Source organism: Streptomyces sp. NPDC052721, from assembly GCF_040678315.1.
GTDB lineage: Bacteria > Actinomycetota > Actinomycetes > Streptomycetales > Streptomycetaceae > Streptomyces.
Genome location: NZ_JBFATL010000011.1, coordinates 55,560 through 111,930 on the forward strand (window position 1 = coordinate 55,560; position 56,371 = coordinate 111,930).

53 protein-coding genes and 1 pseudogene (2 of these 54 only partly in view) are annotated in these 56,371 nt (G+C 71.3%); 17 read left to right on the plus strand and 37 right to left on the minus strand.

Features of this window, described 5'->3' with window-relative positions; all coding sequences use genetic code 11:
• The 5 genes from ftsH to dacB all read right to left on the minus strand — a co-directional run.
• Positions 1–1,399, minus strand: the 5' portion of a protein-coding gene (ftsH, locus tag AB0L21_RS13465) for an ATP-dependent zinc metalloprotease FtsH (RefSeq protein ID WP_165951823.1). 641 nt of this gene lie to the left of the window's left edge; 1,399 of the gene's 2,040 nt are visible here — the first part of the coding sequence; it begins with the start codon at positions 1,397–1,399; its stop codon lies off the left edge, out of view.
• 195 nt (positions 1,400–1,594) lie between these two features.
• On the minus strand, positions 1,595–2,155 hold the full coding sequence (gene hpt / locus AB0L21_RS13470; protein ID WP_030342680.1) for a hypoxanthine phosphoribosyltransferase: 561 nt from the start codon (positions 2,153–2,155) through the stop codon (positions 1,595–1,597).
• 111 nt (positions 2,156–2,266) lie between these two features.
• Positions 2,267–3,325, minus strand: a complete 1,059-nt coding sequence (gene tilS / locus AB0L21_RS13475; RefSeq protein ID WP_365699207.1) for a tRNA lysidine(34) synthetase TilS — start codon at positions 3,323–3,325, stop codon at positions 2,267–2,269.
• Positions 3,326–3,516: 191 nt separating this feature from the next.
• Positions 3,517–4,617: a zinc-dependent metalloprotease gene (locus AB0L21_RS13480; RefSeq protein ID WP_365699275.1), complete on the minus strand. Its 1,101-nt coding sequence runs from the start codon at positions 4,615–4,617 to the stop codon at positions 3,517–3,519.
• A gap of 711 nt (positions 4,618–5,328) precedes the next feature.
• Complete coding sequence (gene dacB / locus AB0L21_RS13485) at positions 5,329–6,888, minus strand: D-alanyl-D-alanine carboxypeptidase/D-alanyl-D-alanine-endopeptidase (protein ID WP_365699206.1); 1,560 nt, start codon at positions 6,886–6,888, stop codon at positions 5,329–5,331.
• A gap of 124 nt (positions 6,889–7,012) precedes the next feature.
• Here dacB and AB0L21_RS13490 point away from each other — a divergent pair, with 124 nt between their 5' ends.
• Together AB0L21_RS13490 and AB0L21_RS13495 are read left to right on the plus strand one after the other, a co-directional pair.
• Positions 7,013–7,504 carry an inorganic diphosphatase gene (locus AB0L21_RS13490; protein ID WP_014674108.1) on the plus strand — a complete coding sequence of 164 codons (492 nt, stop codon included), beginning with the start codon at positions 7,013–7,015 and terminating at the stop codon, positions 7,502–7,504.
• A 133-nt stretch (positions 7,505–7,637) separates the two neighbouring features.
• Positions 7,638–9,290: a threonine/serine exporter family protein gene (locus tag AB0L21_RS13495; RefSeq protein ID WP_365699205.1), complete on the plus strand. Its 1,653-nt coding sequence runs from the start codon at positions 7,638–7,640 to the stop codon at positions 9,288–9,290.
• A gap of 24 nt (positions 9,291–9,314) precedes the next feature.
• On the opposite strand, the gene AB0L21_RS13500 is transcribed toward AB0L21_RS13495, so the two are convergent.
• The gene (locus AB0L21_RS13500) at positions 9,315–10,319 is read right to left on the minus strand and encodes a VTT domain-containing protein (protein WP_365783999.1); all 1,005 of its coding nucleotides are present in this window, start codon (positions 10,317–10,319) and stop codon (positions 9,315–9,317) included.
• 149 nt (positions 10,320–10,468) lie between these two features.
• Entirely contained in the window at positions 10,469–11,233 is a 765-nt protein-coding gene (locus AB0L21_RS13505; RefSeq protein ID WP_365699203.1) for a MerR family transcriptional regulator, read from the minus strand.
• Between the two features lie 128 nt (positions 11,234–11,361).
• Here AB0L21_RS13505 and AB0L21_RS13510 point away from each other — a divergent pair, with 128 nt between their 5' ends.
• Positions 11,362–12,648, plus strand: a complete 1,287-nt coding sequence (locus AB0L21_RS13510) for an ion channel protein (protein ID WP_365784001.1) — start codon at positions 11,362–11,364, stop codon at positions 12,646–12,648.
• A 62-nt stretch (positions 12,649–12,710) separates the two neighbouring features.
• Complete coding sequence (locus tag AB0L21_RS13515; protein ID WP_365784003.1) at positions 12,711–14,117, plus strand: glutamate decarboxylase; 1,407 nt, start codon at positions 12,711–12,713, stop codon at positions 14,115–14,117.
• Positions 14,118–14,260: 143 nt separating this feature from the next.
• On the opposite strand, the gene AB0L21_RS13520 is transcribed toward AB0L21_RS13515, so the two are convergent.
• The 4 genes from AB0L21_RS13520 to AB0L21_RS13535 form a co-directional block, all read right to left on the minus strand.
• Positions 14,261–14,902, minus strand: a complete 642-nt coding sequence (locus tag AB0L21_RS13520; protein WP_365699199.1) for a PadR family transcriptional regulator — start codon at positions 14,900–14,902, stop codon at positions 14,261–14,263.
• 24 nt (positions 14,903–14,926) lie between these two features.
• Positions 14,927–15,475, minus strand: a complete 549-nt coding sequence (locus AB0L21_RS13525) for a DinB family protein (protein WP_365784005.1) — start codon at positions 15,473–15,475, stop codon at positions 14,927–14,929.
• A gap of 153 nt (positions 15,476–15,628) precedes the next feature.
• Complete coding sequence (locus tag AB0L21_RS13530; RefSeq protein WP_365699197.1) at positions 15,629–17,089, minus strand: aldehyde dehydrogenase family protein; 1,461 nt, start codon at positions 17,087–17,089, stop codon at positions 15,629–15,631.
• An 87-nt stretch (positions 17,090–17,176) separates the two neighbouring features.
• A complete protein-coding gene (locus tag AB0L21_RS13535) occupies positions 17,177–18,001 on the minus strand; it encodes a helix-turn-helix transcriptional regulator (protein WP_365784133.1) in 825 nt (274 codons plus the stop codon).
• A gap of 344 nt (positions 18,002–18,345) precedes the next feature.
• Between AB0L21_RS13535 and AB0L21_RS13540 the strand changes: the two genes are divergently transcribed.
• Complete coding sequence (locus AB0L21_RS13540; protein ID WP_365699196.1) at positions 18,346–18,840, plus strand: ATP-binding protein; 495 nt, start codon at positions 18,346–18,348, stop codon at positions 18,838–18,840.
• 110 nt (positions 18,841–18,950) lie between these two features.
• Here the strand turns inward: AB0L21_RS13540 and AB0L21_RS13545 are convergent, their stop codons facing one another.
• The 8 genes and pseudogenes from AB0L21_RS13545 to rpmG all read right to left on the minus strand — a co-directional run bounded on the left by AB0L21_RS13545 (position 18,951) and on the right by rpmG (position 22,398).
• Entirely contained in the window at positions 18,951–19,169 is a 219-nt protein-coding gene (locus AB0L21_RS13545) for a DUF397 domain-containing protein (protein ID WP_048910258.1), read from the minus strand.
• Between the two features lie 244 nt (positions 19,170–19,413).
• A pseudogene (locus AB0L21_RS13550) lies at positions 19,414–19,674 on the minus strand (SRPBCC domain-containing protein); the annotation flags it as partial.
• Positions 19,671–20,051 (minus strand): metalloregulator ArsR/SmtB family transcription factor, encoded by a 381-nt coding sequence (locus AB0L21_RS13555; protein ID WP_365784007.1) that lies wholly within the window; start codon positions 20,049–20,051, stop codon positions 19,671–19,673. The pseudogene AB0L21_RS13550 and the gene AB0L21_RS13555, both read right to left, overlap by 4 nt.
• 7 nt (positions 20,052–20,058) lie before the next feature.
• A complete protein-coding gene (locus tag AB0L21_RS13560; RefSeq protein WP_365699194.1) occupies positions 20,059–20,433 on the minus strand; it encodes a VOC family protein in 375 nt (124 codons plus the stop codon).
• Between the two features lie 66 nt (positions 20,434–20,499).
• Positions 20,500–20,733 (minus strand): 30S ribosomal protein S18, encoded by a 234-nt coding sequence (rpsR, locus tag AB0L21_RS13565; RefSeq protein ID WP_365699193.1) that lies wholly within the window; start codon positions 20,731–20,733, stop codon positions 20,500–20,502.
• Positions 20,733–21,965: a GTP-binding protein gene (locus AB0L21_RS13570; RefSeq protein ID WP_365699192.1), complete on the minus strand. Its 1,233-nt coding sequence runs from the start codon at positions 21,963–21,965 to the stop codon at positions 20,733–20,735. The genes rpsR and AB0L21_RS13570 overlap by 1 nt, the downstream gene beginning before the upstream one ends.
• Positions 21,962–22,225, minus strand: coding sequence for a type B 50S ribosomal protein L31 (locus AB0L21_RS13575; RefSeq protein ID WP_365784009.1), 264 nt, complete (start codon positions 22,223–22,225; stop codon positions 21,962–21,964). Before AB0L21_RS13575 ends, AB0L21_RS13570 begins: the two co-directional genes overlap by 4 nt.
• 8 nt (positions 22,226–22,233) lie before the next feature.
• A complete protein-coding gene (gene rpmG, locus AB0L21_RS13580) occupies positions 22,234–22,398 on the minus strand; it encodes a 50S ribosomal protein L33 (protein WP_053656360.1) in 165 nt (54 codons plus the stop codon).
• Between the two features lie 61 nt (positions 22,399–22,459).
• Between rpmG and rpmB the strand changes: the two genes are divergently transcribed.
• From rpmB to AB0L21_RS13600, 4 genes are all read left to right on the plus strand, one after another.
• Positions 22,460–22,696, plus strand: coding sequence for a 50S ribosomal protein L28 (gene rpmB / locus AB0L21_RS13585; protein ID WP_030981885.1), 237 nt, complete (start codon positions 22,460–22,462; stop codon positions 22,694–22,696).
• Complete coding sequence (gene rpsN / locus AB0L21_RS13590) at positions 22,696–23,001, plus strand: 30S ribosomal protein S14 (RefSeq protein ID WP_365699190.1); 306 nt, start codon at positions 22,696–22,698, stop codon at positions 22,999–23,001. Before rpmB ends, rpsN begins: the two co-directional genes overlap by 1 nt.
• Positions 23,002–23,123: 122 nt before the next feature.
• Positions 23,124–23,585 (plus strand): hypothetical protein, encoded by a 462-nt coding sequence (locus AB0L21_RS13595; RefSeq protein WP_365784135.1) that lies wholly within the window; start codon positions 23,124–23,126, stop codon positions 23,583–23,585.
• Positions 23,586–23,719: 134 nt separating this feature from the next.
• Positions 23,720–24,235 (plus strand): DUF4232 domain-containing protein, encoded by a 516-nt coding sequence (locus AB0L21_RS13600; protein WP_365784011.1) that lies wholly within the window; start codon positions 23,720–23,722, stop codon positions 24,233–24,235.
• A gap of 276 nt (positions 24,236–24,511) precedes the next feature.
• Here AB0L21_RS13600 and AB0L21_RS13605 read toward each other — a convergent pair whose 3' ends face one another.
• On the minus strand, positions 24,512–25,621 hold the full coding sequence (locus AB0L21_RS13605; protein ID WP_365784013.1) for a DUF2786 domain-containing protein: 1,110 nt from the start codon (positions 25,619–25,621) through the stop codon (positions 24,512–24,514).
• A 135-nt stretch (positions 25,622–25,756) separates the two neighbouring features.
• Between AB0L21_RS13605 and AB0L21_RS13610 the strand changes: the two genes are divergently transcribed.
• Entirely contained in the window at positions 25,757–26,536 is a 780-nt protein-coding gene (locus AB0L21_RS13610; protein ID WP_365699187.1) for a Clp protease N-terminal domain-containing protein, read from the plus strand.
• A 58-nt stretch (positions 26,537–26,594) separates the two neighbouring features.
• Complete coding sequence (locus tag AB0L21_RS13615) at positions 26,595–28,280, plus strand: bifunctional 3'-5' exonuclease/DNA polymerase (protein ID WP_365699185.1); 1,686 nt, start codon at positions 26,595–26,597, stop codon at positions 28,278–28,280.
• A gap of 29 nt (positions 28,281–28,309) precedes the next feature.
• Here AB0L21_RS13615 and AB0L21_RS13620 read toward each other — a convergent pair whose 3' ends face one another.
• The 3 genes from AB0L21_RS13620 to AB0L21_RS13630 all read right to left on the minus strand — a co-directional run bounded on the left by AB0L21_RS13620 (position 28,310) and on the right by AB0L21_RS13630 (position 34,329).
• Complete coding sequence (locus tag AB0L21_RS13620; RefSeq protein ID WP_365784015.1) at positions 28,310–31,897, minus strand: BTAD domain-containing putative transcriptional regulator; 3,588 nt, start codon at positions 31,895–31,897, stop codon at positions 28,310–28,312.
• 516 nt (positions 31,898–32,413) lie between these two features.
• Positions 32,414–33,307 carry a glycosyltransferase gene (locus AB0L21_RS13625; protein WP_365784017.1) on the minus strand — a complete coding sequence of 298 codons (894 nt, stop codon included), beginning with the start codon at positions 33,305–33,307 and terminating at the stop codon, positions 32,414–32,416.
• 218 nt (positions 33,308–33,525) lie between these two features.
• Positions 33,526–34,329 carry an enoyl-CoA hydratase-related protein gene (locus AB0L21_RS13630; protein WP_365699182.1) on the minus strand — a complete coding sequence of 268 codons (804 nt, stop codon included), beginning with the start codon at positions 34,327–34,329 and terminating at the stop codon, positions 33,526–33,528.
• An 86-nt stretch (positions 34,330–34,415) separates the two neighbouring features.
• On the opposite strand from AB0L21_RS13630, the gene AB0L21_RS13635 reads away from it, so the two are divergent.
• Positions 34,416–35,444 carry a ketoacyl-ACP synthase III family protein gene (locus tag AB0L21_RS13635; protein ID WP_365784019.1) on the plus strand — a complete coding sequence of 343 codons (1,029 nt, stop codon included), beginning with the start codon at positions 34,416–34,418 and terminating at the stop codon, positions 35,442–35,444.
• 58 nt (positions 35,445–35,502) lie between these two features.
• Here the strand turns inward: AB0L21_RS13635 and AB0L21_RS13640 are convergent, their stop codons facing one another.
• Together AB0L21_RS13640 and AB0L21_RS13645 are read right to left on the minus strand one after the other, a co-directional pair.
• Positions 35,503–35,988, minus strand: coding sequence for a MarR family transcriptional regulator (locus AB0L21_RS13640; RefSeq protein WP_365699180.1), 486 nt, complete (start codon positions 35,986–35,988; stop codon positions 35,503–35,505).
• A 41-nt stretch (positions 35,989–36,029) separates the two neighbouring features.
• A complete protein-coding gene (locus tag AB0L21_RS13645; protein ID WP_365699179.1) occupies positions 36,030–36,479 on the minus strand; it encodes a hotdog fold thioesterase in 450 nt (149 codons plus the stop codon).
• Between the two features lie 110 nt (positions 36,480–36,589).
• Between AB0L21_RS13645 and AB0L21_RS13650 the strand changes: the two genes are divergently transcribed.
• Both AB0L21_RS13650 and AB0L21_RS13655 read left to right on the plus strand, forming a co-directional pair.
• Complete coding sequence (locus tag AB0L21_RS13650; protein ID WP_365699178.1) at positions 36,590–37,549, plus strand: aldo/keto reductase; 960 nt, start codon at positions 36,590–36,592, stop codon at positions 37,547–37,549.
• An 838-nt stretch (positions 37,550–38,387) separates the two neighbouring features.
• A complete protein-coding gene (locus AB0L21_RS13655; protein WP_365699177.1) occupies positions 38,388–39,353 on the plus strand; it encodes an aldo/keto reductase in 966 nt (321 codons plus the stop codon).
• Positions 39,354–39,629: 276 nt separating this feature from the next.
• Here AB0L21_RS13655 and AB0L21_RS13660 read toward each other — a convergent pair whose 3' ends face one another.
• Positions 39,630–40,163: an isochorismatase family cysteine hydrolase gene (locus AB0L21_RS13660; RefSeq protein ID WP_365699176.1), complete on the minus strand. Its 534-nt coding sequence runs from the start codon at positions 40,161–40,163 to the stop codon at positions 39,630–39,632.
• Between the two features lie 64 nt (positions 40,164–40,227).
• Between AB0L21_RS13660 and AB0L21_RS13665 the strand changes: the two genes are divergently transcribed.
• The 3 genes from AB0L21_RS13665 (at position 40,228) to AB0L21_RS13675 (ending at position 45,992) form a co-directional block, all read left to right on the plus strand.
• Positions 40,228–41,184: an alpha/beta fold hydrolase gene (locus AB0L21_RS13665; protein ID WP_365784021.1), complete on the plus strand. Its 957-nt coding sequence runs from the start codon at positions 40,228–40,230 to the stop codon at positions 41,182–41,184.
• 105 nt (positions 41,185–41,289) lie between these two features.
• Entirely contained in the window at positions 41,290–44,691 is a 3,402-nt protein-coding gene (locus AB0L21_RS13670; RefSeq protein WP_365784022.1) for a BTAD domain-containing putative transcriptional regulator, read from the plus strand.
• Positions 44,688–45,992, plus strand: a complete 1,305-nt coding sequence (locus tag AB0L21_RS13675) for an MFS transporter (protein ID WP_365699173.1) — start codon at positions 44,688–44,690, stop codon at positions 45,990–45,992. The genes AB0L21_RS13670 and AB0L21_RS13675 overlap by 4 nt, the downstream gene beginning before the upstream one ends.
• A 46-nt stretch (positions 45,993–46,038) precedes the next feature.
• On the opposite strand, the gene AB0L21_RS13680 is transcribed toward AB0L21_RS13675, so the two are convergent.
• The 11 genes from AB0L21_RS13680 to AB0L21_RS13730 all read right to left on the minus strand — a co-directional run.
• Complete coding sequence (locus AB0L21_RS13680) at positions 46,039–46,428, minus strand: PPOX class F420-dependent oxidoreductase (protein ID WP_365699172.1); 390 nt, start codon at positions 46,426–46,428, stop codon at positions 46,039–46,041.
• Positions 46,429–46,446: 18 nt separating this feature from the next.
• Positions 46,447–48,111, minus strand: coding sequence for an FAD-dependent monooxygenase (locus AB0L21_RS13685; protein WP_365784024.1), 1,665 nt, complete (start codon positions 48,109–48,111; stop codon positions 46,447–46,449).
• A complete protein-coding gene (locus tag AB0L21_RS13690; RefSeq protein ID WP_365784026.1) occupies positions 48,108–49,700 on the minus strand; it encodes an MFS transporter in 1,593 nt (530 codons plus the stop codon). The genes AB0L21_RS13685 and AB0L21_RS13690 overlap by 4 nt, the downstream gene beginning before the upstream one ends.
• Before the next feature lie 137 nt (positions 49,701–49,837).
• Positions 49,838–50,542 (minus strand): HAD-IB family hydrolase, encoded by a 705-nt coding sequence (locus AB0L21_RS13695; protein ID WP_365784028.1) that lies wholly within the window; start codon positions 50,540–50,542, stop codon positions 49,838–49,840.
• Positions 50,542–51,285, minus strand: a complete 744-nt coding sequence (locus tag AB0L21_RS13700; RefSeq protein WP_365699168.1) for an SDR family oxidoreductase — start codon at positions 51,283–51,285, stop codon at positions 50,542–50,544. The genes AB0L21_RS13695 and AB0L21_RS13700 overlap by 1 nt, the downstream gene beginning before the upstream one ends.
• 16 nt (positions 51,286–51,301) lie before the next feature.
• Positions 51,302–52,285: a ketoacyl-ACP synthase III gene (locus AB0L21_RS13705; protein WP_365699167.1), complete on the minus strand. Its 984-nt coding sequence runs from the start codon at positions 52,283–52,285 to the stop codon at positions 51,302–51,304.
• 34 nt (positions 52,286–52,319) lie between these two features.
• A complete protein-coding gene (gene fabG / locus AB0L21_RS13710; protein ID WP_365699166.1) occupies positions 52,320–53,033 on the minus strand; it encodes a 3-oxoacyl-ACP reductase FabG in 714 nt (237 codons plus the stop codon).
• Positions 53,030–54,268 (minus strand): beta-ketoacyl-[acyl-carrier-protein] synthase family protein, encoded by a 1,239-nt coding sequence (locus AB0L21_RS13715; protein WP_365784030.1) that lies wholly within the window; start codon positions 54,266–54,268, stop codon positions 53,030–53,032. The genes fabG and AB0L21_RS13715 overlap by 4 nt, the downstream gene beginning before the upstream one ends.
• Positions 54,265–54,507 (minus strand): acyl carrier protein, encoded by a 243-nt coding sequence (locus AB0L21_RS13720; protein ID WP_365699164.1) that lies wholly within the window; start codon positions 54,505–54,507, stop codon positions 54,265–54,267. The genes AB0L21_RS13715 and AB0L21_RS13720 overlap by 4 nt, the downstream gene beginning before the upstream one ends.
• 85 nt (positions 54,508–54,592) lie before the next feature.
• Positions 54,593–55,633, minus strand: coding sequence for a 3-oxoacyl-ACP synthase (locus AB0L21_RS13725; protein ID WP_365784032.1), 1,041 nt, complete (start codon positions 55,631–55,633; stop codon positions 54,593–54,595).
• Positions 55,633–56,371, minus strand: partial view of a ScbA/BarX family gamma-butyrolactone biosynthesis protein gene (locus tag AB0L21_RS13730; protein WP_365784034.1) — the 3' portion only. It continues 308 nt past the right edge of the window; 739 of the gene's 1,047 nt are visible here — the last part of the coding sequence; the start codon falls outside the window, past its right edge; the stop codon is at positions 55,633–55,635. Before AB0L21_RS13730 ends, AB0L21_RS13725 begins: the two co-directional genes overlap by 1 nt.

Genomic DNA, 56,371 nt, shown 5'->3' on the forward strand with positions numbered 1-56,371 from the left:
CCATCGTGTAACCGAGGGCCCGGCCACGGGACAGGATCGTGATCTTGTGGACCGGGTCGGAGTTCGGCGAGGCCGCCGCGACCAGGGCGTGACCGCCCTCGTGGTACGCGGTGATCTTCTTCTCCTTGTCCGACATGATCCGGGTCCGCTTCTGCGGGCCCGCGACCACACGGTCGATCGCCTCGTCCAGCGCCTTGTTGTCGATCAGCTTCTGGTCGCCGCGGGCGGTGAGCAGCGCGGCCTCGTTCAGCACGTTGGCGAGGTCGGCACCGGTCATGCCCGGGGTGCGGCGGGCCACGGCGGACAGGTCGACGTCGGGCGCGACCGGCTTGCCCTTCTGGTGGACCTTGAGGATCTCCAGGCGGCCCTGCAGGTCCGGCGGGTCGACCGCGATCTGCCGGTCGAAGCGGCCGGGGCGCAGCAGCGCCGGGTCGAGGATGTCCGGGCGGTTCGTGGCGGCGATCAGGATCACACCGCCCTTGACGTCGAAGCCGTCCATCTCGACCAGCAGCTGGTTCAGGGTCTGCTCGCGCTCGTCGTGACCGCCGCCGAGACCGGCGCCACGGTGACGGCCGACCGCGTCGATCTCGTCCACGAAGACGATCGCCGGGGCGTTCGCCTTGGCCTGCTCGAACAGGTCGCGGACCCGGGAGGCACCGACACCGACGAACATCTCCACGAAGTCCGAACCGGAGATCGAGTAGAAGGGGACGCCCGCCTCGCCGGCGACGGCGCGCGCGAGCAGGGTCTTGCCGGTACCCGGGCGGCCGTAGAGCAGCACGCCCTTGGGGATCTTGGCGCCGACGGCCTGGAACTTGGCCGGTTCCTGCAGGAACTCCTTGATCTCCTGGAGCTCCTCGACGGCCTCGTCGCAGCCGGCGACGTCGGAGAAGGTCGTCTTCGGGGTGTCCTTGGTGATGAGCTTCGCCTTGGACTTGCCGAAGTTCATGACCCGGGAGCCGCCGCCCTGCATCTGATTCATCAGGAACAGGAAGACGACCACGATAAGGACGAAGGGCAGCAGGGAGAGCAGGACGCCGACGAACGGGTTCTGCTTGGACGGCGAGACCGTGTAGCCGTCCGGAATCTGCTTGTCCTGGTATTTGGTCTGCAGCGTGCCGGCGATGGTCACGCCCTGGTCGCCGATGTAGCTCGCCTGGATCTTCGAGCTGCCCTCGACCTTGAAGCCGTCCTTGAGCGTGACCTTGATGCTCTGCTCGTCACCGGTGGTGAGCTTGGCCGACTCGACCCTGTTGTCGTTGATCGCCGCCACGACCTGGCCGGTGTCCACCGTCTTGTAGCCGCCGGACGAGCCGACGACCTGCATCAACACGACCACGGCAAGGACGGCCAGCACGATCCACATGACCGGCCCACGGAAGTATCGCTTCACGTCCATCCATACGGAGCGGTGCCGCCCCGTCCCTCCTGCCATAGTGAGTTTGATAAGACAGTTCTCCTGACGGTACCCCAGCATTGTTGCCCGAAGCCGCACGGAGCCGTTTCGACGGCTGGGAAACCCGTCTCTGCATCCTTCAACGGCGCGGAACCCGCTGGGGTTCCCGATCGTCCTACTGGGCTTGGGCCGACTGGCTCAGCCGCCGTAGACGTGAGGCGCGAGCGTACCGACGAACGGGAGGTTGCGGTACTTCTCGGCGTAGTCGAGGCCGTAGCCCACGACGAACTCGTTCGGAATGTCGAAGCCGACCCACTCCACGTCGATGGCGACCTTGGCGGCGTCCGGCTTGCGCAGCAGCGTGCACACCTTCAGGGAGGCGGGCTCGCGGGAGCCGAGGTTGTTGATCAGCCACGACAGGGTCAGGCCGGAGTCGATGATGTCCTCGACGATCAGGACGTGCCTGCCCTTGATGTCGGTGTCGAGGTCCTTGAGGATCCGCACGACACCGGAGGACTGGGTGCCCGCGCCGTAGGAGGACACGGCCATCCAGTCCATCGTGACGGGGGTGGACAGCGCCCGGGCCAGGTCCGCCATGACCATCACCGCGCCCTTGAGGACGCCGACGATGAGCAGGTCCTTGCCCGCGTACTCCGCGTCGATCTTCGCGGCCAGCTCGGCCAGCTTCGCGTCGATCTCTTCCTTGGTGATGAGCACCTGCTGGAGGTCGGCACCCATGTCTTTCGCGTCCACCCGCATCACTTTCGGTCGTCCCGCACTTACGGCCGCGTACGCGGCCACCGGCTCCGGCCGCACGCACGGCCTCCGGCCGCCCGGCCCGCCGGAGGGTCACTCCGGGAGGGTCGGGATTCAGCCTTGCCGAATCACCAGTCTGCCACCCTGCCGCTGGGCGACGACTCTGCCCGGGAGATTGATGACTCCCTGGCCGCGCCAGCCGGTGATCAGACGGTCGACTTCCTCGATGTGGCGGGCGAACAGCGCACCGGCCGGGGCACCGGCCTCGATGGCGGCGCGGCGCAGGATCCGGCGGCGCACGGCGGGCGGGAGGGCGTACAGCTTGGCGCACTCCAGCAGGCCGGCGGCGTCCCGTACGGAGGCCTCGGCCTGGCGGGCCCAGGCGTCCAGGGCGTCGGCGTCGTCGCGGGAGAGCTGGGCGGTGCGGGCGAGGGCCTCCACCACGCCCTTGCCGAGGGCCTTCTCCAGGGCGGGCAGGCCCTCGTGCCGGAGCCGGGAGCGGGTGTAGGCGGGGTCGGCGTTGTGCGGGTCGTCCCAGACGGGCAGCGACTGGGCCATGCAGGCCTTGCGGGCGGTCTGCCGGTCGAGCTGCAGGAAGGGCCGCCGGTAACGGCCGCCGGCCCCCGAGACCGCGGCCATCCCGGACAGGGAGCGGATGCCGGAGCCGCGGGCGAGGCCCAGCAGGACGGTTTCGGCCTGGTCGTCCCGGGTGTGGCCGAGCAGGACCGCGGCGGCGCCGTGGCGTTCGGCGGCGGCGTCCAGGGCGGCGTAGCGGGCGTCGCGGGCGGCGGCTTCGGGGCCGCCCCCGCGGCCGACGGTCACGGCGACGGACTCGACCGGATCGAGTCCGAGTCCGCGCAGCCGCAGGACGACCTCGTCGGCGCGGAGGTCGGAGCCGGGCTGGAGGCCGTGGTCGACGGTGACCCCGCCGGCCCGGACGCCGAGCTTGGGTGCCTCGAAGGCGAGGGCGGAGGCGAGGGCCATGGAATCGGCGCCGCCGGAGCACGCGACGAGGACGAGCGGGGAGGGGGGCCGCTCGGCCGTCCGGTCCGGGCGCGCGCCGTCAGGCCGCGGGGCCGGGTGCGCGGGGAAGGCCTGGTGGTCGTTCAGGATGTCGTGGAGGACGCGGCGAACCGCCAGGCGTATCGCCGCGACCGCAGGATGGGGACCCATGTCCGGTTCCCTTCATGAAGTTTTCGGGGGGTGAGCCCGTGACGGTCACTCAGAGTGTGTAGATGGTGACAGAAGCGGGCCGTTCCCCGAGCATTGCACGCCTACGCAGGGCCCACGGTCCCTCGGACGGGTGATTGCAGGGGCGTTCGCCTGCCGTCGGCCGGATTCCTTGCACGACGTCCCCCTGCGGTTCACGACTCGGCCTTGCGGTGCACCCGCGCGACCCAGTCCGCCGGTTTGGCGATCTCCGCCTTGGTGGGAAGGGTGTTGGGCGAGGTCCAGACGCGGTTGAAACCGTCGACGCCGACCTGTTCGACCACGGCTCGTACGAACCGTTCGCCGTCCCGGTACTGCCTCAGCTTGGCATCCAGACCGAGCAGCTTGCGCAGGGCCATGTCCAGACGGGAGGCGCCCTTCGCGCGGCGCTGCTGGAACTTCTCGCGGATCTCCGCGACCGTCGGTACGACGCTCGGGCCGACGCCGTCCATGACGTAGTCGGCATGCCCCTCCAGCAGGGACATCACGGCCGTGAGCCGGCCGAGGATCTCCCGCTGGGCGGGGGTCTGCACCAGCTCCACGAAGGAGCGCCCGCCGTCCTCCTCCTCGCCCTCGGGGCGACCGCCGACCAGGGACTGGGCGGCGTCCCGGACGCGCTCCAGGAAGGTCATCGGGTCGACGTCGGTCTCCGCCAAGAACGACTGGATTTCGCCCTCCAGGTGGTCCCGCAGCCAGGGCACGGCGGTGAACTGCGTGCGGTGGGTCTCCTCGTGCAGGCACACCCACAGGCGGAAGTCGTGCGGCTCGACGTCGAGTTCCCGCTCCACGTGGACGATGTTGGGCGCGACGAGCAGCAGCCGGCCGCCGCCGTTCTCACCGGCCGGGAGGTCGCGGGTGGCGGGGGCGAAGGTCTCGTACTGACCGAGGACGCGGGAGGACAGGAACGACAGGAGCATGCCCAGTTCGACGCCGGTGACCTTGCCGCCGACGGCGCCGAGGACCGCGCTGCCCGGGTTGCTGCCGCGCCGTTCCTGCATCTTCTCCAGGAGCGGCCTGAGGATCTCGCGGAAGCCGGCGACGTTGGCGCGGACCCAGCCGGGGCGGTCGACGACGAGGACGGGCGTGTCGTGGGTCTCCTCGGTGCCCATACGAGTGAAGCCCCGGACGTGTCCCTCCGAGGCCTTCGCGTGCCGGCGCAGCTCCGCGACGACGGCCCTGGCCTCGTCGCGGCTGACGTCGGGGCCGGGGCGTACGAGGCGTGTCGCGGTCGCCACCGCGAGGTTCCAGTCGACCATCCCGGGAGATGCGGTGCCACCGAAGCCAGTCATGTTGTCAACCGTACGTGAGCGGCCCCATTTCGGGCAGGCCGTGTGGACACCGACAGGGCCGACCGCGCTCTCCGGTCACCCGGCACTGCCAGCTGTTCCAGGGCCGACCGCGCTTTTGGGTCACCCGGCACTGCCAGCTGTTCCAGGGCCGACCGCCCCTTCGGGTCACCCGGCACTGCAGGCCGTGCCCACCCGTTCCGCCCTGCGGAACGACTGCCCACGGCGGGTGCGGGCCCCTGCCGGGGGCGGGGAGGCGGGGCGGGGGCGGCGGGCGCGGCTCGCACGGCGGGTGCGGCTCGCACGGCGGGGCGCCGGCACGGCGGGGGCGGCTCCCACGGCGGGGGCTCGCACGGCGGAGGCGGCAGGACCGGCGGCACCGCGGCGGCAGGACCGGCGGCACCGCGGCGGCAGGGCCGGCGGCGCGGCGGGGGTGGGGTGTACCACCCGCACCGCAGGCGTGGCCGCGCGGCGCGTGCGGCCCGCACGGCAGGCGCGGCAGCGCGGCGCGTGCGGCGCGGCGGGGGCGGCAGGTCCGGCTGGTGCGGCAGGCCCGGCAGGTGCGGTACGCGCGGCGGGGGCGGATCGGGTGCGGGTACGGCGATGCGGCGCGCCATGGCGACGGCGCCACCCCTGCGGCCGTAACCGCGGGGTGGCGGAGCCTGCGGCGGCGGGTGGCCCTCAGTCGTTGGACGGTTGGTTCGTCAGGGCTGTCGCCGCGTTGTCCAGGGCCGACTGGGCCTCCAGGGCATTCGTCGTGTCCGAGGCCAGGAAGGCGAAGGCCAGGAGGTGGCCGGTCTTGTCGACGACCGTGCCGGCGAGGGTGTTCACGCCGGTCAGGGTGCCCGTCTTGGCGCGTACGAGGCCGGCCGCGCCGTCGGTGTAGCGCGTGCTCAGGGTCCCGGTGAAGCCGGCCACGGGGAGGCCGGTGAGGACCGGGCGCAGGCCGGGGCGGCCGGGGTCGCCCGCCTTGACCAGGAGGGCGGTGAGGAGGTCGGCCGTGAGCCGGTCGTCGCGGTTCAGGCCGCTGCCGTCGTGGAAGGCGGCGCCGGCCATCGGCAGACCGAGCTTGCGCAGCTGGGTGGCGATGGCCTTCGCGCCGCCGTCGAAGCTGGCGGGCTGCCCGCTCGCCAGAGCGGTGTGGCGGGCCAGGGCCTCCGCGATGTCGTTGTCGCTGTTGGTCAGCATCCGCTCGACCAGCTCCGACAGCGGCGGCGAGGAGACGGTGGCGAGGGTCTGCGCGCGCGTGCTGGCCTTGGAGGGGCCGGGGGCCGTGGTGGTGATGCCGGCGTCCTTCAGGAAGGCCGCGAACCGGGTGGCCGCGTCCGCCGCCGGGTCGCCCACGCGGGGCGCCGGGCCGCTGGTGGAGGCATCGGTGCGGCCCTCGTCGACGGTCAGGGCGCTGATCGGGGCGAGGTTGTCGTTGACGCCGATGGGGTGCAGGGCGGGGCCGGTGAAGAGGGTGGTGTCGTACGAGAGGGTGATTTTGCGGATGCCGCGCTCGTCCAGTGCTTTCGCGGTGCCCGCCGCCAGGGCCCGCAGTCCGGCCCAGTCGCCGGCCTCGGCGTGCGCGGTGAGGGTGGGGTCGCCGCCGCCGACCAGGACGAGTTCCCGGGTGTCGGGTTCGAGGGCGGTGCGGGTGGTGAGGCGGTGGTCGGGACCGAGGGCGGACAGCGCGGCGACGGCGGTGGCGATCTTGGTGGTGGAGGCGGGTGTGAGGGCCTTGCCGGCGTCGGCGCCGTAGAGGCGTTCGCCGGTCGTGACGTCGACGACGGCCGCCGCGTGGCTGCCGCCGAGCGCGGGCGCGTCCAGGAGGGGCCCCAGGACGTCCGAGAGCGCCTCTGCGTCCGGGGAGGTCTCCTTGGTGCCGACGGCGGCGGTGGCGCTGCCGAGGCCCGTCAGCACGGGCGCGGCGCTCGGGGCGGGCCGGGGCGCCCCGGCGGCCGTACCGGAGCGGCCGTGATCTGCGCCACCTGACCGCTCCAGTGCGGCGGCGCGGTCCCGCTCGGCCGTACGCTGACCGTTGGCGTCCCAGGGACCGGCCACGGTCACCACGCCGGCGGCCAGCGCCAGGCCGGCGGTGGCGGCGCCCGCGGTGTACTGCCAGGTCCTGACGGTCCGCGGACGGGGGAGGTGCACAGGCCTGACGCGCACGGCTTCCGTCAGCCGCGCGACCCGCGGCCGGGCGGCCGTCACGGCGCGCGCCAGACTCGGTCGTACGGCGGTCACGAACCGCGCCACGCGCGGTCTCGCGGCTCGCCAAGGTCTCAGCTCTGGCACGACCACCAGCCCCTTTCGCGATCACACACCTGCGTGAGGGACACTTAACCACCAGAACTATGTGCTGATCATGGAGGAGCCACCGGTGGAGTTCGACGTCACGATCGAGATCCCGAAGGGTTCGCGGAACAAGTACGAGGTGGACCACGAGACCGGTCGGATCCGCCTGGACCGTCGTCTCTTCACCTCGACCGCCTACCCGACCGACTACGGCTTCGTCGAGAACACCCTCGGCGAGGACGGCGACCCGCTGGACGCGTTGGTCATCCTGGACGAGCCGACCTTCCCGGGCTGCCTCATCCGCTGCCGCGCGATCGGCATGTTCCGCATGACGGACGAGGCGGGCGGCGACGACAAGCTGCTGTGCGTCCCGGCCACCGACCCGCGCGTGGAGCACCTGCGCGACATCCACCACGTGTCGGAGTTCGACCGCCTGGAGATCCAGCACTTCTTCGAGGTCTACAAGGACCTGGAGCCCGGCAAGTCGGTCGAGGGCGCCAACTGGGTGGGCCGGTCGGACGCCGAGGCGGAGATCGAGCGGTCGTACAAGCGCTTCAAGGAGCAGGGCGGCCACTGAGCGCCCTCTCGCGCGAACGGGCCGCACGCGTGCGCGTGCGGCCCGTTTCGCATGTCCGCACACGTGCGACCCGTCCGGGTACGTGTGCGCATACTGATGCTTACGGCAGGTGTGGTTCAGGGAGCGGTGCGAGGTGACGGAGGCGGAGGAGCGCAAGCCCCGGTCGGACGAGGCGCGGTACGACCCGGAGATCACGTCCGAGTTCGCCATTCCCAAGGGTCTCGACGTCCCCAGGGGCGGCGAGTCGGAGACGACCTCCGAGTTCGCGGTGCCGCAGGGGCTGGAGGCGCCGCAGCCGCCGGGTGCCGAGCCGGAGGGCTCGGCGTTCGGCACGCCGAGCACCTACAGCGCGAACGCCGCGCCGGCCGCGTTCACCCCGGCCACCGGGGTGCCGCTGGTCAGCCTGGTCAAGGACGCGCCCTGGCAGGACCGGATGCGCACGATGCTGCGCATGCCGGTGGCGGAGCGGCCGGCGCCGGAGCCGGTGCAGCGCGTGGAGGAGGGCGCTCCGGCCGTCCCGCGCGTGCTGGACCTGACCCTGCGTATCGGGGAGCTGCTGCTGGCCGGCGGTGAGGGCGCGGAGGACGTGGAGGCCGCGATGTTCGCGGTGTGCCGGTCCTACGGCCTGGACCGGTGCGAGCCGAACGTCACCTTCACGCTGCTGTCGATCTCGCACCAGCCGTCCCTGGTGGAGGATCCGGTGACGGCGTCCCGGACGGTACGGCGGCGCGGCACCGACTACACGCGTCTGGCGGCCGTCTTCCGGCTGGTGGACGATCTGACCGACCCGGAGACCCATGTCTCCCTGGAGGAGGCCTACCGGCGCCTGGCGGAGATCCGCCGCAACCGGCACCCGTACCCCGGCTGGGCGCTGACCCTGGCGAGCGGACTGCTGGCCGGTGCGGCCTCCGTGCTGGTCGGCGGTGACCCGGTCGTGTTCCTGGCGGCGGCGGTCGGCGCGATGCTCGGCGACCGGCTGGCGTGGCTGTGCGCGGGGCGCGGGCTGCCGGAGTTCTACCAGTTCACGGTGGCCGCGATGCCACCCGCGGCGATCGGGGTGGCGCTGACGCTGGCGCACGTGGACGTGAAGGCGTCCGCGGTGATCACCGGTGGGCTGTTCGCGCTGCTGCCCGGGCGGGCGCTGGTGGCGGGGGTGCAGGACGGGCTGACGGGCTTCTACATCACCGCCTCGGCCCGGCTGCTGGAGGTCATGTACTTCTTCGTCGGCATCGTCACCGGGGTGCTGACCGTCCTGTACTTCGGCGTGAAGATCGGCGGCAAGCTCAATCCGGACGCGCAGCTGGGCATCTCCGAACGGCCGCTGATCCAGATCGCGGCCTCGATGCTGCTGTCGCTGACCTTCGCGGTGCTGCTCCAGCAGGAACGGTCCACCGTGCTCTGGGTGACCCTCAACGGGGGTGTCGCCTGGTCGGTGTACGGCGCGATGCACTACGCGGGCGACATCTCGCCGGTGGCCTCCACGGCCGTGGCGGCGGGGCTCGTGGGGCTGTTCGGGCAGCTGCTGTCCCGGTACCGGTTCGCCTCCGCGCTGCCGTACACGACGGCGGCGATCGGGCCGCTGCTGCCCGGTTCGGCGACGTACTTCGGGCTGCTGTCCATGGCGCAGAACGACGTGGACAAGGGGCTGGTGTCGCTGGCCAAGGCCGCGTCGCTGGCGATGGCCATCGCCATCGGGGTCAATCTGGGGTCGGAGATCTCCCGGCTGTTCCTGCGGATCGGCTCCGCCGGGAAGCGCCGGGCCGCCAAGCGGACGCGCGGGTTCTGAGCCTCCCCGTCCCCCGCGCCCCGGTCAGTGGTCGCGGTGGTCGTACGGGTACTGGTTCGGGTCGGGCTGCTGCTGCGGGTACCGCTGCCGGCCGTAGTACTGGTTGTTGCCGTACCCCTGAGTGCCGTAGCCCTGGTTGTCGCCGTAGGCCTGGTTGCCGCCGTAGGCCTGGTCGTCGTAGCCCTGGTCGTCGTACCCCTGATTGCCGTAGCCCTGGCTGTCGTACCCCTGGTTCCAGTCCTGCTGCCGCGGCTGCTGGTACGGCTGCTCGTACTGCGGGGTGTACGGCTGCTCGGGCTCGACGCGCCGCAGGCGGGTCGTGGCGTCGTCCATGACCGGGGGGTGCTGGTACTGGGGCTGCTGGTAGGCGGGCTGCCGCGGGGGCTCCGGGCTGGTCTGCCCGGCCTTCTTGTTCTTGCCGCGCGCCCGCAGGTACTCGATCGCGATCGGGATCACCGAGACGAGGACGATCAGGATCAGGATCGCCTCGATGTTCTGGTGGACGAAGCCGATGTTGCCGAGCCAGGAGCCGAGCAGGGTGACGCCCGCGCCCCACAGGACGCCGCCGATGACGTTGAAGGTGAGGAACGAGCGGTACTTCATGCCGCTGACGCCCGCGATGATCGGCGTGAACGTGCGCACGACCGGCACGAAGCGGGCCAGGACCAGGGACTTCGGGCCGTACTTCTCGAAGAACTCGTGGGCCTTGGTGACGTTCTCCTGCTTGAACAGGCGGGAGTCCGGGCGGTTGAACAGGGACGGGCCGACCTTCTTGCCGAACATGTAGCCCGCCTGGTCGCCGAGGATCGCGGCGAGGCAGATCAGGGCGATCGCGCCCCACAGCGGGAAGCCCAGCTGGTTCGACGTGATCAGCAGACCGCAGGTGAACAGCAGCGAGTCACCCGGCAGGAAGAAACCGATGAGCAGGCCGGACTCGGCGAAGACGATGAGCAGCAGACCCCAGATGCTGTACGTCTGGAGCAGATGGTTGGGATCCAGCCAGCTCGGGCCGAGGGCGAGTGTCATCACGGGTCCGGGCTCCCTGAGGGGTGAAGGCGGCTACGGCGGCTGAACGTCGATGGGGCGCCGTACAAAACTATCAACGTGAACGGACCGCCCCGGGTTCCACCGCGGTACCGACGGGTGTCCTGGCCCGGGGACCGGCCCGGGCCAGGACCTCAGGACGTGGTGTGCCGGTCCGCGTTGGCGAGGATCGCGTCGCGCAGGTGTTCGGCGAGGCCGGGGCGCATGGAGTCGTAGAACGCCTTGAAACGCTCGTCGGAGACGTACATCTCCCCGAAGCACCGGTGCATCTCGTACGGGACCTCGAAGTAGTACCGGCTGATGTGCTGCCGGTGTTCCTCGGCCAGGTCCATGGCCGCCTCGCCGGCCGGCTGCTCGCCGGCGGCGACCAGGGCGGCGTACCGCTCGCCCCAGTCGTCGACCTCGGCCTGGATGCGCTTCCAGTCCTCCTTGGTGTAGGTCGCGACGCGGCGCTGTGACTCGGCGTACGCCTCGGTGTCGCCCCAGCGCTGCTCGGCCTCCTCGGCGTACTGCTCGGGGTCCTTGTCCCCGAAGACCTCGAACCGCTCCTCCGGCGTCAGGTTGATGCCCATCGTGCGTGCCTCCAAGGCGTGCTCCACGGCCGCGGCCATCTTCTGCAGCTTCTCGATCCGGGCGGTCAGCAGGTCGTGCTGGCGGCGCAGGTGCGTGCGCGGGTCCGCGTCCGGGTCGTCGAGCAGGGCCGCGACCTCGTCGAGCGGGAAGCCGAGCTCCCGGTAGAACAGGATCTGCTGGAGCCGGTCGAGGTCGGCGTCGCTGTAGCGCCGGTGGCCGGCGTACGTCCGCTCGCTGGGCACGAGCAGGCCGATCTCGTCGTAGTGGTGCAGGGTGCGCACCGTGACGCCGGCGAACCCCGCGACCTGTCCCACGGAGTAGCTCACTTTCCGCTCCTTGTCGTCTGTACGCCTCCACGCTGAGGCCTCACGTCACGTGAGGTGCAAGCCGGAAGCACGTTCCGGACGCCGTAGTTCCGGATGTTGCGCACGTTTCGTCCGCTTATGGTGAGCCCGTGGCCCAGGAGACGACGCAGCAGGCACCCCCGAGCGCTCCGACCGCCCCGGCACGGGCTCTGCTGCCGTTCATCCTGCCCGCCGTCCTCGTGGGCGTGGCCGCGAGCCTCGTCTTCGTCGGGGTGAGCACGGCGGCCGAGAAGCTCCAGCACGTGCTGTGGGGGCCGCTGCCGGACGCGCTCGGCGTGGGCCGCTCCAGCGTGCTGTGGATGTTCGTCATGCTCGTGGCGACCGGGATCGCCGTCGGGCTGGTGGTGTGGAAGGTCCCCGGCCACGCCGGTCCCGACCCGGCCACTATGGGACTGGACGCCCCGGTGCTGCCGCCGGCCGTGCTGCCGGGCCTGGTGCTGGCCGCCGGGCTCATGCTGGCCGGCGGTCCGAGCCTCGGCCCGGAGAACCCCGTCATCGCGGTGAACGTCGGCCTCGCGGCCTGGCTCGGCGCGCGCTTCCTGCCCTCGGCGCCGGGCACCCTGTGGCCGGTGCTGGCGGAGGCGGCGACGATCGGCGCGCTGTTCGGCACGCCGGTGGCGGCGGCACTGGTGATCTCCGAGGCGCTGGCGGGGCGGCCGATGCGGGGCCGGCTGTGGGACAACCTGTTCGCGCCGCTGACCGCGGGCGCGTGCGGGGCGATCACGACGGCCCTGGTGGCCCATCCGACCTTCGACCTGGGCCTGCCGCCCCTGGGCCACCCGCGCGCGAAGGACCTGCTGGCGGCCCTCGTGATCGCCTCGGTGGCCGCGCTGCTCGGCATGTGCGCCGTCCACGCCTTCCCGTACGTCCACGCGGCCTTCCGGCGGCTGCGGCACCCGATGCTCATGCTTCCGGCCGGCGGGGTCGTGCTGGGGGGCCTCGCGGCCCTGGGCGGCCAGCTGACGCTGTTCAAGGGCCTGTCGGAGATCGGTCAGCTGGCCCGCGACCCGGAGGGCTGGTCGGCGGGACAGTTCGCCACGATGACGGTGGTGAAGCTGGCCGCGCTGCTCGTCGCGGCGGCCTGCGGCTTCCGGGGCGGCCGGATCTTCCCGGCGGTCTTCGTCGGCACCGCCCTGGGCCTGTGCGCCCACGCGCTGGTACCGGCCGTGCATCCCTCGCTGGGCGTGGCCACGGGCGTCCTGGGCATGCTCCTGGCGATCACCCGGCAGGGCTGGGTGAGCCTGTTCACCGCCGCCGTCCTGGTGGCCTCACCCGGCATCCTCGCCCTGCTGTGCATCGCCTCGCTGCCGGCCTGGCTGCTGGTGACGGGCCGTCCGCAGATGCAGTTGCGCGAGGACGGGACCCCGGTGCGATGACTCTCCTCACCCGGCCCTCCCTCACTCACCCCTGACACCCGTTTCTTTGGAGGCACAGCCCGATGGCCCTGCACAAAGGTCCCGAGAAGCATGAGGAGCGGACGATGTCGGTCAACCCGTTCTTCGGGGAGGCCAACCCCGTCGGCGGCATGACCGAGGCCCCGCCCACGCACCGGCTCCCGGACGCCCCGCTGCCGCCGTCCACGGCGTACCAGCTGGTGCACGACGAGCTGATGCTGGACGGCAACTCCCGGCTGAACCTGGCCACCTTCGTCACCACGTGGATGGAGCCGCAGGCCGGGGTGCTGATGGGCGAGTGCCGGGACAAGAACATGATCGACAAGGACGAGTACCCGCGCACGGCCGAACTGGAGCGGCGCTGCGTGGCGATGCTCGCGGATCTGTGGAACGCGCCGGACCCGTCGGCGGCCGTCGGCTGTTCGACGACCGGGTCGAGCGAGGCGTGCATGCTCGCCGGGATGGCCCTGAAGCGGCGCTGGACCAAGGGGAACGCCGACCGGTATCCGGGCGCGCGGCCCAATCTCGTCATGGGCGTCAACGTCCAGGTGTGCTGGGAGAAGTTCTGCACCTTCTGGGAGGTGGAGGCCCGGCTGGTCCCGATGGAGGGCGACCGCTTCCACCTGGACCCGCAGGCCGCCGTCGAGCTGTGCGACGAGAACACCATCGGCGTCGTCGGCATCCTCGGCTCGACCTTCGACGGCTCCTACGAGCCGATCGCCGACCTGTGCGCCGCCCTGGACGCCCTCCAGGAGCGGACCGGGCTCGACATCCCGGTGCACGTGGACGGCGCGTCCGGCGGGATGGTGGCGCCCTTCCTGGACGAGGACCTGGTGTGGGACTTCCGCCTGCCGCGGGTGGCGTCGATCAACACCTCCGGCCACAAGTACGGGCTGGTGTACCCGGGCGTCGGCTGGGCGCTGTGGCGGGACAAGGAGGCGCTGCCCGAGGAGCTGGTCTTCCGGGTGAACTACCTGGGCGGGGACATGCCGACCTTCGCGCTGAACTTCTCCCGGCCCGGCGCCCAGGTGGTGGCGCAGTACTACACGTTCCTGCGGCTGGGCCGGGAGGGCTACCGGGCAGTGCAGCAGTCGACGCGGGACGTGGCGACCTCGCTCGCCTCCCGGATCGAGGCGCTCGGCGACTTCCGGCTGCTCACGCGCGGGGACCAGCTTCCCGTGTTCGCGCTGACCACAGCCGGCCACGTCACGTCGTACGACGTCTTCGACGTCTCCCGGCGGCTGCGCGAGGGCGGCTGGCTGGTGCCCGCCTACACCTTCCCGGCGAACCGTGAGGACCTGTCCGTGCTGCGGATCGTGTGCCGCAACGGCTTCTCGCACGACCTGGCCGACCTGTTCCTGGACGACCTGGCACGCCTGCTGCCGGAGCTGCGCCGGCAGCCACACCCCCTGACCCGGGACAAGGATGCGGCCACGGGCTTCCACCACTAGGTCCTGTCGTCAAACTCCCGTCGTCCGCCCGGAGCGCGGCAGACGGGAGTTTGACGACAGGGCCTAGGGTCTGCCCGCGGCGGGACCGGCGCCCAGGAGGCCCTCGTCGTCCCACCGTGACGCCCCGCTGATCGGCCGGAGGATCAGTGGTCGTCCTCCGGATGCCGCTCCCCCGTCGCGTACGGGTTCTCCTGCCCCTCGGTGAGCACGCCCACGAACGGCTCGCCCTCCCCCGCGAACGTGTACGCGCCCGCCTCCAGGCGGTCGATGAGCCCCTGGGTCCAGGCCCCGTCGGCGTCGGCCGTGTGGACCCAGAGGTTCATGATCTCCCCGATGTGGCCGAGCTGCTCCGGTCCGCCCTCGGGGACGTAGTGCTCGGTGACGGCGGCCCGCCACTGCCCGATCCGGCGGACCCGTTCCCGCAGCAGCTCCAGGGCCTCGGCGCGGGGCAGCTCGACCAGGAAGCCGATCGCCGCGGACTGGATGTCCATCTTCTGGTCGTAGGCGACCAGGGACTCGCGCAGCAGCCGGAAGAACTCGTCCTCGCCCCGGTCCGTGATCTCGTACTCCACCCGCGGCGGCCCGCCGGCCGTGGACGGCGCGATCTCGTGCGCGAGCAGCAGCCCCTGCTTGGCCATCTGTTTCAGCGCGTGGTAGATCGATCCCGGCTTGGCGTTGGACCACTCGTGCGCGCCCCAGTACTCCAGATCGTTGCGGACCTGGTAGCCATGGGCCCGCCCGTGCTGGCGGACCGCGCCCAGCACGAGAAGACGGATCGCTGACATGGGGTCCAGGTTAGGACCCCGCGATCAGCCCCAGGAGCCGCCCTGTTCCAGCGCGACCAGCTCGAACGCGGTCTTCCCGTCCAGGGACTCGCGGATGATGTCGGCGTGGCCGGCGTGCCGGGCCGTCTCGCGGATCAGGTGCAGACACAGCCAGCGCAGCGACACACGGCCCTCCGGCGGGAACCACGGGTCGGGCGGCAGCGGGAAGGTGTCGTCGAGGCTGGGCGCGGAGCGGATGAACTTCTCCGTCTCGGCGGCCACCTGTTCCCAGTACGCCAGCTGCGAGGCGACCGTCTCGTCGCCGACCAGCTGGAAGGTCTCGTGCCAGTTCGACTCGTCGCGCCGCACCGCCGGCGGCTCCTGCTTCGCCCGGGCGATCCAGCTCTGCTCCACCTCGGCGACGTGCTTGAGCAGGCCGCCCAGGGACAGCTCGCTGACGCTCGGGCGGGTGCGGGCCTGCTCCTCCGTCAGCCCGAGCAGTGCCCGTCGGATCCCTCCGCGCTGTTCCTCGATGAACGCGAGCAGTGCCCCGCACTCGTCGCCGTTCGCCTCCGCCGGAACGTGCGTGACCATGGCGTGCCGCCTTTCGTCGGACCGGTTCGCCGGGGGCCGTTCCCTCCGACACCGAAGACGCTACGGGCCATTGCGGTCAGATGCTGTCCGCAATGGCCCGCGCACCGAAAGGACGCACCGAAGAGTTCGGCTGCGGCACGACAGGGGGCGCGACTAGAACGGGAACGCGCTGCGCCCGTGCTGCACCGAGATCCACTTGACCGTGGTGAACGCCTCCAGCGTGGTCTCGCCGTTGAGGCGGCCGAGGCCGGAGTGCTTCTCGCCGCCGAAGGGCACGATCGGCTCGTCGTGGACCGTGCCGTCGTTCACATGGAACATGCCGGTGTCGATCCGCTTGGCGAAGGCCACGCCCCGCTCGATGTCGGCCGTGTGGACGGCACCGCTGAGGCCGTACGGGGTGTCGTTGACGATCCGGACCGCCTCCTCCTCGCCGTCGAACGTGAGGAGGAAGACGACCGGGCCGAAGACCTCCTGCTGGAGCAGCGGGGAGCCGGCCGGGACGCCGGTCAGCACGGTCGGCTCGACCAGGTTGTTGGTCGCGGTGCCGCGCACCAGGGCGGTGGCGCCCTCGGCGAGCGCCTGCTCCACGGTGCCGGAGACGGCGCCCGCCTGCGCGGAGTTGATCACCGGGCCGATCACGGTCTCCGGGTCGCGGGGATCGCCGACCTTGAGGGTGCGGACCTTGGCGACGAACTTCTCGGTGAACTCGTCGGCCACGGACGCGTCCACGAGGACCCGGTTGGCGGCCATGCAGACCTGGCCCTGGTGCACGAACCGGCTGAAGACCGCCGCGTCCACCGCGTAGTCGATGTCGGCGTCGTCCAGCACGACCAGCGCGCTGTTGCCGCCCAGTTCGAGGACCGCGCGCTTGAAGTTCCTGGCGCAGACGGTGGCGACGTGCCGGCCGACCTTGTCCGAACCGGTGAAGGAGATGACCTTCGGGACGGGGTGCTCCAGGAACGCGTCACCGATCTCGGCGATGTCGGTGACGACGACGTTGAGCAGGCCGCCGGGCAGCCCGGCGTCCTCGAAGATCTTCGCGAGCAGGGTGCCGCCGGCGATCGGGGTGTTCTGGTGCGGCTTGAGCACCACGCCGTTGCCGAGCGCGAGGGCCGGCGCGACCGACTTCAGCGACAGCAGGAACGGGAAGTTGAAGGGGCTGATGACGCCCACGACGCCGACCGGCACGCGGTAGACGCGGTTCTCCTTGCCCTCGACCGGGGAGGGCAGGATCCGGCCCTCGGGGCGCAGCGCGAGGTGGACCGACTCGCGCAGGAACTCCTTGGCGAGGTGCAGCTCGAAGCCGGCCTTGACGCGCGTGCCGCCCAGCTCCGCGATGATCAGGTCGGCTATCTCCTGCTCGTGGTCCTCTATCAGCCTGAGGGCCCGTTCGAAGACCGCGCGCCGGGTGTAGGGGTTGGTCTCGGCCCACTGCTTCTGGGCGCGGGCGGCGGCCCGGTAGGCCTGGTCCACCTCGTCGACCGTGGCCACCGTGATCGAAGCCAGCTTCTCGTCGTCGTAGGGGTTGAAGTCGATGACGTCCCAGGAGCCGGTGCCCGGTCGCCACTCGCCGTCGATGTACTGCTGGGCCAGGTCGGTGAAGTAGGACGACATGTGATCCCTCAATCGCTAGCGGCCACAGATCCACGCCAGGTCTGATCGGACGTCATCCTACTTGTGGGTCAACCTAGTTGGGGCTCGTCAGGAGAGTTGCAGAAGACCGCGGAGGAGGTCACGGCTCTCGTCCGGTCCGGGGCTGTCCTGCTGCAGTTCCTTCAGGGCCTGCTCGTACTGGGCGACGTCCTCGCGCTTGTCCAGGTAGAGGGCGCTGGTCAGCTGTTCCAGGTAGACCACGTCGGACAGGTCGGACTCGGGGAAGCTGAGGATGGTGAAGGCGCCGCTCTCCCCGGAGTGCCCGCCGAAGCTGAACGGCATGATCTGGAGCCGTACGTTGGGCCGCTCGGAGATGTCGATCAGGTGCTGGAGCTGGCCGCGCATCACCTCGCGGTCCCCGTAGGGGCGGCGCAGGGCGGCCTCGTCCAGGACGATGTGGAACTCGGGGGCGTTGTCGGCGAACAGGTACTTCTGCCGCTCCAGGCGCAGCGCGACCCGGCGTTCGACGTCGGCGACGCTCGCGCCCTTCATGCCGCGCCGGACCACCGCGCGGGCGTACTCCTCGGTCTGCAGCAGACCGTGCACGAACTGCACCTCGTAGACGCGGATCAGCGAGGCGGCGCCCTCCAGGCCCACATAGGTGGGGAACCAGCTGGGCAGGACGTCGGTGTAACTGTGCCACCAGCCCGCCACGTTGGCCTCCCGGGCGAGGGAGAGCAGCGACTCGCGCTCCGTCTCGTCCGTGATGCCGTACAGCGTCAGCAGATCCTCGACGTCCCTCGTCTTGAAGCTCACCCGGCCCAGCTCCATCCGGCTGATCTTCGACTCCGAGGCGCGGATCGAGTACCCCGCCGCCTCGCGCGTGATGCCCCGCGCTTCCCGCAGTCGCCTGAGTTGCGAGCCGAGCAGCATCCGCCGCACCACCGATCCGGGCTCTCCCGCGCTCACTTTCGCCAGCCTCCCCAACCGTCTTCAGGGGCCGAAGTCTGCCACTAAAACACTTCGAGCAGTACTCGTCCGGTTACGGAAACGGAAAGAGCCCGCCCGTTTCCACCGGGTGCGGACCGGGAAGAGGTCCGGACCTCTGGCGGGAACCTCGTGAAGATGGCAGAAAAAATGGCCAAGAAGCGGTACGGGCGGTGCCATTTCGGTCGCGTGCACGTGCATCTGCCCTTGCATCTGCTGTGCGCATCCGAAACCATGGTGCCGCGCCACCGCTGCATCGCAACGACCGCGAATTCCCGGGAGTGCCTCGCATGGGGACGAATGGATCGACCATGCTCAAGCCGTTACGGCAGGGCCTTCCGCCGCTGGATCCCGCGGCCGTGTCCGATGCCGCCTCCTGTGCCCTGCCCGCCCGGTTCGAGGCGGTGCGCGAGGCCCGGCGCTTCACCCGGCGCACCCTGGAGCAGTGGGACGTAGGTGACCGCTTCGACGACATCTGCCTCGTCGTCTCCGAACTCGTCACCAACGCGCTGCGCCACGCGGTGCCGGGCGCGCCGCGCCGGGACGACGAGCACCCGTCCGTGCGGCTGCACCTGATGCGCTGGACCGAGCGGCTGGTGTGCGCGGTGCGCGACCCGAGTCACGAGACCCCGGTCCCGCAGGACTCGGACGACTTCTCGGCCGAGTCGGGCCGCGGGCTGTTCCTGGTCGACTCCTTCGCCGACAGCTGGGGCTGGCACCCGCTCGCGGGCACGCTCGACGGCAAGGTGGTCTGGGCGCTGTTCCGGCTGCACACGGCCGGCTGATCCGGTACGGCACCGGCGGACGCGCGGTTTCTACGCGCGTCCACCGGTCTGTGCGCAGTCCGCCCTGCCGACATCGTTGCCAGTGGCGCGGCACGAGCGGAGTGCCGACGTCAGCTCGCTATCAGATGGTCGAACTCGCCGTCCTTGACGCCCAGGAGCATCGCCTCGATCTCCGCGCGCGTGTAGACGAGCGCCGGCCCGTCCGGGAAGCGCGAGTTGCGTACGGCGACCTCACCGCCCGGCAGCCGCGCGAACTCCACGCAGGAGCCCTGCGAGTTGCTGTGCCTGCTCTTCTGCCAGGCCACTCCGTCCAGCTGCGTGGCAGCCATGCCGTTGTACACGTCGTACCCCCCGTACACGCCGTCAACGTCGCGGTCCACAGGTCGCTCCCCGAGTGGTGCACTGGCTGGTGAGGCCATAGATGCTGTAGTCAACTGACCCGGATCATAACTCTGTTCACGTGCAGATGCTTGAGCAAATGCACGTGCACGCGGAGTGGTGCCGCGGTTACAGTCTTGACGTCCGCTTTACCGAAGCTGTTCCAGCCTCTGCCCAAGAGCAGGCAGGACATGCCACTAGGAAGAGACGCGTACCGCGCCCCTCATGTTCCAGGGTCCAGGTGATCGTCCCGTCGGGCGGGTCGGCCGGATCGGCATCCGCCCAGCGGAGGGACAGCATCCGCTCGGTGTCGTAGGCCGGCACCTCCACCTCTACGACGCCCGATGAGCGGGAGTGGGGACGGGGGACGGAGGTCATCCGGTACCGGTGGCCGACCGGGAGCCGGAAATCCTCGGCGCCGGGCATCCGCCGGCGGACGACGCGGATCGTGGTCAGGTCGTCCGCGTCAGGTCCGGGTGCTGGACCGATGACTGTTCATCGTCGGGCACGCGGCCGAGGAGAGCGCCGAGGCCCTCCACCCGCTCGCACCGGAACCGCTCGTAGGGACGGAGCCAGTCCCGCACAACGGCGAGCGGAGCCGCTTCGAGGCGGTAGATGCGCTGCCGTCCGGAGCGCTGCTCGGAGACGAGGCCGGCCTCCCGGAGCACCTTGAGGTGTTCCGAGAGGCTCGGGCGGCGCATGTCGAAGTGGTCGGCCAGCGCCTGTACGGGCTGCGGCCCGCGCTCGCGCAGCAGCCGCAGCACCTCGCGGCGGGTGGCGTTGGCGAGCGCGGCGAATACGCGGTCCTCGGCGGCGGTACCCGTCCCGTTCATCGAGCGGTCAGAAGCCTTCCTTCTCCGTCAGCAGCATCAGACCGTTGCCGTCGGGGTCGGTGAAGGAGGCCATCCGCCCCCAGGGGACGTCGTCCGGCCCCTGCACCTGGGCGCCGGCCGCGGCCAGCCGGGCGCAGTCGGCGTCGACATCGGTCGTGACCAACATGATCCCCCGCGCCGAACCGGGCTCGAAACCGCCCATGCCGGGCCCGGAGAGCGTGAAGACGGTCTGGGCGCCCTGGGGGGCCACCTGGAGCCAGCGGCCCTGGGGCATCTCCCGGTCGGCGGTGACCTCGAAGCCGAGGACGTCGCGGTAGAAGCGCAGGGCGCGGTCCTGGTCGGCGACGGGGAGGGTGACGAAGGAGGCGTGCGTGATGTTCATGCGGCCGACCATAGGTAGGAAGCTCCCTACCGGTCAAGGGTAGGGAAATTCCTACGCGTCCGCTGGTCAGCGCCCGGCATACGGCAGGAGCGCCATCTCCCGCGCGTTCTTGACCGCCCGTGCCAGCAGTCGCTGCTGCTGGGCCGTGACCCGGGTGACCCGCCGGCTGCGGATCTTGCCCCGGTCCGAGATGAACTTCCGGAGGAGCTCGGTGTCCTTGTAGTCGATGTAGGTCACGCCCGCCTGGTCCAGGGGGCTGGGGCGGTCGCGGGTGGGCTTGCGGTCGTTCTTGCGCGGCATCAGGCCTCCAGCAGGGTGTCGAAGGCGGGCGGGAGCTTCTTCCAGGAGTCCCGCCCGGCGGCGTACTCGGCATCGGTGAGCAGACAGGACTCCAGCAGGTCCGCGAGTCCGTCACGGTCGAGGGCGGGCGAGGTGAACACGAGGTGATTGCAGCGGTCGCCGTGCTCCGGATGCCAGTCCAGGGCGGCCGCGGCCCGCCGCACCGGCGGCACCATCGCCCAGGCCGCGTCCGGCAGCGCGGCCAGCCAGGGCCCCGCGCTCTCCACGCACAGCGCCCCGCCGGCCGCGTCCCAGTGCAGCAGCGTGTCCGGCCTCTCGGCGAGCCAGAACCGGCCCCGGCTGCGCGCGGCGGCGCAGGTCAGATCCTCCAGCGCCGCGTACAGCCGCTCCGGATGGAAGGGCCGGTGCCGGCGCCAGACCAGGGTGGAGACACCGTGACCGTCGGCCTCCTGGGGCAGCAGCGCGCAGGCCGGGTGCTGGGCGGCCGCCGCGGCGTCCACGTCGAATCCGGCGAGGGCGGCGCGGGCGAGTGGCGCCGGGGGCTGCGCGGTTGTGCCGATCGGCGCCGGGGACTGCTCGCGTGTGCCGGCCACAGCCGGGGCCTGCGGGTCTCGGCCGGTCGGAACCGGGGACTGCGGGCGCCCGCCGATGGGGACACGGCGGGCCGTCGGGTGCAGCTGGGCGAGCAGTTCGTGGTCCTCGTCGTCGGCCTCCGGGGAGTCGGCGACGGCGAGCACCGGGGCGTACTCCAGCTGCCGGGCGAAGGTGTCGGCGACCGTGCGCCGGTCGGTGGCCGCCGCGGCGAGCCCGGCCTCGGCCAGGTCGTCGCCGTTGCCCAGGTACGGCAGCACCAGCGCCGGATCCACGGCGGTGATCACGGACGTGACGGTCAGCCCGCCGGACGCGATCACCTCGGCCATCGCCTTGGGCTCGACCGAGTCCCACAGCTCCACGATCGCGAGCCGGGTCGTACCGGCGTCGGCGAGCCGGCGCAGCTCGGGCACCAGGTCCTCGCGCAACGCGCAGCACGCGCAGTCGTTGACCAGGGGCGTCTCACCGGTGGACAGGACGCCGTGGCGGTCGCGGACCGTCCGTACGACCGTGCCGGCGGCGGCCGTCGCGAGGTCGTGGTGGAGGGCGACGCCGCCGGGGACGTCGGCGAGCAGCCGGTCGACGGCCGCCGTGCGGGCGGCGGTGTGCAGCCCGGCCACGACGGCCACCGACAGGCTCACGCCCCGCCCCGCTTTCCGTACCGGCGCTCGAAGCGCTCCACGCGCCCGGCGGTGTCCAGCACGCGCGCGGTACCGGTGTAGAAGGGGTGGCTGACGTTCGAGATCTCGACGTCGACCACCGGGTAGGCGGCACCGTCCTCCCACTCGATCGTCTTGCCGGTCTGCGCGCCGGCGAGCGTGGAGCGGGTGAGGAAGGCGTGGTTCGCGGCGCGGTCGCGGAAGACGACCGGCCCGTACTCCGGGTGGATTCCCTTGCGCATGGCGGGGTTCAGCGCTCCTCTCGGAAGTCGGCGTGCCGGCCGGCGACGGGGTCGTACTTGCGCAGCGTCATACGGTCCGGGTCGTTGCGGCGGTTCTTGCGGGTCACGTAGGTGTAGCCGGTCCCGGCGGTGGACCGGAGCCTGATCACCGGACGGAGTTCGTTGCGTGCCATGCTGCTATCTTACTGAAAATGAATTCCATTAACAGCTACGCCTGAGGAGAGCTACGTCACCGTGTCCGCACACTGCATGCTCACCGGGGCCCGGCCGGGCTTCGGCAACCGCGTCTCCCACTCCCACCGGCGCACCTCCCGCCGCTTCGACCCGAACATCCAGACCAAGCGCTACTGGCTGCCCGGCGAGGGCCGCCACGTCCGGCTGCGGCTGAGCGCGCGGGCGGTCAGGACGGTGGACGCGATCGGCGTCGAGGCGGCCGTCGCCCGCATCCGCGCCCGGGGAGTGAAGGTCTGATGGCGAAGAAGAGCAAGATCGCGAAGAACGAGCGGCGCAAGGAGATCGTCGCCCGGTACGCCGAGCGCCGCGCGGAGCTGAAGGAGATCATCCGGCGGCCCTCCACCCCCGAGGCCGAACGGGACGCCGCGCTGCGGGAACTGCGCGGGCAGCCACGGGACGCCAGCGCCACCCGCGTCCGCAACCGCGACCAGGCCGACGGCCGCCCGCGCGGCTACCTGCGCGCCTTCGGCCTGTCCCGGATCAACCTGCGCGAGTCCGCCCATCGGGGATTCCTGCCCGGCGTCCGGAAGTCCTCCTGGTAACTGCTGGTAGCTTGCGCTGCGGGCCGTCCGGCGAGGGCGGCCGGCCGCTATCGCTGAGGGAGCTTCCGGTGACTACTGCGACTGCGAGAGTGCGGGCGACGGCGCGTCGGCGGGGCGCGGGGCTGGCCGCAGGACTGGCCGGCGCGCTCGCGCTCACGGCGTGCGGCGGCGGCGGTTCCGGGGGCGAGGACGGCACCTCGGCGTCGCCCTCGTCGAGCACGACCGCGGCCCCGTCCCCGAGCGCGGACTCCCCCGCCGGCGCCTCCGCCGGGCTCCAGGGCAGCTGGATCACCACCGCCGACGGCAAGATCGTGGCCCTGGTGGTCACCGGGAAGAAGGCCGGGATCTTCGCGACCGGCGGGACCGTGTGCAGCGGGACGGCGGGCGCCGAGGACGGCATGCAGATGATCCGTCTGACCTGTGCCGGCGGGGACGACAAGGGCCGCACCACCGGCATGGTCGACTCGGTGACCGATACGACGCTGAAGGTGACCTGGGCGGGCAGGACGGGCCAGGAGACGTACACCAAGGCGGAGGGCGGGAAGCTGCCGTCGGGACTGCCGACGGCTCCGGTGCGGCAGTGAGAACGCCTTCAAAGCCTTCGAAGCCGTCGAGACACCATCTGAAGTGGTGAATCGTGCCGGGGCGCGTGATCGTGCCCCGGCCGCAGGGGCCATGATGCGGGGGAGACCGTCACCACCTCGATGGGAACCTGCTCATGCGCGCCATTCCGCTCACCGTCACCGCTCTCTCCGCCGCTCTGCTGCTGACCGCCTGCAACGACAGCGGCGGGGACAAGAACGGCAAGAGCGGCTCCGCCTGCGAGATCGGCGGGGTCTCGCTGCAGATCGGGGCGGCGAGCGTGGCCCCGGCCGCCGGGGACACCGGCGAGATCCCGGTCAGCATCACCAACCAGAGCACCCCCTGCACCCTGGACGACTTCCCGGACGTCGCACTGAGCGGCGGCGGCTCCACGGCCCGTGTGCCCGTGCTCAAGGGCGCGAAGGCCCAGAAGCTGAAGCTCGCCAAGGGCGACTCGGCGTCCTTCTCGATCAGCTACGTACGCGGCGAGGCGGGCGCCAAGAACGCCCTCGCGGCGCAGACCGTGAAGATCACCCTGCCCGGCTCGGACACCAGCCGGACCTTCCCCTGGAACTACGGCCCGGTCGCGGGCAAGGCCGACGGGAGCGGCCCGGACGCGTCCGTGAGCGCCTTCCAGCAGGTGGGCGACTGAGCGGGACGAGACGGGAGCGGGTCGGCGACCGGGTGGGGCGGCGAGGGGCAAGGTCGCGGGCCAGGCCGAGCGGCAAGGGGCGGGGTCGGCGACCAGGCCGGGCGGCACGAGGCAAGATCGGCGACCAAGCCGAGCAGCACGAGGCAAGATCGGCGACCAAGCCGAGCAGCACGAGGCAGGGTCGGCGACCAAACCGAGCGGCACGAGGCAAAGATCGGCGACCTGGCCGGGCGGCAAGGGGCAGGGTCGGCGACCAAGCCGGGCCGTGACTGGCCGTCACCCCAGGCGCGGGCGGGCCCGGACCTGTGCCCGGTCCGCCGCGCGTGCGCCCTCCGTCCAGCCCGCCGCGTCGCTGACCCCCCGCAGCCGGGTCGTCGTGGTCTCCGGGAACATGCGCTCCAGCCGGCCGGTGACGGCTGTCTCACGCGTGGCCAGCACGGGCAGCAGGTCCTGGGTCACCTGTGTCTCGGCGGCGACCGCGAGCCGGTCGCCCACGCGGTGCGCGTAGGCCGCGAGGAACGACTGCCGGAAGGTCTTGGTCCGCTTGCGCCCGCCGGCTCTCTGGGCGGCCTCCGCCCTCGTCATCGCGTGCGTGGCCTGCACCAGCAGCGAGGTGTAGAGCAGTTCGACCGCCTCCAGGTCCGCCTCGAAGCCGACGACCGTGGAGAAGGCGAGCGGTTCGTTCCACACCGCGCGGCAGTGGTTCGCCGTGGCCACCGCGTCCAGCAGGACCGCCTTGGCCTGTTCGTACGGCGGCTCGACGCCGATGCGGCAGGCGCCGGGCGCGTCCGGCGCGGGCGCCCCGGCGGCGAGCAGCGCCTCGTCGACGCTGTGCCGGGCCATCAGCTCCTGCGCCTTGGCGCTGAGCGCTTCGGCCTCCTCCGGATAGCCGGTGGCCTCGGCCTTGGCGAGCAGCGCGCGGATGCGGCTGAGCATGCGGGAGGCGGCCGGGCCGGGGGCGCGCCGGTGCTCGTCCTCCAGGGGCTCCAGGGCGGGCAGGCGCAGCAGCAGGCGGTACAGCTCCAGGACCGCCGTGGCGTGCGAGAAGCGGTCGGCGGTGCGTTCGGGGCCGGCGGGCAGCGCCGTGAGCTGGCCGGCCCAGCGGCGCCCGCGCGGGCGGTCCCGCCCGGCCTGCGCCCGGATCAGTGCGGCGGCCAGGCGGACGTGCGCGTCGTCCAGCTCGCGCCGCACCAGCCGTACGACGTCGGCGGGCTGCCAGCCGCGCTGCCAGGCCGCCGCGACGAAGTCCTCGCCGCGCCGCGCGAGTTCGGCGTCGGCGCCCGGGTCGGCGGCGAGCAGGGAGGCGCCCGTGTCGAGGCCCGTGTCGGTGTCGTCGTAGAGGGCGGCCCGGAAGGCCCGTTCGACGGTGCTGGCAGTGCTGGTCACGCTGTCGATCGTGCCACGCCCCGCTGACAGCGCGCGGTCGTTGTCCACAGGCTGTGGACAACGGTCCGGTGGACCAGGAGGGGAGGTGTCAACCATCGGTTGACACCCGAGGGAGCGCAACCTACGGTTGACACTATGGCGACCAACCCCAACATCACGGCATCCGTGCGCCTCGACGACCTCATCGAGGCGATCAAGAAGGTTCACAGCGAACCCCTCGACCAGCTCCAGGACGCGGTGATCGCCGCCGATCACCTCGGTGACGTGGCCGACCACCTGATCGGGCACTTCGTCGACCAGGCCCGCCGCTCGGGCGCCTCCTGGACCGACATCGGGCGCAGCATGGGCGTGACCCGTCAGGCGGCGCAGAAGCGGTTCGTGCCCAAGGAGTCCGCCGACCTCGACCTCAGCCAGGGCTTCAGCCGCTATACCCCCCGCGCACGGAACGTGGTCATGGCCGCGCACAACGAGGCGGTGGCCGCCCGCAACGCCGAGGGCCGCCCCGAGCACCTGCTCCTCGGGCTGCTGGCCGAGCCGGAGGGCCTGGCCGCGAAGGCGATCACCGCACAGGGCGTCCCGCTGGACGCCGTACGCCAGGCCGCGACCGCCGCGCTCCCGCCCGCGGCTGACGACGTCCCCGACCTCGTCCCCTACGGCCCCGAGGCCAAGAAGGTCCTGGAACTCACCTTCCGCGAGGCGCTCCGGCTCGGCCACAACTACATCGGTACCGAGCACCTCCTGCTCGCCCTGCTGGAGCACGAGAACGGCCAGGGCGTCCTCAGCGGCCTCGGCATCACCAAGGCGGGCACCGAGGAGTACGTCGGCAAGGTGCTGTCACTGCTGCTGGAGCAGAAGAGGGAAGCAGCCGCGGCAGCCGAGTCGGCGACCGGAGCCCAGGAGCCCAGCCAGGACTGAAGCGGGCTGGATCCGCAGGTAGGAGCGATTGTCAGACCCCCCTGCCACACTCGCAGTCATGACCGACCGGTGGGCGCTCGCACCGGCCGAGGAAGGCGTGGACGTCGCCCCCCTCGGCCCGGACGGGCTGCCCGCCGGACCGGTGCGGCGGGAGAGCGATCTCGCCGCGGCGGTGCGGAGCCGCCCGGAGGTGACGCGCTGGGTGTGGCGGTCGACCCCCGAGGTCTACCCGCGACTGCTCGCCACGGGGGTGCGAGTGGAGCGGTGCTACGACATCGAGGACGCCGAAGCCCTCCTGCTGGGCCACGAGGGGCGGTACGGCGAGCCACGTTCGGCCGCCGCCGCCCTGGCCCGCCTCCGCGGCGGCCCCGTCCCGCCCGACCCGCCGCAGCGCGCGGCCGACCCGAGCGCCCAGTCCCCGCTGTTCGAGCCCGTCGGCAGGCACCTGCCCCTGCCGGACCTGCTCGCGGTCTACGCCGACCAGGTGCGGCGGCACGAGAAGACCGCCCACCCCGACCGCATGCGGCTGCTGACCGCGGCCGAGTCGGCCGGGATGCTGGTCGCCGCCGAGATGAACCACGCGGGGCTGCCCTGGAGCGCCGAGGTCCACCGCGAGCTGCTGCACGACCTGCTCGGCGAGCGGTACGCGGGCGGCGGCGAGCCGCGCCGCCTCGCCGAGCTGGCCGACGAGGTGTCCGCCGCCTTCGGCCGCCGGGTGCGGCCCGATCTGCCCGCCGACGTGATCAAGGCTTTCGCGCAGGCCGGGATCAAGGTGAAGTCCACCCGCCGCTGGGAGATCCGGTCCGTCGACCACCCGGCCGTCGAACCCCTGCTGGAGTACAAGAAGCTGTACCGCATCTGGGTGGCACACGGCTGGTCCTGGCTCCAGGACTGGGTTCGCGACGGCCGCTTCCGCCCCGAGTTCCTGGCCGGCGGCACGGTCACCGGGCGCTGGGTGACCAACGGCGGGGGCGCGCTGCAGATCCCCAAGGTGATCCGCCGGGCCGTCGTCGCCGACCCCGGCTGGCGGCTCGTGGTGGCCGACGCCGACCAGATGGAGCCGCGCGTACTGGCCGCGATCTCCCGCGACCCCGGCCTGATGGAGGTGGCCGGCCGCGAGAGCGACCTCTACCAGTCGGTCTCCGACCACGCCTTCTCCGGCGACCGGAACCAGGCCAAACTCGCCGTGCTCGGCGCGATCTACGGCCAGACCTCCGGGGACGGCCTGAAGAACCTCGCCGCGCTGCGCCGCCGCTTCCCCAAGGCCGTCGCCTACGTCGACGAGGCGGCCCGCGCGGGCGAGGAGGGCCGGCTGGTGCGCACCTGGCTGGGCCGCACCTGCCCGCCGGCCGCCCGGGCGGGCGAGGACGCGGCGGAGGAGGCGGGCATCCCCGTCGGCGAGGAGGAACCGGAGGGCCAGACCGGCTGGAGCCCCGGTCACGCGTCGACCGACTCCCGCGCACGCGGCCGCTTCGCGCGGAACTTCGTCGTGCAGGGCAGCGCCGCCGACTGGGCCCTGCTGCTGCTCGCCGCGCTGCGCCGGGCGTGCGCGGAGCTGAAGGCCGAGCTGGTCTTCTTCCAGCACGACGAGGTGATCGTGCACTGCCCCGCCGAGGAGGCCGACGCCGTCGTCCAGGCCATCCGCGAGTCCGCCGCCCTCGCCGGCCGGCTGACCTTCGGCGACACACCGGTGCGGTTCCCGTTCACGACGGCGGTGGTGGAGTGCTATGCCGACGCCAAGTAGCGCCTGTCACGTCGTGGGTGCACGACGGCTCACCAGGCGGCCGAGCCGTCGCTCAGCAGCTCCCGCAGCTCCGCCAGGACCGCCTGCTCGTCCGTGCCGTCCAGCGCCTCGCGCGCCGCGCGCCAGGCGTCGTACGCCTCCGCCCGCCGCCCCCGCTCGCGCAGCAGGAACCCGTGCTGGTGCAGGGCCAGCCCGCCCATGTACCGGTCGGCGCGGGCGTCGGCCCGGCGCAGCAGCTCAGCGCACTCGTCCGCCGCCCGCTCGCTCTGCCCCAGCTGCCGCAGCGCGCGGACCAGGCCGAGCCGGGTCTGGGACTCGCCGTGCCAGTCGCCGTGACCGCCGAGGATGCGCAGGCTCTCCTCGAAGTGCCGGGCGGCTTCCGCCGGTTCGCCGAGGGTGAGATGGGCGTAGCCGATGTTGCAGTGCGCCGAGTGCTGCACGATGACGGCACCGATCTCGTCCCCGATGGCCAGCGAGCGCCGGTGCTGCTCGATGGCGGCGCGCGGGTCGGTGTGCTCGTAGAGGTTGCCCAGATGGCTGCGGGTGACGGCCTCGCCGTACGGGTCGTTCAGCAGCCGCGAGTAGGCGAGGCTGTGCCGCAGTGCCTCCCCCGACTCCTCGAACCGCCCCAGCCCCTCCAGCAGCAGCCCGCGATTGTTCAGGCAGCGCCGGATCCGGGAGGCCGTGCCCAGCCGCCCCCAGATCTCCAGGGCCTGGTCGGTGAGGGCGAGGGCGTCGTTCTGCCGGCCGGTCAGGAAGTGCAGGCCCGCGAGGTCGCCCAGCGCGTACGCCTCGGCCTCCGGGTCCCCGAGCCGCCGCGCGGCACCGAGCGCGGCCCGCCCCAGCACCTCCATCTCGGCGACCCGGCCGCTGCGCTGCACATAGGGGAAGAGCAGCCGTACGAGCGCTGAGAGAGGGGCGGCCGTGCGCGGATCGTCGGTGCCGGCGTTGCGTGCCACCAGCGTGACGACGTTCTCCAGCTCCAGTTCCCCCCAGGCGAAGGCCTCCTCGGCCGACTCGAAGGGCGCCAGGGCCGCCACGTCCGCCGCGTGCCCCGCCGGCTGCGCGGAGGTCGGCCGCCGCCGGTCGTCCTGATCGAGCCCGGGCTCCACGATCGCCGTCAGCACCCGCTCGGCCATGGCGGCGTACCAGCGGAGGGCGGTCAGGTCGGGGACGGCGGGGGCGGGGCCGGGACGGGGTGTGTGAGCGGGGATCGCAGGGGCGGCGTCGGCACGGGATGTGCGGTCGGGGTCGGCGGTTCCGACGCTGCCGTCGGCATCGGCGGTGCTGGACGCGCCGTTGCCCGCGGTGCCGGGAGTCTGCGCGGAGAACCCGTCCCCGGCCGGCGCGGGAGCCCGGCCCAGGCCGTCCGTCCCTGCCGTGCCGGCGGCCGGGGACGCGGCGGGCCTCGGGGCGGCGTCGGCCAGTTCGCGGGCGAAGTCGCGGACCAGGTCGTGGGGCGCGTAGCGGCCGTACGCCGTTTCCTCCAGGAGGGCGACGTCGACCAGGCGGTCCAGGGCGGCCTCGGCGCGGCGCTCGTCCGTGCCGGTGAGGCGGGCGATCAGCGGGGCGCCGTAGGTGGGCAGGTCGAGCGCGCCGATGTGGCGCAGGGCGAGGGCCGCGTCCCGGTCGGCCTCGCGCTCGGCGGCGGCGAGCGCGTCGTGGGCGACGGCCAGGGAGCGGCGGACGCTCAGGTCGTCGTACTCCAGGTGACGCAACCGCCCGCCGGTCTCGGCGAGTTGGCCGGCCAGGACGTCCGGGGTCAGGGCCCGGCGGGCCGCGAGCCGGGCGGCGACCACGCGCAGCGCCAGCGGGAGCCGGCCGGTCAGCTCGACCAGCGCGTGGCCGGCGTCCAGCCCCGCGCGCCCGCTCACCGCGCGCAGCAGGGCCGCGCTGTCCTCGCCGGTCAGCGGGGAGAGCGGGAAGCGGCGGGCGCCGTCGAGCGCGGTGAGCGGCGAGCGGCTGGTGACGATCACCGCGCAGCCGGGCCCGGCCGGCAGCAGGGGCCGTACCTGGGCGGCGTTCGCCGCGTCGTCCAGCACCAGCAGGATGCGCGCGGGCGCGAGCAGCGAGCGGAGCAACGCGGCGGCCGCATCCGGGTGTTCCGGGATGTTCCGGGGCTCCGCGCCGAGGTCGCGCAGCAGCGCGGCGAGTGCCTGCGTGACGGTCAGCGGGGTCATGCCGGGGGTGGCGCCGTGCAGGTTGACGTAGAGCTGACCGTCGGTGAAACGTTCCCTCAACTCATGGGCCACATGCAGGGCCAGCGCGCTCTTGCCGACGCCGGCCATACCGCTGATCACCGCGACGGCGGGGCCCGGAGCGGGCGGCTCGGTCAGCGTGCGGCGCAGCTCGCGGCGCACGTCGGCACGGCCGGTGAAGTGGGCCGGCGGGGCGGGCAGCTGGGCCGGACGGGGGGTCTGCCGTACGGCCGGCCCTTCACCGTCCCGTGAGGAAGCGGAGGCCGTGGGGGACACGGAGGCCGCGGAGGGCGACGCAGGGGACGCCTGGGACACCGGGGACGCGGCACCACCGACGGTGCCGCTGAAGGTGCCGGGGACGGCACCCGTGCCGCTGGGGGTGCCGGCACCAGTGCGGTCGCCGTTGCCGTCGCCGACGTCATCGTCGGCGGCCAAGTCGCCCTCCCGGCGCGGCTGTCCGCCCTGTCCGGCCGGCCGCGGGGAGTCGCCGTACTCCGGGTCCCGCCGCTGCTCCTCACCGCTCCCCCGCAGCACCTCGACATGCGCCTCGCGGACCGCCGGGCCGGGTTCGATGCCGAGTTCCTCGACCAGGCGGGCGCGCAGATCACGGTGGACGGCGAGGGCCTCGGCCTGGCGGCCGGTGCGGTGCAGGGCGAGCATCAGCTGACGGTGGTACGCCTCGCGCAGCGGGTGTTCGGCGACCAGGGCCGTCAGCTCGGGGACGAGCGCGGCCAAACGGGCGCCACCGAGGGCGAGTTCGGCGTCGTAGCGCAGCTCCAGCAGAAGCAGCCGCGCCTCGCTCAGACGCTGTACGAGGGCGTAGCCGCCGATGTCGGCGGGGAGCCCGCTGAGCGGCGTGCCGCGCCACAGCGCGAGCGCGGCGGCGCAGGCGCGTACGACGCCCGGCCAGTCGCGCCGGGCGTGCGCGGCGCGCGCCTCGGCGACCCGTGCGTCGAAGACGTGCACGTCCAGTTCGCCGTGGTCGACCCGCAGCACGTAGCCCGGCGGTACGGCCCTGAGCCGCTCGGGGTCGTCCAGGAGCCGGCGCAGCCGGGTGACGTGGTTGTGCAGGGAGGCCTGCGCGGAGACGGGCGGCGCGCCGCCCCACAGCGCGTCCTTCAGCGCCTCGACCGACACGACGCGGCCGGGTTCCAGCAGCAGCGCGGCGAGCAGGGCGCGGACCTTGGGGCTGCCGATGGCCCGGACGCCGTGGTCGGGGGCGTCGTGGCCGGCCTTCTCGGCGGGACGGTGGGGGGTGGGGGGACCGGAGGTCCCGGGTGCGGCGCCGGGGGCTCCGGGAGAGGCGCCGGAGGTTTCGGGGAAGGTGTCGTGAGGGGTGACGTACGAGATCCCGTACGGCGGTCGGTCGTACAGGACCGGCGGTCCCAGCAGTCCGAAGCGCAGCTCGCACCGCCGCATCACGCCGCTCCACTGCCTTCCCGCGCGGTCAGGCCCGACCGCGCTCCACGGCGGGTGTGTACCCGCCGTTGCCTGGCGGAATTCCGCCCTGTCCACAGCGGTTTCCCGCCACCTTCCTCCCATTGGCCGACCGGCGGCCGGCCAACCGGCTCTCCGCCGGTCCGGCAGCTGAATCCGCCCATGCGAAGGGGCCGTTCCCGCTGCCGCCGGACGACTTCCGGCCAACCGCTCCGCGGTCCGCTGACGAACCGTTGGCCACATGTTAGCGATCCGTTGGCGAATCCTGATGTGATCATTCCATCGGATTCGGCCCGACGGCGCGCGCGTAGCACGCGTAACTCGGGGGAGTGTCGCCGCAGGCTGGATCCGGGGACGACAAGGGCCCCGGCCGGCGGAGGTGAACGACCGGGGCCCCGTCCCGTTTCTCTTCCTGGCTTCCCAGGCTTCCTGAGCTTCCTGAGCTTCCTGGGCTTCCTGGGTTTCCTGGGTTTCCCAGGCCGCCTTGGCCTCCTGGGCTCAGATCACCGGCGGGCGCCCCAGCCGGGTCAGCCGCCACACCGTCCGCCAGCGCATCGGCCGCCGCTCACCGGCCGGCTCCCGCAGCCCTTCCGCGAACCCGCCGAACCAGGCCTTGAGCCCCGCCGGGGAACGCGTGCGGGCGAGGGTGAGGAGCGTCCACACCCCGAGGTGCACCGGGACGAGCGGCAGCGGCAGCCGGCGCCGGACGAGCCAGACCCGGTTGCGGGCGTTGACCCGGTAGTAGATGGCGTGCCGGGCCGGTGAGGTCTTGGGGTGCTGGAGGAGCAGTTCCGGGGCGTACAGGATCTTCCAGCCGGCGTCGGCGGCCCGCCAGGCCAGGTCGGTCTCCTCGTGCGCGAAGAAGAACTCGGCGGGCCAGTCCCCGGTCTCGGCCAGCATGGCCATGCGCAGGGCGTGTCCGCCGCCGAGGAAGCCGGTGACGTAGCCACCGCGCAGCGGATCGGACGTGCCGATCCTCGGCACATGCCGCTGCTGGGTCTCGCCCCGCTCGTCGGCGATGCGGAAGCCGACGATGCCGAGGCGTGGATCGGCGGCGTACAGGTCACGCACCCGGCGCAGCACGTCGGGGTCGACGAGCAGCCCGTCGTCGTCCAGTTCCACGACGACGTCGACGTCCCCGAACTCCCGCAGCCGGGCGAGGGCGACGTTCCGGCCGCCCGGGCAGCCGAGGTTCTCCCCGACGTCGATGGTGGTGACCTCGCCGGGCAGGGACAGCCGGTGGGCGAACTCGGGCAGCCGGCAGCCGTTGCCGACGATCACGATGCGGGCGGGGGCGAGGTCCTGCTTGGCCACGGACTCCAGCAGGGCGTCGACCTCGGCGGGCCGGTTGCCCATGGTCACCACGGCGACGGCGATCCTCGGTTCCCCCACGTCCCTCACCCCATCCGGCCGACGGCGGCAGTGCGCTCCGGCCGCGCGCTGCCCGCCGTTCACCAAGATGTTGCCTCAGGGGCGGGGGTTCACCTGGCACGGCTCCACTTTGCCGCCCCTTTGATCCGGTTTTGTCGCTGCGTTCTTCCCTCCGCGAGCGGTGACGGGTTCGCTCCCCGAACCGCAGTGGTGGGCGGGTGCCTGCGCGGGGCGGTGGACTACCGAGGCCCGAAAGCCGGCTTTCGGCGCTCCCGCAACGCGGCCATGGCCTCGGGGAAGTCCGGACGTTCGAAGGATTCCCGCATCAGGGAGACGGATTCGGCCACAGCATCAGCCGCGGGCATGAGCAGGCCGTTCAGGATCTGGCGCTTGATGACGGCCATGGACGTCGGGGAACAGGATTCGGCCAGTTCGCGGGCGTATTCCTGGGCGGCTGCCAGCACCTCGCCGCGCGGTGCGGTGTGCTGTACCAGGCCGATCCGCAGGGCCTCCTCCGCGCCCACCGCCCTGGAGGAGAGCAGCATGTCCATCGCGTTGCCCACGCCGACGATCCGTGGCAGCAACCAGGCCGCCCCGTACTCGGCTATCAGGCCGAACCGGCTGAAGACAGCGGAGACCTGCGCCTCATGTGCCATGAACCGGACGTCGGCGAACAACGCGTGGACGAGGCCGAGGCCCGCCGCGCTGCCGTTGATCGCCGCGATCAAGGGCGTCCCCATGGTCAGCGGAAGATGCGCCGGGTGCCCCAGAACCGAGTCCAAGCCGTCTTCGGCGTGGCTCTCTTTCGTCGCCGACCCGGCAAGTCGGGCGAGCAGGTCCGGGGTCGCCCCCGAGCAAAAGCTGCTGCGCGCGCCCGTGACGACGATGGCGCGGACTTCGTCGTCGGCCTCGGCCTCGGCCAGGGCGTCGTAGTAGGCGCCGAACATGGACAGATCCATGCCATTACGGCGCTCGGGGCGGGCGAAGGTGATCGTCCGCACCAAGCCCTTGGTCTCTGTTTCTATGCCCGCCGTACCGGCCATGGGGTCCGCCTCTCGATTGACAGCCTACTGACTCCACTCAATGATCTGCTTATCATGAAGGCCCTGCTGATGAGCGGAGCATTGCTGTGCGACTACCGAGCCCGCTGGGCCTGTCAGGCCTGAGCACGTGGATTCCCGAAGAACGCCAGACCGCCCGGCAGGCCGTCGAGCAAGGTCTGGTGGAGGCGGAGACCGCCGCAGAACTCGGCTATGCGGCGCTGCCGGTGTCCGGCGAGGCCGCTCCCGAGATGGCGGTACGGGCCGCACGCGCGGCTCTGGAGAGCACCGGTACCGCACCGGCCGAGCTGGGCATGGTGCTGCACGCCTGGATGTACTACCAGGGGCACGATCTCTGGTCACCTCCCCACTACATCGCCGATCAGCTGGGCGCTCGACACGCCGAACCTCTGGGTGTCCAGCAGGTCTGCAACGGCGGGGCGGCGGCTGTCGAGGTGGGCGTCGCCCGGCTGCTGACCGACCCCGCCCTCCGGTACGCGCTGGTCACCACAGCGGACCGCTTCGCCGCACCGGGTTTCGACCGCTGGCGCGGGGACTACGGGATCGCCTACGGGGATGGCGCCACCGCCCTGCTGCTGCACTCCCCGCAAGAGCGTCCCGCGGAGCTGCTGCTGCACGCGGTGACCACCGTCGCCGCGCCGCAACTGGAACGGATGCATCGTGGCCGCGACCCGTTCGGACTGATGCCGCGCTCCGTGAGCGATCGGGTCGACATGCGCCGCACGAAGAAGGCCTTCCTGGAACGAGAGGGCATGGAGGCGTTCACCAAAGCCAGCGGCGAAAGCCTGGCAGTGGTCGTGGAGCGCTGCCTCGCCGCCGCGGGGCTGGCGTCCGACAGTCCGCGGCTGCGGTATGTCGTTCCTCCCCGGCTGGGCGCGAAAACCATCGACCTCGCCTATGCACCCGCCCTTCGCAGGATGCTGACGGCCGAGATACTGACGCTGGGCGGGGACACGGGGCACTTGGGCGCAGGCGACGCCGCTGCCAGCCTGGCCGAACTGCACGCGGAGCGCCGGCTGGCGCCGGGTGAGTTCGCCTTGGTGGTGAGTGCGGGGGCCGGGTTCACCTGGTCGTGCCTGCTGGTGAGCGCCGCCTGAGCGGCGGAGGCGCCAAAGCGTCACGGGACCGGGTGGCTCGCCGCGGGAGCCACCCGGTTCAGTGCGTCTCGCCCAGCGTCCTGATGGCCCGCTCCAGGTAGTCCTCGAACTGCTCCAGCTCCGCTGCGGTGAATGCGGCGCGAAGCTCGTCCTCGACGCGCAGCGCCTCCTTGTCCGCCTTCTTCAGTACGGCGCGGCCGGCCTTGGTGAGCTTATTGACAATGACCTTCTGGTGGAGCTGGGAAGGTTCGCGCTCCATCCAGCCGCGCTTCTCCAGGTTGGCGAGCACCGTCGACATCGTCTGCGGTGTCACCATGCTCTCCCTGGCCAGCTGTGCGGCCGACATTCCCCCTGGGAAGAGGGAGAGCAACAGGAGTACGGAATACCGGGGAACGGTCAGGTCGAACTGGCGCAGTACCTGGGTCTTGCGTGAGATCAATGCCTGTTCGGCCCGCTTGATGGTGTTGCCGAGCCTATTGGCAACCACTGCCGTCACGGGTGAAGGAGAATCCGAGGCATGCTTTGTCACTCTGGTGTCCGCCATATCAGTAGTCTCGCATAAAGTAGCCTACGAATCCCCTTAGCCTACGAAGCCCCTTGGCCGCGCTGCTGCGGCCGACGCGGAGGGAGTACGCAGGTGAGCCTGGCGGTGCAGGCCCGCCGTTCCTGCTCGTCACAGATGACGATCTCGTAAGTGGCCACACCGCGGCCCACGTGCAGCGGACGGCAGACGCCCTTCACCAGGCCGGAGCGCACCGCGCGGTGATGGGTGCAGGAGAGTTCCTGACCGACGATGATCCTGTCCGGTCCGGCGTGCACCCACGCGGCGAGCGAGCCGAGTGTCTCCGCGAGGACCGCGTTGGCGCCGCCGTGCATGATCCCGATCGGTTGCCGGTTGCCCTTCACCGGCATGGTGCCCACGACGAGATCAGGGCGACAGGTGAGGATCTCGATCCCCATCCGCGTCACCAGCTGTTCGTCCACGTAGTTGGGGAGGACCGGGACCGGCCCCAGGGACGCCGCCGGCTGCGTCATCTGACTCTCCATGATCGTTGAAGTAGTTATACGTGTTCTGTCATATGGTAGCGGTCGATATCGAGCCTGTGTACTGTGACGGCTCCGCCGAAGAGAGGGAGAGACCGCTGATGCGCGGCACCATGCTGGGGACTTCAGGCCCCGAGGTCGGCGTCGTGGGTCTGGGCTGCATGGGCATGTCCTGGGCTTACGACGAGCTGGGGCGGGACGACACGGCCTCCGTGGACGTCATCCGCCGTGCTGTCGACTTGGGCTGCACCCTGATCGACACCGCGGACATGTACGGCCCGTTCACCAATGAGGCCCTGGTCGGCCGGGCGCTGCGCGGCCGACGGGACGAGGTCGTCCTGGCGACCAAGGGCGGTCTGGTGGTGGACGACCCGAAGACGTACGCCAGCCACCGTGACGGGAGGCCGGAGTACCTGCGCAGTGCCTGCGAGGCCAGTCTTCGGCGCTTGGGCGTCGACCATGTCGACCTCTACCAGTTGCACCGGGTGGATCCAGCCGTCCCCGTCGAGGAGAGCTGGGGCGCCATGGCGGAGTTGGTCCGGGAAGGCAAGGTACGTGCCATCGGTCTCTCCGAGGTGTCGGTCGAGGACATCCGGCGGGCGCAGGCCGTACACCCCGTGGCGTCCGTGCAGAGCGAGCTGTCCCTGTGGAGCCGGGACGCGATCGAATCAGGGGTCTTGGAGTACTGCCGCGAGCAGGACATCGCTCTCATCGCTTTCTCACCGCTCGGGCGGGGCTTCCTTTCCGGGCAGATCAACTCCGCCGCCGACCTCCCGGAGCTGGACGGCCGCCACAGGCTGCCGCGCTTCCAGCCCCAGGCTCTGGCCGCGAACCTGGCGATCGTCGACCGGCTGCGGCAGGTGGCCGAACGCCTGAACCTCACTCCGGCCCAGGTATCGCTGGCCTGGGTGCTCGCTCAGGGCCGGCATGTGGTGGTGATTCCGGGTACGAAGAAGATTCGTTACCTCGAGGAGAACGTCGGTGCGGCCGGGGCAGAACTCGACGAGGCTGCCATGGCGGCACTGTCGGGTATTCCGGCGGCTGTCGGCACGCGTTACTGAACGCACTCCGGCCTCGCTTTCCCGGCAGGACCGCGGCCACTTACAGGTTCTGACAGCAGGACGAAAGGTGGCTTGGCTACCTTTGCTCTTCGTCCACCCCGGACGTGAGGCTCCATCCGGAATGTCGCCGCGAGAACAACGGCACGGCAGGCACCGTGCCGATAAGGCGCTCTTTCCTCTGGCTTGATTCCTCACCGCCCCGGAGACGACGAGTCCGCCGGGCGACGGCCGGTACCGGACAGATGGCCGGAGCCGTTTCGGCGGGTGACGCCGAGGAGACGCCCACGCGATCTCCGTAGGCCCGGGGCCGACTGCGGAGGGAAAGAGATCCAGTGTCCGACGGTGATCGTGTACGGGGTGTCGTGGCGGTGTTCCGGGCGACGGCACCTCGGGACGGCCCCACGCGGAGGTGCCGGCGCCGCCCTGAGACCCACGATCACCGATCCGGCGCGGTCGGGCCGGCTGAGGGCCGGCGCAACGAGCCGGCCGCGCGTCCTGGCCCCTCGACGGGGGTGCGGCACGCTGTCGTGGCGGCCGACGCGGCATCCCCCGCACAGGAGCGGTCCGAGCCCGCGCGAACGGCCGCGGGCACCTCGGCCCCGACGCCACCGGGCACCGCCGGCTCAGGCGTCGTCGAAGCGGACTTCACGGCGTCGGCGCCGCGCCGCGACCTGGTCGCGCCGACGGCCGGCGGCACGCCGTTCACCGCCGGCGGCCTCGGTGCCGCCACCGGCTCGGCGACTCGGCCGGTCGCAAGGTCATCGTCGGTCCGTGACCCAGGGTTCGGCGTGCGACGCCGTACTCGTCCTAGCAGCTGTCTGGAAGGAGAAGGAGAAAGGTGCGCCTGAGGAGTCTGGGCAACACGGGAGTCAAGGTCGGTAGCATCGGCCTCGGCTGTATGGGCATGAGCTGGCTCTACCAGGAGTCCTCCCGCGACGATGAGCGGTCCGTCCGGGTCATCAACGAGGCTTTGGACCTCGGCGGGAACCTGCTGGACACGGCCGACCTCTACGGCGCGGGACACAACGAGACACTCCTGGGCAGGGCCATCGCGGGGCGACGGGAAGAGGCCGTCGTCGCGACGAAGTTCGGGATCGTCCTGGAGGACCTCCAGCTGCGGGCAGCCCACCGCGACAACTCCCCGGCCTATCTGCGCAAGGCCGTCGAGGCCAGTCTGCGGCGCCTGAACACCGACGTCATCGACCTGTATTACGTCCACCGGATCGACCCCGCGGTGCCGTTAGGGGAGACGTGGTCCGCCATGGCCGAACTCGTCGAACGGGGCACCGTGCGCTGGCTCGGCCTGTCCGAGGCAACTGTCGCACAGGCCCGTGAGGCTCACGCGATCCACCCCGTGACGGCGGTGCAGTCCGAACTCTCGCTGTGGACCCGTGACGCGCTGGACGACGTGTCGGGTGGCATGGTCGGCTGGTGCGAGAGCGTGGGGGCGAGCTTCATCCCCTTCGCGCCCCTGGGACGCGGCTTTCTCTCCGGGACCCTGCGCGCCGGCCAGTTCGAGAGCAGCGATTTCCGGGCGGCCAACCCGCGTTTCGACCGTGCCGCGATGGAGGCGAACCAGCGCATCGTCGACGGGATCCGGGAAGTCGCCGACCGCCGGTCGATCACTCCCGCCCAGGTGGCCATCGCCTGGACCCTCGCCCAGGGGGAACGGGTCGTGCCCATACCCGGCACGAAGAACTCCCGCTACCTGCGGGAGAATCTGGCCTCGGCGGACGTCGTATTGACCGAGGAGGATCTCGCGGATCTGGACACGCTGCCCGCCCCGGTCGGCAGCAGGTACTGAGCACATGGGCACGAACGCCACCGCGTCCGCGGCCCCGGACGCATTACGTGGCACCCGCGCGCCGCCTCGATGGACGGCCCCGTCGGCGGACGTCGGGCATCGCCCCACGCCCGCCATGGGACCCACGGCGGGCGCTAGGCCCTGTCGTCAAACTCCCGTCTGCCGCGTGACGCCATGCACGCACGGCCCGCCCTCCGGGCGGACGACGGGAGTTTGACGACAGGACCTAGCACACCGGTTCAGCGGCGGCCTCGCGGTTCCACGCCCGTCGCGGCGTCAGCTTCCGGTGGCCGCCGCGGTCACGAGGTCGCCGACCAGGCCGCTGCGCGCACCGAGCGCGGTCAGCCGGTCGAGTGCCTCGCGATGCTGCGCGTCGCTCTCGCTGGCGGTGGCGTCGGAGACGACGACCACCTCGTAACCGAGGCGCAGCGCGGTCACCGCGGTGGACGCGACGCCGTGGGCTGTGGACAGACCGGCCAGGACGATCTTCGTGACGCCCGCCTGGCGCAGGTGGTCGTGGAGGTCGGTGTCCTCGAACGCGTCGAGGCCGTGTTTCGTCACCACGTGCTCCCCCGCACGAGGGGCGAAACCGGGAACCAGGTGGTTGGGGGCCGCGGCGACGCCGCCGTCGGCGCCGTCGGCGCGGACGTACCGGACGAGGACGACGGACGAGGAGTCCTCGGTCGCGAAGTGCTCACGCAGCGTCGCACAGGCGTCGACCACGGTGTCTCCGCTCACCGGACGCCAGGGCATGTCCACGATCCACCGTTGCAGATCGATCAGGATGAGTGCCGTGCGCGCGCGGGTCATGGTGGGCTCCCCCTGGGACGGATGAACGCGTCCGCCGCACACTACCAAGGGAAAATTCAGGTCAGTGGAGAGGTCAATCACGACGCAGGACGGTCTGATCCTGTGGGTGGAGACGTTCGGCAACCGCTGTGATCCCGCAGTGTTGCTGGTGATGGGCGCCACGGCGCCGGGCATCGTGTGGCCGGACGAACTGTGCCGACTGCTTGCGGCGGCCGGGTACTACGTCGTGCGCTACGACCACCGCGACACCGGGAGGTCCGGCAAGTCCGCCGACGAGTACGACCTGACGACGATGGCCGCGGACGCCGCGGCGGTGATCTCCGGGCTCCGCACGGGCCCGGCCCACGTGGTGGGCCAGTCTGCGGGAGGAATGGTCTCCCTGCTGCTCGCCCTCGGCCGGCCCGAGCTGGTGCGTTCCCTGGTGCTGCTGTCCAGTTCTCCGCATGCGAACGCCGACACGCGACCGTCCCCGCGCTCCGCACGACCGGGCCCGCGGCAGCCGGTGTCCGAGCGGACCGCGCGGGACAGGTCATCACCCCCGACCGCGCCGAGGGAGCGCCGGGCCACGGCGGTCGAAGGCTGGCGGACGCTGGTCGGGCCGGCCGCACTGTTCGACCGGGTCTACTGGGAGGACCTGGTCGAGCGCGTGGCGGCACGCAGCTGTGAGCCCGACACCTCCGGGCGCCACGTGACGGCGATGGATCGCACGCCCCCACTCACCAGCCGCATCACCGCACTCGACGTGCCGACGCTCGTCGTGCACGGTGAGCAGGACCCGGTCTTCCCTCTGGAACACGGCGAGGCACTGCACCGGGCGATTCCGCGGGCACGGCTTCGGCGGATCGCCGGCATGGGACACATCTTCCCGCCGCACTGGTCTTCCATGATCAGCGCACTGATCGTCGACCACCTGCGGCGGTCGTGGCCTCCGGCCGGCGGCGACCGGACAACCCGCCCACGGCCTTCCAGACCACGTGCCGACGAAGGGCTCCGCGAACAACCGCCAATTCCGAGACGGTGAGAAACATCACCTGGGCCCCTTCAAGGCAATCCTGGGGCGGAAGATGGCATCGACTACTATGACATGCACACGACTTTGGACATTTCATAGCACGCATCTCCGGCAATGACGCCGAATGCGTGCCGAAGTCGTGCGCAAGCAGGTCAACGGGGGAAGGCAAGCTGCGTGGCTGAAGCGAAAACCATATCGCCGCATGACACCACGACATCGGTTTCCGAGAACAACTACGGGATCCTGGGACCGCTCTCTATATCAATTTCAGGTAAAGAATTGGCATTAGAGTCCGGCAAGCTCCGGGTCCTACTGGCCGCGCTGCTGCTACGGAGCGGAACGGTCGTGAGCAACGACCGCCTCGCGGAATGGCTCTGGGACGAGCGAAAGCCGTCCAATCCCCGCGGAACGTTGCACACATACGTACGCCGGCTGCGGCTGCTGCTCGGCGACGCCCTCCCCCTGGAGACGGCAGCCGGTGGGTATCGGGTCGATGTCCCTGAGGGCGAGCTGGACCTCCAGCGCTTCCGCGGCCTGGTCCTGATGGCCCGGCAGTCGGAGGAGCTCGAGGAACGGTCCCGCCTGCTGGACGACGCGCTCGCCACCTGGCGGGGCACGGCACTGGAGGACATCCCGTCGAGCTCCCTGCACCAGGACGAATGCCGGTCCCTGGAGGACGAGCGACTGGCCGCGCTGGAGGCGTACTTCGAGACGGAACTCCAGCTCGGCAAGCACGCGCAACTGGTGCGGGAGCTACGCGCCGCGGCGATCGACAACCCGCTGCGGGAGAACTTCTGGAGCATGCTGATGCTGGCCCTCTACCGCTCGGGGCGGCAGGCGGAGGCTCTGGACGTCTACCAGCAAGCGCGCCGGCAACTGGTCGAGCAGCTCGGTATCGAGCCGGGCGAGAGGCTGCGTGCCGTGCACACCGGCATTCTCGAATCGGATCCGGCGCTGACGGCTCCGGACGGTCCGGGCGCCACCGGAGGCGAAGCCGTCCCGGTCCCCGCCCAACTCCCTCCTCTGGCCACGGGTTTCGTGGGCCGCGAGGACATCATCGACCGCGTCGCGACCGTGCTTCCGCCCGTGTCCGGGCGCGCCTGCGTTCCCGTCGTCGTGCTGTCGGGACCGCCCGGGGTGGGGAAGACAGATCTCGCCGTGTGCATCGGCAGACGAGTACGGCCGGCGTTCTCGGACGGGCAGTTGTATGTGAATCTGAGCGGCTATGAGCAAGGCGGTACGCGCGTGCCCCTGCCGACCGAGCAGGTGCTCTCGCAGTTCCTCCGCGCACTCGGGGTGCCCGCGGAGCGCATACCGGTCGACCCCGTGGAACAGGCCAACCTCTACCGGTCGAAGCTGACCGGGAAGAAGGTCCTGGTGGTGCTGGACAACGCCTCCAGTGCCGATCAGGTGGTCCCGCTCATCCCAGGTGACGGGGGCTGTTCCGTACTGATCACCAGCAGACGGCAGCTGCGCTCCCTCGTGGTCACGCACGGAGCCCAGCTGATCCAGGTCGGCACGCTCAGCCGGCGCGAGTCCATCGACCTGGTCACCGGAATGATGCGGCAAGCCGCGGTGACGATCGATCCGGACGTGGTACGGGAAGTGACGGCACTGTGCTCGTGCCTGCCGCTGGCGCTACGGATCGCCGCGGCCAACCTCATCGGTGCTCCAGGCGGGCACATCGAGGCCTACCTGGAGAGTCTGCGGCGCGGCAGCCGCCTGGCCGCCCTGTCCGTCGACGGCGGCACCACGTCTGCCGTCTCGACCGCCATCGCCCTGTCCTACTACGCCCTGGCACCGGACGACCGGGTGGTCTTCCGGCTCGCGGGACTCTTCCCCGGCGCCGACTTCACCTCCGCCGCTGTCTCGGTCCTCGCCGACATCAGCGAGGCGCAGGCCCGGGCCGCTCTGAGCCGTCTGGAGATGGCGAGCCTCCTGCAGCAACCCGCCCCCGGCCGGTACCAGTTCCATGACCTGCTGCGCGAGTACGCCCAGGACCGCGCCGTCGAAGAGCACCCCGAGCCGGAACGGGCCGAGGCCCTCGAACGGCTCGGCCGGTGGTACCTCGCGGGCGCCTGTGCCGCGGCCGACGTCCTCTACTCGGAGTTCGTGCGGCTCACGGAACCCGCGGCGCCCAAGCCCGCGTTCGATGCGCCTCAGCACTATGACGAGAGCCACTCGATGGCGTGGCTGCTGGCCGAGCGACGCAATCTGATGGCCTGCGTACGCCACTTCGGCACGCACGGACCGCACTACCTCTCCTGGCACATCGCCGACGCACTGCGGGGCTTCTTCTGGACGGGCAAGTACCGCACCGAGTGGCGCGAGACCACTCGCACCGCCCTTGCCGCCGCCGAGTCCCTCGCCGACGAGCGCGGGATCGCAGCGATGCACCGAAGCCTCGCCAACCTCTACAACACGCTGGGCGACTACGAGTGGGCGATCGCGCATCAGGAAAGAAGCCTCGCGCTGCACGACCGGCTGGGCATGGCCGAAGAGGTCGCGGCCACGCTGAACAACATGAGTCTCGCCCACCTCAGCCTGGGCCGGGGAGGCCGAGCGCAGAAGGCCGCGCAGCAGGCACTCGACATCGCACACGCCATCCTTTCACCACGCCTGGAGGCCACCGCCCAGGGAGTGCTGGGCTTCATCCACTGGACGCGGGGTGACATGGACGGCGCGACCGAGTTCCTCACCGCTTCACTGGCCACTGCCGGCGGACTCGGCCTGCACCACATCAGCTCTTCCAGCCTGCGGACCCTGGGCCTGGTGCATCAGGCCACCGGGGAGCTGACCCGGGCGCGGTCCTATTTCAGGCAGGCGCTCGAGGTGTCCGAATCCATTGACTCCTCCTATGACCGGAGCATCTCGCTGTACGGGCTCGCCCTGATCGACCTGGACGTCGGCCGGTACGAGAACGCGTACGACGCGGCACAGCGGGCGCTGAGTTCCTTCCAGGAATGCGGTGACCGCACCTACGAGGTCGAGACGCTGTGTCTGCTGTCGGCCATCAGCGAAAGCCTGGGCTCACCGCAGGAATCAGCTCGGTACGCGGCCACGGCGCTCGACGCGGCCCGGCAGATCGGTTACGTCGACGGCGAGGCGTACGCCCTGGCGCGCCTGGCCGTCACCGACGGACTCCTGGGCCGCCACGATGCCACCGGGAAGGCGGAGGCGGCGCGCTCGCTGGCCGACTCCAGCGCGAACAGGATGGCCCGCAGCAAGGTCCTTCTGGAGCTGGCCCAGCACTACTTGAGCCTGAGCGACCCGGGCCGGGCCGAGGAGTGCGCACGGCAGGCGCTCGGCCTGTCACAGCCGAGCGCGCAACGCCTGAACGTCGCCAAAGCCGAGGAGGTCCTCGGCACGGTCGCCGCACTCGACGGCGACCAGGCGCGGGCGCGCGTGCACTGGACCAGGGCGCTGAACACCTTCACCGACATCGGCGTCACCGTGGACGACGGTCTGCGGGCACGACTGGGCACGCCATCGGACCACGAGAGGACGGCATCGTGAACACCGCTGCTCCGGCGGCCGCAGTGCGCACCACGACACGGGGCGGCGGCCTGCGCCAGACGCTGATCGCTTCCATCGGCAATGCCATGGAGTGGTTCGACTGGACCGCTTACGTGACGTTCGCCGCGGTACTCGGCCCGCAGTTCTTCCCCGCGGGCGACGCGACCACGAACGTCCTGCAGACCTTGTCGGTGTTCGCCGTCGGTTTCCTGTTCCGGCCGATCGGCGGGCTGCTGATCGGTGCCTACTGTGACCGTCACGGTCGCAGCTCGGCGTTGCGGCTGTCGTTGCTGATGATGGCGGGAGGCAGCCTCCTGATCGCGCTCACCCCGGCCCACAGGACGGCCGGCGTGCTGTCCCCGACGCTGCTGGTGGTGGCCAGGGCGCTGCAAGGACTGTCCGCGGGCGGCGAGGGCACAGCGATGAGCACCTACGTGAACGAGAGCGCGCCGGCCCACCGCCGCGGGTTGTATTCCAGTGCCATCTACATCAGCACCACGCTCGGCACGCTCGCGGCCACGCTCCTTGCGCTGTTGCTGAACAACACGCTCACGCCGGGTCAGTTGGGTGACTGGGGGTGGCGCGTTCCGTTCGCCCTCGGTGCCCTGCTCGCCCTGTACGGCTGGCAGCTGCGCCGCCGCCTGCCCGAGACACCCGTCTTCGACGCGGCCCGCGAACGCCGGCGCAATCCGGCGTGGCAGGTGCTGCGCTCGCACCCCCGCCAGGTCCTCCGAGTGGCCGGATTCTCCGTGGGGGCGACCGTTGTCTACTACACCTTCGCCTCCTACATGCCGCTGTACGCCCAGGTCCACCACGGCGTGACGGCGAACGCCGCGCTCTGGGCCGCCGTCGGCGCGCAGGTGCTCTTCATCGCCGCCCTGCCGCTGCTCGGGATGGCCGCCGACCGATTCGGCCAGCGGCCCCTGCTGGTGGCGTTCGGCGGCGGGTTCGTCTGCCTGACCCCGCTCCTTTTCGCGACCGTGTCCGGATCGGCCGTGCGGCTGTTCACGGTGATGACGGCGGCGCTGCTGCTGTTCGGGTGCTACGCGACAGCCGCGCCGTCGGCGACACTGCAGATGTTTCCGACATCGCTCCGGTCCAGCGGCGTGGGGCTGCCGTACGCGCTGACGGTGGCGCTGTGCGGCGGTACGGCGCCCTACCTGAGCGAGTACCTCGCCACCCACGGCCACGCCGCCTGGTATCCGTGGTACATCTCGGGGCTCTCTGCGATCAGCACGGTCTTCTTCCTCCGCTACCGGGGGGAGAGCCGCACGGACCTCACCACCGTCGAGGACACCTGACGCGCGTCCGCGGCGGGCGATGCCGGCCCGCGGCCGGGACTCCTGCTCACTGCTTGCTCGTCCCGGTGGGGCGGACCACGTACACCACCCGGTGCTCCGCGTCGGCAGGCGGCCCGTCGAACGTGAGCTTGTACCGGTCGGCGAGCCGCAGGAAGAAGGCACCCTCGGAATCCGGGTCGATGCGCTCGACAGTGCCGCGGATCTCCAGGTAGCGATACGGCTGCTCGGGGTCGTTGATGGACACGGAGACGACCGGATTGTGGGTCACGTTACGGTACTTGTACCGGGTCGTGGTGTTGGTGAAGTACAGGTACTCGCCGTCCCAGCTGAACCACATGGGGTTCACCTGCGGCGTGTTGTCCGGCCTGATGGTGGCCAGGTGCGCGAAAAGGGGGCGCTCCAGCAGGTCGCGGTGGCTCTCGGGAATGATCGACATCATGTTCTCCGGGGGATGTCAGTGGACTTCGGTCAGGGAGTCAGGGGCCGGTGACGCGGGCGCCACAGTCCCGGCGGACGTGAGCAGCGGGGCGAAAAGCTGCTCCAACCGCCGCCGTACGCGCCAGGAGTCGCGCGCGGAACACACCAGGTCCGCGATTCCGTCCGGCCGGACCAGGGCGATGCGGGCGTTGTCCGGGCCCCGGGCCGCTCCATGCCGGCCGGGGGCCCACCGCCGCAGCCTCTCGGCGCGTGTGTCCAGTATCTGAACCTCGACCACCTCGCCACAGTGGTCGACGGCCCAGGCCGCCAGCCGGGCGGCTTCCGCGCCGAATGCCCCGTTGCCATGGATCAGGAGCGTGTGCCGGAGGTCCGAGAGGGCTGCGCGCAGGGGCATCCGCCGGGAGCCGGTCGTGTCCCAGATCTGCCTCTGGGGGACGAGGCCGCCCTGGATGAACCCCCCGGAGCCGGGCCACGGACGTCCCGCTGGGAGGGAGAGCCGCCGGCGCCGGGGACCCGGCTGCGTGTAGACCGTCCGCTGCCCGGCCAGCCAGGGCAGGTAGTCGAGGTGGAAGAGGCGCAGCGCGGAGGCGACCCGTAGCGCGTTGTCCCGCAGGGCGACCTGATGAGGTTTGTTCAGCAGCCAGATCCGGGTCTGTACCTCTGCCTGTTTGATGGCGGTCCGGGCCACCTGCCCGCGCTCGCTCTCGAAGCTGTCCAGCAGCGTCGCATCGCAGTGGCCGTGCCAGCACAGGGCCAGCTTCCACGCCAGGTTGTGCGCGTCGGCCACGCCGGTGTTCAGCCCCTGACCGCCTGCCGGACTGTGGATGTGCGCGGCGTCGCCCAGGAGGAAGGCCCGCCCTTCGCGGGTGCGCTCCGCATGCCGGGAGTGCACGGAGAAGACACTGATCCAGTCCGGGTCCCGTAGCCGAAGGCCGCCAGGGCCTCGCTCGTCGACCAGCCGCTGGACCGCTGCCAGGTCCACCTCGTCGCGCCGGAGTCCGGGCGGCGCCGAGGTGAAGACCCTGAACCGTCCGGAGGGCAGCCCACACGTGACCAGAATGCCGCGCGGCGAACAGAAATAGTGGGTGACGTCCGGCTCCAGCGGGCCGTCGAGCTCGATGTCGGCCACCACAAAGGAGAGTTCGTGGGTGGCGCCTTCGAAGCTGATGTCCAGCTGCCCTCGGACCCGGCTGCGCGCGCCGTCGGCGCCCACCACCCAGGAGAACTCCTCGGTCCGCTCGACCCCGTCAGGGCCGCGCAGCAGCGCCTTGACCGCCGACCCGTCCTGCTGGAACCCGACCAGTTCGGTGCCCCACATCACCTGTCCGCCGGCGGCGGTCAAGGCGTCACGCAGCATGGTCTCGACATCCGGCTGCGGCAGGCAGACCGGTTGCACACTCGGGTCCCGGAAGCGCAGGTCGGCGATCACCCGGCCGTCGGAGTAGTACCGCATGGCCCGCTGTGGCAGGATCCGTCGCCGTATCTGCTCGTCGGCTCCCATCCTGCGCAACAGTTCCAGGGTGCGGGGCCATACTCCGAGCGCCTTCGTCGACATGCTCGGGCCTTCGGCGCGGTCCACACAGCGGACCGGCACACCGCGGCGGGTCAGTTCGACAGCGGCGGTGAGGCCGGATGGCCCCGCACCGACCACCAGGACGGGACGCTGGTCACGGGTTGTCATACGACCGTCGTCTCCTGGGCGGTGGGGTCCTCGACCGTGTCCTCGGCAGTCGGCGCGTCGGTGGTCGCCTCCTGAGGGTCCCGCAGCATCAGGTACACGACGACCGTCGTGACGGCGCAGATCGCGGCCAGCAGCCACAGAACGGAGTGCATGGCTCCGGTGTAGCTGTCGGCGAGGAAGCCGCTGAAGCGGTCGCGCAGTTCGGGAGCGGCGCTGTGGGCGGCACCGGTCAGGTCGCCGCTGGCGACCCGGTTGGCCAGGCCGGCCGCGTCGGACGACGGACGTCCGTAGTCGTGCAGGCCCTGTGCCACCCGGCTCTGGAGGAGCGAGACCATCACGGTGCTCATCACCGTGATGGCGACCGCTTCACCGGCCAGCCGCATGGTGTTGAACATGCCCGCGGCCATACCGGCGCGTTCGGGAGCGACCGAGGTGACCGCGACGCCGTCGATCAGGCCCGCCGAGAAGCCCATCCCGATGCCGATCAGCAGCAGCGGACCGGCCAGCTGCCAGGTGGGGATGCCCGGGTGCAGCACGGTGAGCCAAGCGCCGCCGAGGGCGACCAGGAGCAGGCTGAGGCTGAGGACGGCGCGGGTCGACATGCCCCGCTTCACGAGCCGGTTGACGCCGAGCGGCACCACCAGCACCGGGAGGGTGAGCAGCATCATGGTCGCGCCGGCGGCGTCCGCCGACTGCCCGTTGGCCCCGCTGAACCACGAGGGCAGCAGCACCAGCAGGCAGACGAAGCCGAAGGCGATGGCCACGGGAAGCAGGCAGACGGCCAGGAAACGGGATTGCCGGAAAAGCGCCAGGTCGAACATGGGATGCGCCTGGCGGCTCTCGACGACGGTGAACAGAGCGATCAGCAGCACCGCGCCCACGAACAGGGCGATCACCTCGGCGCTGGCCCAGCCGATCTGTGGTCCCTGGACCACACCCAGCATCAGGAGGAAGAGGCTGGCGGTGAAGGTGACGGTGCCCCACCAGTCGACACGGGCGCCCTCACTGTTGCGGGACTCCGGGATCGCGGGCAGAGCCAGCAGGACCACGGCCGCGACGACGGCGTGGGCCAGGAACACCCACCGCCAGCCCAGCGTGCCGACCAGGAGACCGGACAGAGAGGGGCCGAGTGCCAGGCCCGCGCCCGCCGAGGAGCCGAGGACCGCGAAGGCCCGGCCGAGGGCGGCCCCTTCGAAGGTGGTGGCCAGGATCGCGCAGCCGCTGGTCATCACCGCGGCGGCGCCCAGACCGGCCACGCCGCGCAGCACGTCGAGCAGCAGCACGTCGCCGGACAGGCCACTGCCCAGCGAGGCGAGGGCGAACACGGCCGTTCCGATGGCGAACATCCGTCGGCGGCCGACGATGTCCGCCAGCGAGCCGCAGGCCAGCATGAAGGAGGCGAAGGCGAGGTTGTAGGCGTTCACCACCCACTGCAGCGGAACGAGGCCGGCGTCCAGGTTGGACGCGATGTCAGGCAGAGCCACCGAGCTGCCGGTAAGCGATGCGGGGAGGATCAGGACGGCCACGCACACCGCGGCAAGGATGATCGTGGGCCGTTTCGTGGTGCGGCCCGAGGTCGCTGTGCTCATGAGAGCTGCATTCCCTCCATAGGTGACAGACGGTGGATCCGGTTGACAGGACAGAACTATATATCAGAACCCTGATACTAGGGTGAGCCCTACTTGAAGAAAGGAGGTTGGGTGATGTCGGCGACCGGGCGGAACGGTCAGACGGGAATCCGCTCGGTACCGGGCACCAGCGCGTTGGGCAACACCCGCCACCCCTGCTCGGCCGCCACTGCGGCGAGCACGGGGTGGCTCCCGACGATGGTGGGCCGGCCCACCAGACGGAGCATGTCGAGATCACTCGGGTCGTCGGCGTACGCGAAGCACTGTTCTGCCACAGCGCCTTGAGCCGCGAGGACGGTGCGCACCGCGGCTCCCTTGGCCGGGCCGAACATCGCCCGCGCGATCCGTCCGGTCAGCAGCCCGGCCTCGTCCACCTCGGGCTCGGTGCACAGCACCTGGTCGACACCCAGGTCCTCGGCCATCGGCCGCAGGCTCGCGGACCAGGCGCCCGAGACCGCCACGGTGACATGCCCCTGGCGCTGATGGTGCCGCAGTTCCCGCAGCGTGGCTTCGACGAACGGCACCCCCTGGCCACGCAGCTGCGTGTACCAGACACGGCCCTGGCTCTGCAGCTCGCTCCACGGGACGCCGGCGAGGGAGCGGTAGAACATCGCGCTCACCTCCGCGGGTTCGCCACCCCGTGCGGCGAACTCGAGCATCGGCCGGACCTCGGCGCGGTACCTCGAGCCGTCCAGGTCGCCCTGTTCGCGCAGTCGGTGGCGCAGCAGTGCGAACGGGCTTTTCATCGCGACCAGTGTCTCGTCGACGTCGAAGAAGGCCACCACGGGAGGAGAGGAGGTCATCAGGCGGCCCACATCAGGCCGCCGTTGACCTCCAGCACGTGTCCGTTCACGTAGGAGCTGTCCGAGGCGGCGAGGAAGACGGCAGCCGCCCCCACTTCCTCCGGCCGCCCCAGGCGCCCGGAGAGCAGACGCTTGCGGTAGCTGTCCCAGATCCGGTCGTCGGCCGCGACCTTCTTGCCCATACCCTCGTCGATGTAGCCGGGCGACAGGCAGTTGACAGTGATGCCCTTGGGAGCCAGTTCGAGAGCCGATGCCCGGGTGAACATCTCCACGGCGGCCTTGCTGGCACTGTAGGCAGCCGCGCCGACCACGGCCCGGCTGGCCACACAGGACGAAAGGTTGATGATCCGGCCGCCGCCCTGCTCCTGCATCGGCCGGATCGCCGCGCGGGTGCACAGGAAGACGCCGTTGAGGTTGGTGGCGACGGTGGCGTTCCAGTCCGCCACCGAGAGCCTGCTGATGCTGCCGTCGCGACTGACCCCCGCGTTGTTGACCAGCACGTCGATCCGGCCGAAGGCCGCCAGTGCCGACTCCGTCAGCTCCGCCACCGAGCCCTCGTCGGTGACATCGGCGTACTGGTAGCGAGCGCGCCCCGGATATCGGTCGATCAGCTCTTTCACGTCGTACTGGTTCCGGGCGGCGCAGATGACGTTCGCGCCCTCGGCGAGGAAGCTCGCCGCGATGGCACGGCCGAGGCCCCGCGTGCCACCTGTGATGATGGCGGACGTTCCGTCAAGCCTCATGTGTGTCATTCCTTCCTCAGTACCAGGTCATGAGGGTGGCCCCGGCCGTCATCCCACCGCCGATGGAGGCCAGCAGGACACGCTCTCCGCGTTCCAGGGGCCGGGTGCGGTTGGTGTGGTGCAGCGTCAGCGGTACGGAGGCGCCCGCCGTGTTGCCCAGACTGGGCGCGGTGAGGGCGACCTTGTCCCGGTCGATCCCGGCCTCGGCCGCGAAGGACTCCAGCAGCCGGGTGTTGGCCTGATGGAAGACGAACCGGTCCACGTCCCCGATGTGGGCGCCGCACTCCGCGAGGGCCTGGCCGACCACCTTGTGCAAGGTGGTCATCGCGTACTCCCGAACGGCCCTGCCGTCCATCCGGAAAAGATGCTCGCCCGCCCTGCGGGCCCGCTCGTCCAGCGGGGTACGGCTGCCGCCGGCCGCGACCTTCACGTAGTCGTGCAGCTCGCCGTTGGCCAGCAGCGTGCTGCCATGGATTCCGTAGCCCTCCGGCACGGGGCCGAGCACGACCGCGCCCGCACCGTCGCCGAAGAGACTGACCGTCCTGCGGTCGCCGCGGTCCATGATCCGTGAGAAGACGTCCGCTCCGACCACCAGTGCGTTCTGGCCGGGCTGACCGTCGAGCAGGGCCTTGGCGACGGTGAGCGCGTAGAGGAAGCCGCTGCACACCGCGTTGACGTCGAAGGCGGGCAGGGCCGGAAGGCCGAGTCCGGCCTGTACGACAGCCGCCGTCGAAGGCTGCGGGTGGTCGGGGGTGCAGGTGGCCACGATCAGGGCGGCGAGCCTGTCTCTGGCCTCCGGACCGGCCGCCTCGAGCGCCGCGCGCGCGGCGGGGAGAGCCAGGTCGGACGTCGCCTCGTCATCCGCAGCGTAACGGCGCTCCAGGACGCCCGTCCGTTCGGCGACCCACTGCTCCGTGGTGTTCGCCCAGGCAGCGATCTCACGGTTGGACACAACACGTTCGGGAAGGTGAGCGCCGATGGATATCACGCCGATTGCCATTTATCAGCCTTTTGTCCTTGTCGCTGACGGGTTGTCATATGCCCATGCCGAGTCCGCCGCTGACCGGCACCACAGCGCCGGTCAGGTATCCGGCCTCAGCACTCGCCAGGAACCGGACGGCGGCGGCCACTTCCTCCACCGTGCCGGGCCTTCCCAGTGGAGTCCGGCTGAGGAACTGCTCGCGCCGGGCCTTACTCAGGTCGCGCGTCATCTCGGTGTCGATCAGGCCGGGGGACACCACGTTGACGGTGATCCCACGCGGGCCCAGTTCCCAGGCCAGCGAACGGGCCAGACCGACCAGGCCGGCTTTGGCCGCCGCGTAGTTGGTCTGTCCCGGGGAGCCAGTGAACGCCGCGGAGGAGGAGACCAGGACCAGACGCCCCCAACGCTCGGCGAGCATCTGCCGGGACGCGTGCTTGACGACACGGATCACCGCGCGGAGGTTGGTGTCCAGCACCTCGTCCACGTCCTGATCGCTCATGGACAGCAGGAGCGCGTCCCGGATGATGCCCGCGTTGGCCACCAGCACCTCTACCGGACCCTGCTCCGCGGTCACCTTCTCGAACAGCCGTGCCACCGCGTCCGGATCGGTGAGGTCGCAGGCCACCCCGTACAGACCGGGTGGCGGCGCGGCGGTGCGGTAAGTAACCGCCACGCGGTCGCCCTGTGCGGCCAGATCCTGGGCGATGGCGAGGCCGATACCGCGGTTGCCCCCGGTCACCAGGACGGAACGGCCGGTTCGCGTCATGCTGCGGTCACCACCACGACGGCGTTCTGTCCCCCGAAGCCGAAGGAGTTCGACATCGCCGCGCCGATGGCCGCCGTGCGGGGCCGGCCCGCGACCACGTCCACCTCCACCTGGGGATCGACACGCTCCAGGTTCGCCGTCGGCGGTACCGACCCCTGCTCCACCGCCAGCACCGTGTACGCGGCCTCGACCGCTCCGGCCGCACCGATCAGGTGGCCGACCACTCCCTTGGTGGAGGTCACCAGGGGGTGATCGCCGATGACCCGGCGGATGACGCCCGCCTCAGTGATGTCGTTCTTCGGGGTGGACGTACCGTGCGCGTTGACGTGAGCCACCTCTGCCGGGTCGAGGCAGGCGTCGGCCAGCGCTGCCCGCATCGCCCGTTCCGCACCGTCCCCCGTCGGGTGGGGGGCAGAGGCGTGGTAACCGTCGGCTGAGGCTCCGAAGCCGCTGATCCTGGCGCGGATCCTGGCCCCCCTGGCGCGTGCGTCAGCCATGCGCTCGAGTACCAGGACACCGGCGCCCTCACCGGCGACGAAGCCGTCCCGATCGGCGTCGAAGGGGCGGGAAGCGGCTGCCGGGTCCCCGGTACGCCGGGAAAGCGCGCCCATCTTGTGCAGGCTGGCCATGCCGGTGCGGGTGAGCGCCGCCTCGGAGCCGCCGGCCAGCACGACGTCACAGACCCCGGCCTGCAGCAACATGCGCCCGAGACCGATTGCGGTGGTACCTGAGGCACAGGCGGTCGAGACCACCTGGTTCGGGCCCAGCGCCTGGCAGTCCATGGCGATGTGTCCGGCCGTCATGTTGACCGGCGCCGTCACCATGAGCTGCGGGGAGACCACCGTGGGCCCACTCTGCAGGTACGTCTCATGCTCGCGTTCGAAGCTCGCCGAGCCGCCGAACGAGGTACCGATCACCACCGCGACCCGGGCGCCCTCCCACGACCGCGGATCGAGACCGGCGTCCGCCACAGCCTGCCGTGCCGCGGTGACGCCGAGCTGGCTGACCCGGTCCATCCGCAGCATCGTGCGCCGGCCGAGTTCGGCAGCCGCGTCGAAGTCGTCGACGCGACAGGAGAAGTCAACGGCCAGTCCCGCCAGTTCCGGGCTCCTGCTCGCGGTGGACCGGCCGTCCCAGATCCCGTCCAGGTTCGCCTTGACGCCGATTCCAGCCGGGGTCACAAGCCCCAGACCGGTAACGGCCACATCGAACCTTCGGCTGCGCACCTCGGTCACGAAGCCGCCTTGAGCTCGTGGTCGAGAGCGCCGAGAACATCGCCGACGGTGCGCTCGGGCGCGAGCTGCGTCTCATCGAGCACCACACCGAACTCCTTCTCCACCGCAACGCTCAGTTCGACGATGAGCAGCGAATCGAGGTCGAGGGATTCGAGGGTGGTGTCCTCGGTGAGCGACTCGGTCTCCACACCGAGCTTCGCGCTCAGCAGGGAGTAGAAGCGCTCCTGGGTGTTGCTCATATCGGTTCTCCTGTGAATGGGTCGCCTGGGCAGTTCGCTGCCGAGGCGGTTTCTCGGACTCGGCCGGACCGGTTGTCCGGCTGATTCAGTGACGGGTGTCCGGGCGGCTGACCACGACAGCGGTGAAGGTGAAGCCGCCGCCGCCGTTCAGCACGACGGCGTACTGCCCCGGTTCCAGCCAGTCGCCGCTCGCCAGGTCGGCCAGCGAGGCGTTCAGATCACCGGCTCCCAGATGGCCGGTGGCACGCCCGAGATCCAGCAGCGGAGCCGAGACGCACTCCGTCAGCGGCGGCACGTACGCCTCCGCCATCGCTTTGGTGCCCAGCCTGGGCAGCACCGCGTGGCGCAGCCGCGGGTCGTCCGGAGCCAGGCCGCACGATGCCAGCGCCTCGCCGACCGCACTCCGGATCCGGTCATGGGCCAGCTTGGTGAAGTACTCGATACCGATGGTCCGCACGAAGTGGCGCTTGGTGCGCCGCACGTCGATCATCGGGCTGTGCCCCAACGGGTCCGCGTTCAGCTCGTCCTCTCCGCGGTGCATGACCTCCAGCTCGGCCGCCACGGTGGTGGCTATGGAGTGGAGCACGAGATCCGAGTGGAGTCCCTCGCCCCGGTGCACCAGGACCGCGGTCCCCGCGTCCCCCGCGGCCATGCCGTAGTCGGTGCGCCAGCGGTGCCAACTCGGCATCAGGAACCGGTCCCCGGTGGTCACCAGCCCCGGCCCGGCCTGCGGGTCTCCCTGTAGCCGGGAGACGGCCAGCTCGATCCCGATGGCACCACCGTTGCACTGCTGCAGCAGCCCGATCGGCACCGCCTCACGCGCCTCGAGCCGGTCGGCGATGTAGTGCGGTGCCGACCAGGCATCGTGGCCTTGATGGTGCACGCTTGCGTGCAGCACCATCGACAGTGTCTCCGCCGGGCAGTTGCCTCGCTCCAGCACCTGGCGTCCCGCGGCCACGGCCATGTCCGGAGGGGCGATGTCCTCGCTGACCGGCAGGGCCGTGTAACCGAGATCGGCGGCACTGCGCCTGTCCACCTCCCCAGCGGCCAGCGCCTCCTCGACGGTTTGCCGGGCCGGCGGATACCAGGCCGCGCACACGAGACCGTATGTCCTGCTCAGCCGCATCAGCGGCCTCCGAGGGCAACGGCAGGCGGGACGGGAGAGGCCGACGGCGTGGAGACGACGACCTCGCAGTCGCAGGCGGTCGCTCCGCCCTGCTCGAAGGCCACCGCCACCGAGTGGCAGTTCCCGGCCTGGTCCAGGCGCGCGGACACCTCCGTGGGACTGTCCAGTTCGACGAAGCGGTGGAAACGGGCGCGCAGCACTTTCACCCGCCGCCGGCCGGCCTCCTCACCTGCTGCCCCTGGCCCGGAGGTCAGGGCCAGGAGGGCAGCCTGGCGGGCGGCTTCCAACAGAGCCGTCGCCGGAACGTGGTCGAGCGGGTGGTCGTAGAACACCGGATGCTCCACCGGGACATCGAGGTCCGCGACGATCTGCCCGTCGGCGCGACGCACCCCGCACAGGGTCACATTCTCCTCGAGCGTGCGCCCCACCGTGCGGCTTTCGGGCGGCGTGCCGAGCCTGTGGCGCGGCATGCCGTCGGAGAGCGGCGCCGGCGAGCTGCGGCGCAGGGTCCGGAAGCTCTCGTAGCCGGCGCGGGTCGGATATCCGGCGATCACCGTGCTGGTACCCACCCGGCGCCCGGCGAGGTACAGCTCGCTCACCAGGGTCGCCCCCAGCAGACGCTCGCCCCGCCGCTTCAGATCCCGGGCCTCGATCACCATCGTCAGCTCGCCGGGGTCACGCGGCGTCGCAAGCGACTCGTCGTCGAGCTCGATGGCCCACTCCGTGATCAGGAACGCC

Excerpts from the sequence above, each read along its gene's own strand:
- hpt (WP_030342680.1), bottom strand. The coding sequence starts at position 2,155 with ATGCGGGTGGACGCGAAAGACATGGGTGCCGACCTCCAGCAGGTGCTC.
- tilS (WP_365699207.1), bottom strand. The coding sequence starts at position 3,325 with ATGGGTCCCCATCCTGCGGTCGCGGCGATACGCCTGGCGGTTCGCCGC.
- AB0L21_RS13480 (WP_365699275.1), bottom strand. The coding sequence starts at position 4,617 with ATGGTCGACTGGAACCTCGCGGTGGCGACCGCGACACGCCTCGTACGC.
- AB0L21_RS13515 (WP_365784003.1), top strand. The coding sequence starts at position 12,711 with ATGGCCCTGCACAAAGGTCCCGAGAAGCATGAGGAGCGGACGATGTCG.
- AB0L21_RS13520 (WP_365699199.1), bottom strand. The coding sequence starts at position 14,902 with ATGTCAGCGATCCGTCTTCTCGTGCTGGGCGCGGTCCGCCAGCACGGG.
- AB0L21_RS13525 (WP_365784005.1), bottom strand. The coding sequence starts at position 15,475 with ATGGTCACGCACGTTCCGGCGGAGGCGAACGGCGACGAGTGCGGGGCA.
- AB0L21_RS13530 (WP_365699197.1), bottom strand. The coding sequence starts at position 17,089 with ATGTCGTCCTACTTCACCGACCTGGCCCAGCAGTACATCGACGGCGAG.
- AB0L21_RS13535 (WP_365784133.1), bottom strand. The coding sequence starts at position 18,001 with ATGCTGCTCGGCTCGCAACTCAGGCGACTGCGGGAAGCGCGGGGCATC.
- AB0L21_RS13540 (WP_365699196.1), top strand. The coding sequence starts at position 18,346 with ATGGGGACGAATGGATCGACCATGCTCAAGCCGTTACGGCAGGGCCTT.
- AB0L21_RS13545 (WP_048910258.1), bottom strand. The coding sequence starts at position 19,169 with ATGGCTGCCACGCAGCTGGACGGAGTGGCCTGGCAGAAGAGCAGGCAC.
- AB0L21_RS13555 (WP_365784007.1), bottom strand. The coding sequence starts at position 20,051 with ATGAACGGGACGGGTACCGCCGCCGAGGACCGCGTATTCGCCGCGCTC.
- AB0L21_RS13560 (WP_365699194.1), bottom strand. The coding sequence starts at position 20,433 with ATGAACATCACGCACGCCTCCTTCGTCACCCTCCCCGTCGCCGACCAG.
- rpsR (WP_365699193.1), bottom strand. The coding sequence starts at position 20,733 with ATGCCGCGCAAGAACGACCGCAAGCCCACCCGCGACCGCCCCAGCCCC.
- AB0L21_RS13575 (WP_365784009.1), bottom strand. The coding sequence starts at position 22,225 with ATGCGCAAGGGAATCCACCCGGAGTACGGGCCGGTCGTCTTCCGCGAC.
- rpmG (WP_053656360.1), bottom strand. The coding sequence starts at position 22,398 with ATGGCACGCAACGAACTCCGTCCGGTGATCAGGCTCCGGTCCACCGCC.
- rpsN (WP_365699190.1), top strand. The coding sequence starts at position 22,696 with ATGGCGAAGAAGAGCAAGATCGCGAAGAACGAGCGGCGCAAGGAGATC.
- AB0L21_RS13600 (WP_365784011.1), top strand. The coding sequence starts at position 23,720 with ATGCGCGCCATTCCGCTCACCGTCACCGCTCTCTCCGCCGCTCTGCTG.
- AB0L21_RS13610 (WP_365699187.1), top strand. The coding sequence starts at position 25,757 with ATGGCGACCAACCCCAACATCACGGCATCCGTGCGCCTCGACGACCTC.
- AB0L21_RS13615 (WP_365699185.1), top strand. The coding sequence starts at position 26,595 with ATGACCGACCGGTGGGCGCTCGCACCGGCCGAGGAAGGCGTGGACGTC.
- AB0L21_RS13620 (WP_365784015.1), bottom strand. The coding sequence starts at position 31,897 with ATGCGGCGGTGCGAGCTGCGCTTCGGACTGCTGGGACCGCCGGTCCTG.
- AB0L21_RS13630 (WP_365699182.1), bottom strand. The coding sequence starts at position 34,329 with ATGGCCGGTACGGCGGGCATAGAAACAGAGACCAAGGGCTTGGTGCGG.
- AB0L21_RS13640 (WP_365699180.1), bottom strand. The coding sequence starts at position 35,988 with ATGGCGGACACCAGAGTGACAAAGCATGCCTCGGATTCTCCTTCACCC.
- AB0L21_RS13645 (WP_365699179.1), bottom strand. The coding sequence starts at position 36,479 with ATGACGCAGCCGGCGGCGTCCCTGGGGCCGGTCCCGGTCCTCCCCAAC.
- AB0L21_RS13650 (WP_365699178.1), top strand. The coding sequence starts at position 36,590 with ATGCGCGGCACCATGCTGGGGACTTCAGGCCCCGAGGTCGGCGTCGTG.
- AB0L21_RS13660 (WP_365699176.1), bottom strand. The coding sequence starts at position 40,163 with ATGACCCGCGCGCGCACGGCACTCATCCTGATCGATCTGCAACGGTGG.
- AB0L21_RS13670 (WP_365784022.1), top strand. The coding sequence starts at position 41,290 with ATGACGCCGAATGCGTGCCGAAGTCGTGCGCAAGCAGGTCAACGGGGG.
- AB0L21_RS13680 (WP_365699172.1), bottom strand. The coding sequence starts at position 46,428 with ATGTCGATCATTCCCGAGAGCCACCGCGACCTGCTGGAGCGCCCCCTT.
- AB0L21_RS13685 (WP_365784024.1), bottom strand. The coding sequence starts at position 48,111 with ATGACAACCCGTGACCAGCGTCCCGTCCTGGTGGTCGGTGCGGGGCCA.
- AB0L21_RS13690 (WP_365784026.1), bottom strand. The coding sequence starts at position 49,700 with ATGAGCACAGCGACCTCGGGCCGCACCACGAAACGGCCCACGATCATC.
- AB0L21_RS13695 (WP_365784028.1), bottom strand. The coding sequence starts at position 50,542 with ATGACCTCCTCTCCTCCCGTGGTGGCCTTCTTCGACGTCGACGAGACA.
- AB0L21_RS13700 (WP_365699168.1), bottom strand. The coding sequence starts at position 51,285 with ATGAGGCTTGACGGAACGTCCGCCATCATCACAGGTGGCACGCGGGGC.
- AB0L21_RS13705 (WP_365699167.1), bottom strand. The coding sequence starts at position 52,285 with ATGGCAATCGGCGTGATATCCATCGGCGCTCACCTTCCCGAACGTGTT.
- fabG (WP_365699166.1), bottom strand. The coding sequence starts at position 53,033 with ATGACGCGAACCGGCCGTTCCGTCCTGGTGACCGGGGGCAACCGCGGT.
- AB0L21_RS13720 (WP_365699164.1), bottom strand. The coding sequence starts at position 54,507 with ATGAGCAACACCCAGGAGCGCTTCTACTCCCTGCTGAGCGCGAAGCTC.
- AB0L21_RS13725 (WP_365784032.1), bottom strand. The coding sequence starts at position 55,633 with ATGCGGCTGAGCAGGACATACGGTCTCGTGTGCGCGGCCTGGTATCCG.